The sequence below is a fragment of the Coraliomargarita sinensis genome (assembly GCF_003185655.1).
GTDB lineage: Bacteria > Verrucomicrobiota > Verrucomicrobiia > Opitutales > Coraliomargaritaceae > Coraliomargarita_B > Coraliomargarita_B sinensis.
Genome location: NZ_QHJQ01000001.1, coordinates 1 through 57,671, shown reverse-complemented (window position 1 = coordinate 57,671; position 57,671 = coordinate 1). Strand labels below are relative to the sequence as shown.

General features: G+C 54.9%; 47 protein-coding genes (1 of these 47 running past the window's edge). 29 read left to right on the top strand and 18 right to left on the bottom strand.

From position 1 onward, the window contains the following. On the bottom strand, nucleotides 1-300 hold the 5' portion of the coding sequence (locus DDZ13_RS00235; RefSeq protein WP_110129409.1) for an SOS response-associated peptidase. 360 nt of this gene lie to the left of the window's left edge; 300 of the gene's 660 nt are visible here — the first part of the coding sequence; its start codon is at nucleotides 298-300; its stop codon lies beyond the left edge, outside the window. Nucleotides 301-474: 174 nt separating this feature from the next. Between DDZ13_RS00235 and DDZ13_RS00230 the strand changes: the two genes are divergently transcribed. From DDZ13_RS00230 to DDZ13_RS00185, 10 genes are all read left to right on the top strand, one after another. Next, a complete protein-coding gene (locus DDZ13_RS00230) occupies nucleotides 475-1,143 on the top strand; it encodes a hypothetical protein (protein WP_110129408.1) in 669 nt (222 codons plus the stop codon). A 74-nt stretch (nucleotides 1,144-1,217) separates the two neighbouring features. Beyond that, the gene (locus tag DDZ13_RS00225; protein ID WP_146209178.1) at nucleotides 1,218-8,453 is read left to right on the top strand and encodes a PA14 domain-containing protein; all 7,236 of its coding nucleotides are present in this window, start codon (nucleotides 1,218-1,220) and stop codon (nucleotides 8,451-8,453) included. Next, the gene (locus DDZ13_RS00220; RefSeq protein WP_110129406.1) at nucleotides 8,454-9,440 is read left to right on the top strand and encodes a hypothetical protein; all 987 of its coding nucleotides are present in this window, start codon (nucleotides 8,454-8,456) and stop codon (nucleotides 9,438-9,440) included. An 11-nt stretch (nucleotides 9,441-9,451) separates the two neighbouring features. After that, nucleotides 9,452-10,672: a hypothetical protein gene (locus tag DDZ13_RS00215; RefSeq protein WP_146209177.1), complete on the top strand. Its 1,221-nt coding sequence runs from the start codon at nucleotides 9,452-9,454 to the stop codon at nucleotides 10,670-10,672. A gap of 29 nt (nucleotides 10,673-10,701) precedes the next feature. Beyond that, on the top strand, nucleotides 10,702-11,478 hold the full coding sequence (locus DDZ13_RS00210; RefSeq protein ID WP_110129404.1) for a hypothetical protein: 777 nt from the start codon (nucleotides 10,702-10,704) through the stop codon (nucleotides 11,476-11,478). A 198-nt stretch (nucleotides 11,479-11,676) separates the two neighbouring features. After that, nucleotides 11,677-12,648, top strand: coding sequence for a transposase (locus DDZ13_RS00205; protein WP_110129403.1), 972 nt, complete (start codon nucleotides 11,677-11,679; stop codon nucleotides 12,646-12,648). Nucleotides 12,649-12,699: 51 nt separating this feature from the next. Then, nucleotides 12,700-13,755 (top strand): RHS repeat-associated core domain-containing protein, encoded by a 1,056-nt coding sequence (locus DDZ13_RS00200; protein WP_110129402.1) that lies wholly within the window; start codon nucleotides 12,700-12,702, stop codon nucleotides 13,753-13,755. A gap of 203 nt (nucleotides 13,756-13,958) precedes the next feature. Continuing rightward, nucleotides 13,959-14,600: a leucine-rich repeat domain-containing protein gene (locus tag DDZ13_RS00195; RefSeq protein ID WP_158279704.1), complete on the top strand. Its 642-nt coding sequence runs from the start codon at nucleotides 13,959-13,961 to the stop codon at nucleotides 14,598-14,600. 171 nt (nucleotides 14,601-14,771) lie between these two features. Beyond that, nucleotides 14,772-14,951, top strand: coding sequence for a hypothetical protein (locus DDZ13_RS00190; protein WP_110129400.1), 180 nt, complete (start codon nucleotides 14,772-14,774; stop codon nucleotides 14,949-14,951). 82 nt (nucleotides 14,952-15,033) lie between these two features. Further along, a complete protein-coding gene (locus DDZ13_RS00185) occupies nucleotides 15,034-16,023 on the top strand; it encodes a transposase (protein ID WP_233246041.1) in 990 nt (329 codons plus the stop codon). 42 nt (nucleotides 16,024-16,065) lie between these two features. Here the strand turns inward: DDZ13_RS00185 and DDZ13_RS00180 are convergent, their stop codons facing one another. The 4 genes from DDZ13_RS00180 to DDZ13_RS00165 are packed head-to-tail and all read right to left on the bottom strand — an operon-like array spanning nucleotide 16,066 to nucleotide 19,488. Next, nucleotides 16,066-17,028 carry a DNA polymerase III subunit gamma/tau gene (locus DDZ13_RS00180; protein WP_110129398.1) on the bottom strand — a complete coding sequence of 321 codons (963 nt, stop codon included), beginning with the start codon at nucleotides 17,026-17,028 and terminating at the stop codon, nucleotides 16,066-16,068. After that, nucleotides 17,015-17,674 (bottom strand): hypothetical protein, encoded by a 660-nt coding sequence (locus DDZ13_RS00175; RefSeq protein WP_110129397.1) that lies wholly within the window; start codon nucleotides 17,672-17,674, stop codon nucleotides 17,015-17,017. The genes DDZ13_RS00180 and DDZ13_RS00175 overlap by 14 nt, the downstream gene beginning before the upstream one ends. Before the next feature lie 12 nt (nucleotides 17,675-17,686). After that, nucleotides 17,687-18,316, bottom strand: a complete 630-nt coding sequence (gene tmk, locus DDZ13_RS00170) for a dTMP kinase (protein ID WP_110129396.1) — start codon at nucleotides 18,314-18,316, stop codon at nucleotides 17,687-17,689. Nucleotides 18,317-18,375: 59 nt separating this feature from the next. Further along, complete coding sequence (locus tag DDZ13_RS00165; protein ID WP_110129395.1) at nucleotides 18,376-19,488, bottom strand: PfkB family carbohydrate kinase; 1,113 nt, start codon at nucleotides 19,486-19,488, stop codon at nucleotides 18,376-18,378. A 130-nt stretch (nucleotides 19,489-19,618) separates the two neighbouring features. On the opposite strand from DDZ13_RS00165, the gene DDZ13_RS00160 reads away from it, so the two are divergent. Further along, a complete protein-coding gene (locus DDZ13_RS00160) occupies nucleotides 19,619-21,232 on the top strand; it encodes a carbon starvation CstA family protein (protein WP_110129394.1) in 1,614 nt (537 codons plus the stop codon). Between the two features lie 10 nt (nucleotides 21,233-21,242). Here the strand turns inward: DDZ13_RS00160 and DDZ13_RS00155 are convergent, their stop codons facing one another. Together DDZ13_RS00155 and dgt are read right to left on the bottom strand one after the other, a co-directional pair. Continuing rightward, the gene (locus DDZ13_RS00155) at nucleotides 21,243-22,223 is read right to left on the bottom strand and encodes a metallophosphoesterase (protein WP_110129393.1); all 981 of its coding nucleotides are present in this window, start codon (nucleotides 22,221-22,223) and stop codon (nucleotides 21,243-21,245) included. A 5-nt stretch (nucleotides 22,224-22,228) separates the two neighbouring features. Further along, nucleotides 22,229-23,518 carry a dGTP triphosphohydrolase gene (gene dgt, locus DDZ13_RS00150; RefSeq protein WP_110129392.1) on the bottom strand — a complete coding sequence of 430 codons (1,290 nt, stop codon included), beginning with the start codon at nucleotides 23,516-23,518 and terminating at the stop codon, nucleotides 22,229-22,231. Nucleotides 23,519-23,575: 57 nt separating this feature from the next. Here dgt and DDZ13_RS00145 point away from each other — a divergent pair, with 57 nt between their 5' ends. Both DDZ13_RS00145 and DDZ13_RS00140 read left to right on the top strand, forming a co-directional pair. Further along, nucleotides 23,576-24,205 carry a hypothetical protein gene (locus DDZ13_RS00145; protein ID WP_110129391.1) on the top strand — a complete coding sequence of 210 codons (630 nt, stop codon included), beginning with the start codon at nucleotides 23,576-23,578 and terminating at the stop codon, nucleotides 24,203-24,205. A 68-nt stretch (nucleotides 24,206-24,273) separates the two neighbouring features. Then, the gene (locus tag DDZ13_RS00140) at nucleotides 24,274-25,734 is read left to right on the top strand and encodes a phytoene desaturase family protein (RefSeq protein WP_110129390.1); all 1,461 of its coding nucleotides are present in this window, start codon (nucleotides 24,274-24,276) and stop codon (nucleotides 25,732-25,734) included. 303 nt (nucleotides 25,735-26,037) lie between these two features. Here the strand turns inward: DDZ13_RS00140 and DDZ13_RS00135 are convergent, their stop codons facing one another. From DDZ13_RS00135 to DDZ13_RS00125, 3 genes are all read right to left on the bottom strand, one after another. Beyond that, on the bottom strand, nucleotides 26,038-26,388 hold the full coding sequence (locus DDZ13_RS00135) for an arsenate reductase family protein (RefSeq protein WP_110129389.1): 351 nt from the start codon (nucleotides 26,386-26,388) through the stop codon (nucleotides 26,038-26,040). Between the two features lie 77 nt (nucleotides 26,389-26,465). After that, nucleotides 26,466-28,232, bottom strand: coding sequence for a sensor histidine kinase (locus DDZ13_RS00130; protein WP_110129388.1), 1,767 nt, complete (start codon nucleotides 28,230-28,232; stop codon nucleotides 26,466-26,468). 147 nt (nucleotides 28,233-28,379) lie between these two features. Next, nucleotides 28,380-30,209 (bottom strand): alpha-1,3-galactosidase-related protein, encoded by a 1,830-nt coding sequence (locus DDZ13_RS00125; protein WP_110129387.1) that lies wholly within the window; start codon nucleotides 30,207-30,209, stop codon nucleotides 28,380-28,382. 230 nt (nucleotides 30,210-30,439) lie between these two features. Here DDZ13_RS00125 and DDZ13_RS00120 point away from each other — a divergent pair, with 230 nt between their 5' ends. From DDZ13_RS00120 to tdh, 3 genes are all read left to right on the top strand, one after another. Beyond that, complete coding sequence (locus DDZ13_RS00120) at nucleotides 30,440-31,081, top strand: 3-keto-disaccharide hydrolase (protein WP_110129386.1); 642 nt, start codon at nucleotides 30,440-30,442, stop codon at nucleotides 31,079-31,081. A 254-nt stretch (nucleotides 31,082-31,335) separates the two neighbouring features. After that, nucleotides 31,336-32,511: an aminotransferase class I/II-fold pyridoxal phosphate-dependent enzyme gene (locus tag DDZ13_RS00115; protein ID WP_110129385.1), complete on the top strand. Its 1,176-nt coding sequence runs from the start codon at nucleotides 31,336-31,338 to the stop codon at nucleotides 32,509-32,511. A 99-nt stretch (nucleotides 32,512-32,610) separates the two neighbouring features. After that, nucleotides 32,611-33,639: an L-threonine 3-dehydrogenase gene (gene tdh, locus DDZ13_RS00110; protein ID WP_110129384.1), complete on the top strand. Its 1,029-nt coding sequence runs from the start codon at nucleotides 32,611-32,613 to the stop codon at nucleotides 33,637-33,639. Nucleotides 33,640-33,950: 311 nt separating this feature from the next. On the opposite strand, the gene DDZ13_RS00105 is transcribed toward tdh, so the two are convergent. Then, nucleotides 33,951-34,319: a putative signal transducing protein gene (locus tag DDZ13_RS00105; protein ID WP_158279703.1), complete on the bottom strand. Its 369-nt coding sequence runs from the start codon at nucleotides 34,317-34,319 to the stop codon at nucleotides 33,951-33,953. A gap of 1 nt (nucleotide 34,320) precedes the next feature. Beyond that, nucleotides 34,321-34,926 carry a hypothetical protein gene (locus DDZ13_RS15385; RefSeq protein ID WP_158279702.1) on the bottom strand — a complete coding sequence of 202 codons (606 nt, stop codon included), beginning with the start codon at nucleotides 34,924-34,926 and terminating at the stop codon, nucleotides 34,321-34,323. Between the two features lie 178 nt (nucleotides 34,927-35,104). On the opposite strand from DDZ13_RS15385, the gene DDZ13_RS00095 reads away from it, so the two are divergent. The 6 genes from DDZ13_RS00095 (at nucleotide 35,105) to DDZ13_RS00070 (ending at nucleotide 43,214) form a co-directional block, all read left to right on the top strand. Further along, complete coding sequence (locus DDZ13_RS00095; protein WP_110129381.1) at nucleotides 35,105-35,623, top strand: peptidoglycan-binding domain-containing protein; 519 nt, start codon at nucleotides 35,105-35,107, stop codon at nucleotides 35,621-35,623. Nucleotides 35,624-35,703: 80 nt separating this feature from the next. Then, nucleotides 35,704-39,234 (top strand): hypothetical protein, encoded by a 3,531-nt coding sequence (locus DDZ13_RS00090; protein WP_146209175.1) that lies wholly within the window; start codon nucleotides 35,704-35,706, stop codon nucleotides 39,232-39,234. 278 nt (nucleotides 39,235-39,512) lie between these two features. Continuing rightward, complete coding sequence (locus DDZ13_RS00085) at nucleotides 39,513-40,481, top strand: zinc-binding metallopeptidase family protein (protein ID WP_110129379.1); 969 nt, start codon at nucleotides 39,513-39,515, stop codon at nucleotides 40,479-40,481. Between the two features lie 99 nt (nucleotides 40,482-40,580). Beyond that, nucleotides 40,581-41,879: a carboxylate--amine ligase gene (locus DDZ13_RS00080; protein WP_110129840.1), complete on the top strand. Its 1,299-nt coding sequence runs from the start codon at nucleotides 40,581-40,583 to the stop codon at nucleotides 41,877-41,879. 48 nt (nucleotides 41,880-41,927) lie between these two features. Then, entirely contained in the window at nucleotides 41,928-42,359 is a 432-nt protein-coding gene (locus DDZ13_RS00075; RefSeq protein ID WP_110129378.1) for a 3-hydroxyacyl-ACP dehydratase FabZ family protein, read from the top strand. A 51-nt stretch (nucleotides 42,360-42,410) separates the two neighbouring features. Further along, on the top strand, nucleotides 42,411-43,214 hold the full coding sequence (locus DDZ13_RS00070; protein WP_110129377.1) for an enoyl-ACP reductase FabI: 804 nt from the start codon (nucleotides 42,411-42,413) through the stop codon (nucleotides 43,212-43,214). A gap of 154 nt (nucleotides 43,215-43,368) precedes the next feature. On the opposite strand, the gene DDZ13_RS00065 is transcribed toward DDZ13_RS00070, so the two are convergent. Next, the gene (locus DDZ13_RS00065) at nucleotides 43,369-45,204 is read right to left on the bottom strand and encodes a right-handed parallel beta-helix repeat-containing protein (RefSeq protein WP_146209174.1); all 1,836 of its coding nucleotides are present in this window, start codon (nucleotides 45,202-45,204) and stop codon (nucleotides 43,369-43,371) included. 188 nt (nucleotides 45,205-45,392) lie between these two features. Here DDZ13_RS00065 and DDZ13_RS00060 point away from each other — a divergent pair, with 188 nt between their 5' ends. The 6 genes from DDZ13_RS00060 to der all read left to right on the top strand — a co-directional run bounded on the left by DDZ13_RS00060 (nucleotide 45,393) and on the right by der (nucleotide 53,463). Then, on the top strand, nucleotides 45,393-46,433 hold the full coding sequence (locus tag DDZ13_RS00060; RefSeq protein ID WP_110129375.1) for a 3-oxoacyl-ACP synthase III: 1,041 nt from the start codon (nucleotides 45,393-45,395) through the stop codon (nucleotides 46,431-46,433). Further along, the gene (locus DDZ13_RS00055) at nucleotides 46,430-47,320 is read left to right on the top strand and encodes an alpha/beta fold hydrolase (RefSeq protein ID WP_110129374.1); all 891 of its coding nucleotides are present in this window, start codon (nucleotides 46,430-46,432) and stop codon (nucleotides 47,318-47,320) included. The genes DDZ13_RS00060 and DDZ13_RS00055 overlap by 4 nt, the downstream gene beginning before the upstream one ends. Nucleotides 47,321-47,492: 172 nt before the next feature. Further along, entirely contained in the window at nucleotides 47,493-50,096 is a 2,604-nt protein-coding gene (locus DDZ13_RS00050; protein WP_110129373.1) for a response regulator, read from the top strand. A 69-nt stretch (nucleotides 50,097-50,165) separates the two neighbouring features. After that, nucleotides 50,166-50,648, top strand: a complete 483-nt coding sequence (locus DDZ13_RS00045; RefSeq protein WP_110129372.1) for an Lrp/AsnC family transcriptional regulator — start codon at nucleotides 50,166-50,168, stop codon at nucleotides 50,646-50,648. Beyond that, complete coding sequence (locus tag DDZ13_RS00040; RefSeq protein WP_110129371.1) at nucleotides 50,648-51,820, top strand: aminotransferase class I/II-fold pyridoxal phosphate-dependent enzyme; 1,173 nt, start codon at nucleotides 50,648-50,650, stop codon at nucleotides 51,818-51,820. Before DDZ13_RS00045 ends, DDZ13_RS00040 begins: the two co-directional genes overlap by 1 nt. Before the next feature lie 89 nt (nucleotides 51,821-51,909). Beyond that, the gene (gene der, locus DDZ13_RS00035) at nucleotides 51,910-53,463 is read left to right on the top strand and encodes a ribosome biogenesis GTPase Der (RefSeq protein WP_110129839.1); all 1,554 of its coding nucleotides are present in this window, start codon (nucleotides 51,910-51,912) and stop codon (nucleotides 53,461-53,463) included. 96 nt (nucleotides 53,464-53,559) lie between these two features. Here the strand turns inward: der and DDZ13_RS00030 are convergent, their stop codons facing one another. From DDZ13_RS00030 to DDZ13_RS00010, 5 genes are all read right to left on the bottom strand, one after another. Further along, on the bottom strand, nucleotides 53,560-54,984 hold the full coding sequence (locus tag DDZ13_RS00030; RefSeq protein WP_110129370.1) for a phytoene desaturase family protein: 1,425 nt from the start codon (nucleotides 54,982-54,984) through the stop codon (nucleotides 53,560-53,562). Between the two features lie 5 nt (nucleotides 54,985-54,989). Then, nucleotides 54,990-55,436 carry a type II toxin-antitoxin system VapC family toxin gene (locus tag DDZ13_RS00025; protein ID WP_110129369.1) on the bottom strand — a complete coding sequence of 149 codons (447 nt, stop codon included), beginning with the start codon at nucleotides 55,434-55,436 and terminating at the stop codon, nucleotides 54,990-54,992. Next, nucleotides 55,417-55,659, bottom strand: coding sequence for a FitA-like ribbon-helix-helix domain-containing protein (locus DDZ13_RS00020; RefSeq protein WP_110129368.1), 243 nt, complete (start codon nucleotides 55,657-55,659; stop codon nucleotides 55,417-55,419). Before DDZ13_RS00020 ends, DDZ13_RS00025 begins: the two co-directional genes overlap by 20 nt. Nucleotides 55,660-55,765: 106 nt before the next feature. Beyond that, complete coding sequence (locus DDZ13_RS00015) at nucleotides 55,766-56,017, bottom strand: acyl carrier protein (protein ID WP_110129367.1); 252 nt, start codon at nucleotides 56,015-56,017, stop codon at nucleotides 55,766-55,768. A 39-nt stretch (nucleotides 56,018-56,056) separates the two neighbouring features. After that, nucleotides 56,057-57,292, bottom strand: coding sequence for a beta-ketoacyl-[acyl-carrier-protein] synthase family protein (locus tag DDZ13_RS00010; RefSeq protein ID WP_110129838.1), 1,236 nt, complete (start codon nucleotides 57,290-57,292; stop codon nucleotides 56,057-56,059). Nucleotides 57,293-57,484: 192 nt separating this feature from the next. Between DDZ13_RS00010 and DDZ13_RS00005 the strand changes: the two genes are divergently transcribed. Then, a partial coding sequence (locus DDZ13_RS00005) for a transposase (RefSeq protein ID WP_199221015.1) occupies nucleotides 57,485-57,671 on the top strand: 187 nt, incomplete at its 3' end.

The following is a 57,671-nucleotide window of genomic DNA, read 5'->3' as shown; positions in this document are numbered from 1 at the left end:
GGCATACCATTCGTAGAATCCGTTGGCCGGCACCAGGCAGCGGTGGCACTCCCAGTTCTCGCGGAAGCGCGGCGCTGTATCCGCCGTTTCAATACGAGCGTTGACGTGAAAGTTTTGCGGCGTCTTCAGCCCCCAGTGCATCAAAGTGGCACGCGGGCCGGTTTCCTTTAGCTGGGAGATGCTCAGCACCTCGCGGCCGGGACCGATGTTATAGTCCGGCTCAATGCTTTCCGGCAATGCCAGGGCGATGGCCTCGGCCAGTTTATTCTTGTTGGAATGGAGTGTGAATCGGCCGCACATGATTGCTAAAATCAAAGACTCAATAGAGGCGCAGCGGGAAATCAAACCAGAATAAATCGAACTTAACGATCTTTTGACAAAGTTAACGTTGACAGGTGGGGGGGGTGTAAAAGTTAGGCGTGGAAGAACCGTTATCCATAACCATGTATCCAATAGCCACTAACTAACTCACATATGAAAAATAGAACCCTTGCCCTTTTTCTCGCCGCCAGTTCGATCTCTCTTGCCTCCGAATCGGTTGTTATTTTTCAAGACGACTTTTCCACCGACACCTTAGCGACGGGTTACGCGCACCAGGGGGCCACCTATAACGCAACGCCTGAGACGGTGACGCTTCAAAGAGGTTATTCGACCGGCAATTACCTCCAAGTCGCCGAAAATTTCAATTTGGATACCGGCGGCACCACCGAGCTGACCATCGCCTTCGACTATGCGTTTAGCGATCCCATGTATGGGGCCACCTTCGCTGTCGAATACAACGATAATAGCGGAACAGGTTGGCAAACGATCGACACGATCGACCGGACTTCCTCCAATACGAGTCAAACGAATGACCCTGACAATCCCTATTCCATCACGATTGAGGAAGGGCAGACCTACAATTTCGCGGACGGCGCGTCGATCCGGATTCGGAGCATCGACACCGGGGGCGGGGGCTACCACTTCGACAATCTGACCGTTTCGGCGGACAATGTCGCCGAGCCGACGAAAGGCACCGTCATCATGATTTCTTCGCTCGGCGGATGGTTCGTTTTGATGTTCGGTTTTATCTTTTGGCGGGAAATCGGGCAGCCGGGCCAAAGCCGTAGCACTTCGCTGACAAAATTCGAGACACAGAAATAATCACCCCGACGAAAGGATTTCCCATGACTTCGTCGAGCCCCGGCCCATCCCCGCGAGCCGCTCGCGGGAATCACGTGTCCATCCGTAGCAACGCTGCGAGAGCAGCGTCCCTTGTCGAAAAACGACGTAGCGATGCCGCGACAACGGCGCCCCCCGTAACCTCTCGCGTCCCCCGAACGCTCGCCGCCGCCTGCATCGCCGCCGCATCTTTTGGACCCTGCCTCACCGCGTCGGCCCAGACCCCGGTTGCCTTGCCTTTCGAGACGGATTTCGAATCCGACGAAGGCTACAGTCTGGGACCCTTGACCGCCGACAGTTGGTGGGACATCGGTGCCGATCTTGACGCCGAGATTCTGAGCCCGGGAGCGGGCAGTTCGCAGGCCTTCGGCTTTTTTGGCAACGATTGGCTTGTCCTGACCTCGGAACCGCAAACCGCGCAGGTCTTCTGGGTGGATTTTTTCCTCAAGCCGGTTTTCGCCGACCAAAGCAATTTGCCGACATCCATCCCTTCGCTCCAGTCGGCCGTCACCGGCTTCGTCAAAGAAGGCGGCGCGGGTGAAATCTATGCAGTGGATGGCGACGGCCTCGGTTCGGGCCAGTGGTCGTCCACGGGCTTCACGAGCCCGCTTGCTGCCGACGGCGAATCGGCCCTCGACTGGATTCGCCTCAGCTATCGTCTCGATTACGCGGCCAACAACTGGGATCTGTTTGTCGATGGCGAACTGCAGCGCTACGACTTGGGCTTCCTCGATGATAGTCTGACTGCGTTCGCGGATTTCGGCCTGTTCGGGGATGCGGAAACGCAGAGCCTGCTCGACTATTATTACGTCGGCACCGGAAATCCGCTTTTCAACGACGCTTCCAACGATGGTCTGCCCGACGCATGGCTCACCGGCTACGGGCTCGACCCGAATCTATACCAGCGTAACGCGGATTCCGACTTCGATGGCCTTTCCAATATCACCGAGTTTGCCCTGGGCACGAGTCCGGCCCTGGCCGACACCTCGGGCGACGGTCTGGACGACGGTCTCAAAGTCCTGCTAGGTGAGGATCCGCTCGGCACCACCGCCGATCCGTTCGGCACGGTTCCGTTTGCCGATAGTTTTGAGAGCGATGCGGTCGGCCCGTTCCTGGACGGTACCCGCCTTTGGGAATTCACGGGCGTCGATGCTGAAATCCTCATGTGGTCGGGCGCGCCGGAAGGGACCCAATACTTGCGGGTCACCGAAGAAGCGCCCGTGTCGCTCAGCCGGATTTTTGGAGACACCCAAAGTCATGATTCGGTCTGGATCGACTTTCACCTCGCGGTTGGCTATTACGACGGGGCCACGCCGCCAGAGATCACGGCACCGCGCGCCGCTTCGGCCTTCTATTTCGGTACTGACGGTCTGCTCCGGGTCTTCGACGGCAATCAGCAGGGGGGCGGCCAATGGCTCGCCCTCGACCATCCGCCGGTCGAGCTGGGCGCCTGGGCGCGGCTGACCGTGCATCACGACTACGCGGCCCAGACCTGGTCGGTATGGATCGACGATGTCAATTACGGGCAGAATCTCGGCTTCCGCGATACCGTTCCCGCTTTCAGCTACCTGCAATTCGATCAACTCAACGCCCTCGACGGTGTCAGCGTGGATGCCATTGAGCCCGCCGCGCTCGACAACGACGGCGACGGTCTCATGAACTCCGGGGAAACCACCGCCGGCACCGATCCCGACAACCCCGACAGCTCGGGGGATGGCATGAACGATGGCAATAAAGTCGCGCACGGGCTGGACCCGTTGGTAAGCGATTCCTTTATCGATGTCCTCCAATCGGACGGGCAGGGCGGCTACTTCTGGGAGACGGAATTCGCGGTCGCCGAAGGCTATGCCGCCGGTGCGCTCGACGGTCAGAACGGCTGGACGGCCGCCGCCGCCACGGTCACCTCGGGCGAGACGGTCGAGTTCGCCGATCCGCTGGCCCCGGCTTCCATGCAGCACTATTTCGGGGCAGGCACGCAGGTTCCTGTCTGGCTGAGCTTCCGCGCCCGGCTGACGCCCGGCGAATTGCCTGAAACCGTCGGCGACGAAGGTCACCCACTATCGCTTGTTTTCGGTGCCGCATTCCCCAACAGCCTGTCCGTTTACGACGCCGGTGCCGCCGAATGGACCGAGTTTGTCGTCACGCCCGACCTCGAGGCATGGAACGACTACGATATCTATCTCGATTATGCCGCCGGGCGCGCCACCCTTTTGCTGAACGGCTCGCTCATCGCCGCCGACCTGCCATTTTATAATCGGGACGGCAATGCCCTGACTCGTCTGCGCCTGCTGCGCGAGGCCTTGGCGGAAGCGCCGAGTGAGCCGGGTAGCGCCACGGAGATCGACTCGATCACGCTCGCCACCGCCGAGCCCGCCGGCCTCGACTTTTCGGGCGACGGCATGACCAACGATGAAAAGCGCGCCCTCGGTCTCGACCCCTGGCTCAACGATAATTCCGGCGACGGCTTTTCCGATGTCTGGATTCTCCAATACGGGCTGGACCCGCTCGTCGCTTACGATCCCGACAGTGATCTGGACGGCGACGGCCTCGCCATGATCGGGGAATACGACCTCGGCACCGACCCAACCGATCCGGATTCGGACGGCGATGGATTGAGCGATGGGGCGGGTGTCGATCTGCGGCTCCGTCTCGCTTCGGACACCGGCGTCGAACTCGATGCCTCCGGTAATGTTTCCATTTGGCAGGATCAGTCGCTCTACGGCAACGATGCTTCCCAGTCCGATGCGGCCATGCGTCCCGGTCTGGTCGCGAACGCCTATAACGGTCAGCCCGCTCTTGTTTTCGACGGACAGGACGACTATCTCGCAGGCCTGTCCGATTTCGATGCCTCTGCCGGTGACTTCACCCTCATCGTGGTGCACCGGCAGACGGGTGGGCAGTCCGAAAGCGCACCGTTCAGCTACAGCGCGACCGGCACCGCTACCGGAGCCCCGCTGCTGGCCTACGGGCCGCAGGCAGGTCACTTCGGCATCCATGCCGTCGGCCTCGGAACGGACGGCGTGTATCTCGACCTCGGCCCCAACCACGAGCAACGACTTTCCATCGCCTCGGTCCGCCGTAGCGGCGGCGCGGACGGCCTGGACGGCGAACTCGCCCTCCGCGCCCTGACCGACCATGTGGCAACCGAAGCGAGTGGCATCCAGTCGTGGACGAGCGGCGAGACCACCGGCTACTACGTGGGCCAAAAGCAACCCGTCGGCACCGACCTCTTCGGCGGTGAAATTTTGGAAATTCTCGTTTACGATGCCTCCTTGAGCGAGGCGCAGCTCAAGCAAGTCGAGCAGCACCTCGCCGGCCGCTATGCCATCGACTTGGATCAGGATCCGGATGGCGACGGTCTGCTCTACATCGAAGAAGATCCCAATCAAAACGGCATCGTCGATCCGGGCGAGACCGACCCCTTCAACGCCGACACCGACGGCGACGGAATTTACGATCCCCTGAGTGTCGCTTGGACGGCCGATCCGGTCGCCGACGCCACCGCCCTCCAACTTCAAGGCGACGGCTCGAAAGGCCTGCACATCGGCTTCGAATCCGCCGAAGGTTTTCAGCCGGGGCAGCTGGGTGGCCAGCAACAATGGGAAGCCTCCCGGATCTTCAGAGTGGACGGCGAGTCCGGCGCGGACACCTCGGCGCAGTCGCTCCGCTCCAAGGCCCATCCCTACGTCGATACCTTTGCCCATGCCAAGCGCTATCTCAGCGCCGCAGGCGAGCCGGTCGTCTGGGTTTCCTTCCAGGCGAAGTTGCACCCCATCGATCTGATCCGGCCCGAAGATATCGATCCGGACGCCGGGGCCGTCTTCGGCATCACCAATAACGGAACCATTTCCGTCTTCGATGTGGATCAGTCCGAGTGGCTGAGCGCTCCGTTTACCGGAGAACCTGAGGCCTGGGTGCGCTACGATGTGCGGCTCGATTACGCGGCCAAAACCTGGAAGCTTTGCGTCGATGGCGTCACCGTCTTCGAAGCCGTCCCCTTCGTCGATCCCAACCGCGATACCCTCTCGAACTTCACCGTCCTCCAGGAAGGCGGCGCAGCCTCCTTCAATTGGATCGACGAAATCACCATCCAGAACGTCGAGCCCGAGGGCCTCGACTTCGACGGCGACGGTCTGGACAACGATACGGAACGCAGTATGGGCACCGACCCGAATTCAGCCGACACCGACGGCGACACGCTGCCGGACGGCTGGGAGGTGCAGCATGGCTTCGATCCATTGGATACTGAAGACGCACTGACAAATACCGACGGGGATATCCTGACAGCCGCGGAAGAGTTCCGTTTCGGCACGGATCATACGCTAAGCGACAGCGATGGCGACGGAATCGACGACGGTTACGGCATGCCCGGACTGGTCCGCCGTCAAATCTGGAAGGATGTTAAAGGCAAACGTTTGAACGTTCTCATCCATCACACCGATTTCCCTGAAGGTGAAAACAGGACGGAGTGGCTCGACAAGCTCGAGATCGATGGCAACCAGGGCGATACTTATGCAGATCGAACCCGCGGATTCATCGTTCCCGAGGAAAGCGGCGATTATGTCTTCCACCTGGTGGGTGACGACCATACGGAATTCTGGCTGAGCAGCGATTCGCACGCCTACAACAAAGAGCGTATCGCTTACGTCGCGACTTTCACGAACCCGATTCAGTGGGACCTGTATCCCGAGCAAACATCGGAGGTCGTGACGCTTGAAGCAGGCGTTCGCTACTATTTCGAAGTGTTACATGCCGAAATGTGGGCGGGAGACTATTTCAAAGTGGCATGGAGCCGCCCGGATGTGGGCTCACCGCGCGAGGTTATTTCAGCTCCATATTTGCTCTCCTGGCTGCCGGACCCGGACGATCAGGACGACGATGGTTTGCCGGATGCCTGGGAGATGCAGTATGGCCTCGATCCTTCAGATGCAAGCGCCCCGCTCGAAGGTGCGTATCGCGACTTCGATGCCGACGGCCTGAGCAATTTTCAGGAAATGAATCTCCAAAGCGATCCGTCCGCCAGGGACACCGACGGCGATGGCTATTGGGACGGTATCGAGCATCTGGAGGAAACTTCCATTCTGGAGGCGACGGATGCGCCGACCCATTTACTCCCGAATGACGTGCCGACCACCTTAATCGGGCAGGCCACGGTTGCCAAACCTTACCTGGCGGCCGACGGCACGGAAATCCTCTTCGCCAACGGCGACGGCCTTCTGAACGGCAAGGGCGCACACGGAGTCATGCGGGAGATCGGCGTGACCGAGAACTTCGACCTGATCGTTCGTGTCGATTCGTTTCAAGGCAGTTTCCCGGGCGATTCGGGCCTCTTCGGACTGTTCATGCGCTCGTCGAGCAACGCGGACGCCGACTCCATCGGGATCTACCGGGATGCCAACTCCTTTCATGGGATCAGAACTGTCGGCGACAGCCCCGGCACGAACGAGAGCCTGAAAAATACGGTGGATACAGGCGACGCGCCCGTGTGGCTGCGTATGCGGAAAATCTCGGGTTCCATTGTGGAAATCTCCTATTCCGTGAACGGTTCGCTCTGGACGAAGTTGGGAAGCCATCTCTGGACGTCTCCAGAGATTCCGATCGTCGGCCTGTTTGTAGCGAGTGGTGACGGCGTCGAACTGGCCAAGGCGACTTACGAAATAGAACAACTCGATTTGGACAGCGATTCGGACGGTCTCTTGGACTCTGAGGAGGCCGTTGCCGGTACCGACGCCCAACTGGTCGATTCGGACGGAGATGGGATCAGCGATTACGATGAAGCCCGTCTCTATCTAAGCGACCCCAATTCTAACGACATGGGGGCCAGCGAGTTGGTCCAGGTCTTGGATTTGACCACGGGAACGGGCCTGACCGGAGAATGGCTTTCAGATGCAAACGGCATCCATTCAAACGCAGCCGGAGGCATCCTCCGCCAGCCGGTTACGCTTTCCGCAGACGGACTCTACGAACTCGATCTCACCGCCACGCCGTTCGAATACACCGGCAATCTCTCCGAATACGAGATTGCCGTCACGGTGGATGGCCAGTTCGTGCAGCGGATTTCGTTCTACATGTTTGACGGCGAAACCGACACGAAGAAGATCGTCTTACCCTGGCTGCAAGCGGGCACGCACCAGATCGAACTGCAGTTTGTCAACTTCAAGCAAAACCGGAATATTAGATTCACTTCCATGGCACTCAGCCGTCATGGCGGGGTGGATGCCGACACCAACGGAAAAGCCGATTGGATCGACCATCGCCTCAACTTGATCAACGGCATCGAAGCGACCTCGCTCAGCAGCATCACCTCGCCGTTCTGCCTCGAAGGGCGTAGCCGCTATGTGTCCATGCTATCCGGTGACGCCCTTGCCGCCCAGCCGGCACCCGCCGACCGCTGGTATACGAATATCGATTTAAATGCGTCGGCGACCACAACGGCAAACGTCGGATTTGAAAACGGCGGCTTGAGTCAAAATGTCGAACTCACGTGGGAACAAACCAACCTTATCGATGCAAATGGAGCCACGGTGAAGATTCGCAAAGGCGACTCCCTCCTGCTCAATGCCGTGCCCGCAGGTCAGGCGACAGGCTCAGTCGAAGTGACCGTAACCGGCGAACAGCCTCTGGTCTCGACTGTCGAAAGCCCAATCCCCGTGAATTTCGACACCGCAGGCACGTTTACAGTAACCGGCACTTGGTCGGATGCGGGAACCACATCGACCGGTCAAATCGCCGTTGAAGTGGTCGAAGCAGACTTCGCCAGAAGTCCCATCGCCATGGTCGCCGAGACGCGCTCATGGGTGAACCCCGATTTACCCGAAGATGTCATCGTCGAGTCGGATATGCGGACTCTGGTCACCGAAGCCGATCCGACACAAGCGGGGGATCGTGTGCTCGAAATCACGACCGATTCTTTGAATTCCCGCTATGTAGCCGCAAGGCTGAGCCCCAACGGTCCGATCCTCACGACACAAGAGATACGGGGTCAACGTGCGGCGAGCACGACCGCAACCAGCTACAAACTGGTCGAACGGTATGAGGACGGAACCGGACTTTACGAAGTTGCTGTCGTCTTGTTCGATGTCTATCCGGAAACGGAAGTGCACTTGGATATCTATGCCGCAGGTGTCATGTTTGAGGATGGGAGCCTGTATAAGGTTCTCACCCCGGACGACTTCAATGAACTTGGAGTGGCATATGTAGGTTTCATTCGCGCTGGCACCGCGAAAGGTTCGTTCTGCCATCGCACTTATATCTATGATGCCGTAATCAATCTTGGCCAACCCCGGGGATAGATGAAAAGGAAAGCTACATACGCAATACTCTTTGTTCTCGTCGGCCTTTGCTCGACTGTGTTCATCTATGTCAAGCTGTTGAACTCCGATCAATCAACTGAGATGGAGCATTTTCCAAATGAGTTGGAGTTCCCCAAAAACGCTGATGAAGGAAGGAAAGGCTCAACATCTCTAAGAGAGGAAGCCGTTCCAAATGCCTCTGTGGGCAATAGCGGGAAGCGCTCCGAAGAATCAAAAACAAGTCGGGTTGTCGCTCGGATGCCTGCTGGCTATCAACCAGACCAGTTGCATCTTCGCCGGGAGCTTGAAGTCAATAATAAGACCGTAAGGTCGCCCAAGCATGCGGTCGATGTGGTGACGGGGCTAACAGAAGCCTCAAATGCCGAACGGTTTCGTGCGGTTTCAGATCTACACGGGGCTGAATTGCCTGAAGCTGAAGCGACTCGCCTGCTGGATTACCTGGCAGATGAGCATCGTTACAAGGGTATGTCGAATGCGGCAATGTATGTCTTGATTAATGAAATTGTCGCCGTTTTTCATGACCAGCCGGTTCTTTCGGACGACTATTTAGAAGTATCTGCACAGGTCATTAACGACAAGACACAGCAAGAGAACGTTCGTGATTACACCCTTCAGGGGCTTTCTCGGGGGATGGTAAATGCCTCCGAGACGCAGGCAAAAATGATCAAAAATGTATTTTGGGATTCGCTGGACGAAACGGATACGAGTTTGCCCGGCACTGCATTATTGGCCCTGAATCGTGAACGTAGAGCTGGAAAGCTATCTGCCGAGGATGTGGCTAAGTTGGAAAAAACTGTAGCGGAGTTCATCGAAAATCCGAACTTAGGGGAACGCACCAGAATTCCTGCGATACAAGTAGCGGACGACATGGAAATAACTGGATTAAGCGATTCTCTGGCAAGGATTGCAGAAAGCAAAAATACGTTTTCCGAAAGAATCGTTATCGAATCTATTAGAAGTAAATAATATATTTAAAAATGAAAAACCGGTTACAGTCATATTTTTGTGTCAGGTATAATTGGATACTTGCTGCTTTGTTAGTGTTAAGTTCCACCTGTCAATTGGTCGCCGAAGAAGCTGACGGAGGTAAGGATAATCCTTGCCTCGAGCCGGACATTAACGATCCAGATGACCCTAGGCCAACACCGGATCATGTTTGGGCTGATTGGGACCAATGTGAATGGGTTATCCCGGTTGAATTGTCTCCAGCCGCTAGTCAAGGCTATCCCAATGGCGCTGCCGATATCCATCCCGATATTTGTTTAAACGCACAGTCGGAATACACGACCACCAAGTATGATGTTTCGATTGGTCTTGACCCCGAAAATTCTACTGCGAGCGTTAGCGTCGAGAGTGGAGATGTGAGTGTGAGTCCCAATTCGGTTAGTGATGGTGACACTATTACTGTTACCGGTAATTCGACCGACCCTTATGAAATTAAGGTTTCTCTTACTCATGATGGTACAACATACGAAGAGACATACAGCGGGACGGTTTTTGAGTTTAAATTTGATGATTCTGTATCGTCCACCGATAGTGGTCCTAAAGATAATACCTCAAATGGCTCATATGATGTGTCAGACTTCAAAGCCAGTAGTGTATCCGGGGCTGAGGATGTTAAAGAAGGTGCATTTATGAGCCAAAACTATTTGCTTACGGTTATTACAGAGCCATCAAATTCTTTTGATGGCTCTGTAGAAGCATCAGCTAAATTAGAGCATAATTGGGATGCAATAGGAAGTTTAGTGAAAAGTTATGTCGACGGTTCGGGTGGTGCATCTCTGAGTGTAGGATATGGACCTGTTAGCGCTAGTTTGAGTGCGGCTAGTAGTGAAGATTTAATTGCCGGATTGGCAGTAGGGGTAAAGATTTATGTTGAAGATGAGCAGCTTGTTTGGACTAAAGACGTATGGAGCTATGATACTAAAGATAAAATAGTATCTTTTCCAGATCCGTTCGACACCTTTGCAAATAGCGAGACTGGTTCGAATAGCCCTTCTGATATCAAAAGGGATTATGATGTTGGGTCTGGTAATGGCTATAACCTTCGAGTGCAGGTGGGAATTTCGGCCTCGACTAATGATGAAAAAAAATCAGGGGAACTTAAGGGCGCAGGAGTTATAGAAAATTCGTATATAACTGGTGAAGACCCAACTAGTTCTTTTGAGGAAGACGACGGGGTTTTTGATATCCAATAAGAAATACAAAGTAAACCACGAAATTGCAAATGAACTTTAAAGCCATATTTACTACACTCTCGTGCATATTACTCCTTGGGCTATACTTGGAGGCTGATGCTAAATATGAATTTATTATAGCTAATGTAGGAAAATACATAACAGTCGATGAAAACTCAAGAGCTGTTATATATCAAAAAAGACTTTCGGGTGTTTGCAATAAGAGTGAGCAACCAAACGGGAAAGAAAAAATTTGTTTTTACCCAGAAAAAGAGAGTAGTAAATATGTAGAAGGTTCTGGAGATGTATTACTACAATATGTTAAAGAAGATGTCTGTTTCATTGAGATAAACCCCGGATCAGGGTACAAATATTCTGGAGGTGTAGACGATTTGTCATCGCAAATAGTTCCAGGGATGTACGATTTGATGTTTACTTTATTGAAAGAAAAACATGAGAAGAGTCTATCCTTTTCAAACTCTTTCGTTCGAATTGATGATGGTGTAAGGCTTCGGGAAGCATCATCTTTGAAATTCTCGTTTACAGAAGGTGGGTATGATGCAGTGACCATGCGGCTTCCGAATATTGGAGACTATACTGTCATAATCAGATTTAGTAATAAATTCAGTTTTGCATTTTGCCAAAAGCTTTACCAAATCTTAAATTCGAAGCAAATCGGCAGTAAGGATGCTGAAATTGACCGGTTTTTGTCCGATGTAAGGCATGCAATGAGTTTCGAGGATGTTTGGAAAGATCGCCGGGTATCATGTAGTATTGCGATGTTGCGACCAGTTTTTTCAGGCTCTGGCCTTGGCCCTAGCCGATAGTTTTTCAAGGCTGAAAAAGATGACATGGGAGGAGTTGCCAGGCGCGAGTGATCGCTAAACTGAGACTCCTTACTATGAAAAATCAGAACCAACAACCCACTCCCACATCGTAAGCGTCCACGGGGAACCAGATAGGGTCAGTCCAATTTTCCATGTTATTTTGTTGTTTTATTTATCTGATTTCGAAAGAGTGGCGTCGTGTCACGTAAAAGTCGGATCGAATATGCAGGTGCGCGCTATCACTTGATAAACCGTGGTAATTACTGGTCCTGGATATTTGAAACGGAAGGGGCGCGTAAAAGTTTCTTAAAGTGCCTGGAGGAGGCTTGCACGTCAATGGAGTGGCGTTTGTATGCGTGGTGCTTGATGGGCAACCACTACCACTTGTGCATCGAGACACCTAGCCCTAACCTTGTCGAGGGCATGCGCTGGCTGCAGTCGACTTTTGCGAATCGTTTCAATCGCTTCCGTAAGAGCAACGGGCATGTCTTCCAGGGGCGCTACAAAGCCATCCTGCTGGATGGCGATGCGCTCGGTGCGGTTTGTCACTATATCCATCTGAATCCGGTTCGGGCCGGTCTAGTGGAGGATTCGGCTTTGCAGACTTATGCGGACAGCAGTTTCGCCCGGTTTTGGTATCCGAGCCGTCGCTGGTCGTTTGAGTCTCCAGAGGTGGGTGCGGAGTTCGCGGGAGGGTTGACTGATACGCCCGCTGGGCGTCGCAAATACCGGGATTATCTGGAGTGGTTATCCGCATCCGGCGAGGCGGCGAAGCGATTGGGCTTCGATAAGATGTCACGGGGCTTGATGAAGGGAACGAAAGATGCGAAGAAAGCCGTTTTGGAAGACCTGAAGGATGAACAGTCCCAGCGTGTCGTCGAAGCGGAGGCTTCGGAAATGCGGGAGCCTCGCTGGGAGCGAGGATTGCAGGAAGCGCTCCGCACCTTGGGCCGTGACCGGGAGATGTTGGGAGCTTGCCGCAAGGGTGAAGCCTGGAAAGTGGACTTGGCCCGCTACCTCAGAGAGGCTTATTTGACCCCATATCGCTGGATAGCAGAGCAGTTGCGTATGGGTGCGCCATCCTATGTGCAGAGTTTGGTCAGTCGCCAGAAGAGAGAGAAAGAGTCAAAAGAGTGGAGAGAGTCAAATGGGGTCAAACGCAAAATATAAAGATTTTATCATCCCCCTCACCCGACGCCCACGCTTGCGACACTCCACTCCATGCCATCCAAACAACGCATCGATCCGATGCGTTTTGCCCGGCGTAATTGCGAGAAGACAAAAGGGACAACGCCAAGAAACCCAAAGTGCCCGAAAAATAAGGACAGTGAAGCGACGCCGAAAGGAGAGCACCGCAAAGAACCCATGGATCTCGAAAGGGTGAGATTTAAAAGGGACAGGCTAAATAGATTTGACATCATCTCCGGAACACTGGTCGGTGAATATGGCTTCAGCACCAAGCCATTCGTGGACGGACTCGATTGGTATTACTACGGCTTTAGGTATTATGATCCCGTGACGGGGAGGTGGCCATCAAGGGATCCGATTGAGGAACGTGGTTTTAATGTCCTTTTGAATGCTAATGGCACTGGTGATTTTCGAATTCTTATGTCTAATGCATCTCAAGGTAATTCCTATCTCATGATTTGGAACGCCTTGATTGGGAAGATTGATTATCTCGGCCTTTCAGATGCTGATAAATTATCCGTAATGTCGACTCTTTCTTCAGCGATCGGAGCTGGGTGCTGTTGTTACTGGACGGAGGCATTCAAAGCTGTAGCCGATAATTTCTTAGAAAGTAGAAAAAGGCGCGAAAAGATTCGGAAGGGGGTCAGTTCAGCGAAAACCCTTGGAGAGAAGCTCAAGGAGAAATTAGATGATAATGAGGATTTGAAAGATATCCGTGCAATTGAAAAGTTAGATAAGGCGTTGGGTAAGATTCTTGACAACCTGCCTATTGCCGAAGCTGCATTGGAAACCGATTACAATGCCATAAATGCGATGCTTGCCGCTCTCACAGTAGCAGAGAAGGTTCCGGCAGCTGGTAAGGTTGCAAATTATTATAAAGAAGCAATTAAGGGAATTACAAACGGCATAGGAAACGTTAGATCGGGCCCGTTTGATCGATTAGTCACAACAATAATATTAGATTGTGAGGATCCTCCAGGATCGGCTGATGCTAAAGATCTGTCTTCAATGCAGACTATGTTATTGATTTCAGGTAAACGAAAGGTGAGCTTCTCAGACTTCGACAAAACTTGTGGTGGAGGTAATTGATGCAAGTTGCATACATACGGATATTGCTAGTTGGGATTACACTTCTTCACTCCGTGGTAGAGGGAAAGGAAGTAATAGACCTGTCCGAATCGAACCTAAACTCTGTTCCTGATTATTTAGAAGGTAACCTTGACGTGAGAACTCTTAATCTGAATGAGAACAAGATAAAATTGACCCGTTCAGACGCAGAGATATTACTGTCGATGAAAAATCTTAAAGTTCTCTCTTTGTCCGAAAATCTCATAGAGAGCAAGAATCCCAACCTAATCTATTACCTAAAGAAGTCTAAGGTTGAACTAATTTCTATTTCAAAAAATAGATTAGTCAGTTGCTCTTTTTTGTCTAAAGTATCAGATATTAAAGCTATAGATTTATCTGAAAATTTAATAAGTAGATTAGGTGATGGGGAAGATATGTCGAATTCAATCGAATATTTAGACCTAAAGCACAACAAGATAAGCGCTATTGCACAAAAATATAAGTTCTCAAATAAGCTTGAATACCTGAATTTATCGAACAATCAACTAAAGGAATTTAATTCGCCCGCCGAATGCGTTGATTTGACTGATTTGGATATCTCCGATAATCGCCTGAAACACTTCCCGGGTCAAATTCTAGAATTAGACAAACTGGCTACTTTGAACTTATCCGGCAACGCAATATCTCAGGTAGACTCGGAGCTGATACGTCAATTAGTCACCATAAAAGGGTTTTCTGTTTTAGATATATCTAACAACTCGATATCAACAATTGAGCTAATCCTTGTAAAAGAAAACGATAGATATGACTTTCACCTAGACATATCCGGCAACCCCTTGGGCCATATTTATGTTAATTCTCAGTAACAAAAAAGGGTCAAAACGAGGGTCAAAACGGGTCATGTCGTTATGTTTGCAATTTACCCAACGTCGCAATGGGCAACAAACTGAAAAGGGGTCGTTCCGTAGTAAGCGTCACGCCAAGCACCGTGATTAAATCCTCTGCAGCTGAGTCGTAAGTGTCGTAGGGTTCCACCTATGACATCTACGACAGATAGTGATGAACCGGAGCTCTTACTGAAGACTGATCGTCTGGGTCGTGTCCGTATGCCCCGCGAGAGGCGCGAACAGATACTGGACCGCTTCGAGTCGAGCGGGATGAGCGGGCAGGCCTTCGCCAAACAGATTGGCGTCAGGGATTTAAAAGGGACAGGCTAAATATATTTGACATCGCGATGTTGGGAGCACAAGACTCTGTCAGTCTAATTCAACGATCATAATCACTATGAGAACCCGCCGAATGAAAGTTTCCGGAGCTGACGCCTGCTACCACGTGATGACGCGTACGGTAAACGGGGAGCGCTTGTTTGGGGACCGGGAGAAGGAGATTTTACGGAAGATGCTCTGGCAGGTGGCTGATTTCTGCGGGGTGGAGGTGCTGACTTACTGCATTATGTCGAACCACTTTCATGTTTTGCTCCGGGTGCCGGTTGTTTCCGAAATTCCTGATAAAGAACTGTTGAGGCGCTACAATGTGTTGTATCCGAAGCCGACCAAATACCAGACGGCTTCGATTGCGGTGATGGAAAAGGAGCTGCGTGATGATGGTGAGGAAGCGGAAGGGATCCGCCGGAAGCTTTCGGCGCGTATGGGGGATGTGTCGGAATATATGAAGGCGGTGAAGCAGCGATTCTCAGTGTGGTATAATCGATCTCACCAGCGCTACGGCACGCTTTGGGCGGAGCGGTTCAAGAGCGTGCTGGTGGAAGGGAAAGGGAACCCGCTCCAAACCATGGCCGCTTACATCGACCTGAATCCGGTGCGGGCGGGAATTGTTGATGATCCGAAGGATTATCGTTTTTGCGGCTATGCCGAAGCGGTGGCAGGGAATAAATTGGCGAAGGAAGGATTGGCCGGGATTTGGGCCTCGCATGCGGATGGCTCGGCGCGGTCACGAAGCTCGCTAGCCGAGGCGTTGCAGTCGCACCGGGAGTTGATCTTCGGGAAGCGGGCCGCCGAGGCGGGGCTGGCGGAGGTGACTCGGGAGAAGGCGCTGAAAGTTCTGGAGAAAGATGATGCCGTCTTGCCGAAGGCGACGGTGCTGCGCTGCCGGGTGCGCTATTTTACGGACGGGGCGATTCTAGGCAGCCGGGAGTTCGTGCGGGGCTTTGCGGGGGTCTGGCAGATGGAGAAGGGGCGAAAACATCCGCCCAAGCCGAACTTGCTGCGCGGGGCCGACTGGCAGGATCTGGCAACTATTCAGGGGCTGAGGAAGCAGGTTTTCGGATAGGGTATGAGAGGGGCATCCGCGAGCGGATACCCTACGGGCAAGTTATCGCGCCGCCGTCCAAATTCGGAGTGAGGTCAGGAAGAAGCGCTCGAGAGCCGCCGCCTGGTTGAAGTTCAGTTCAAGCAGCCCGGCGGATTTTTCCAGGCTGTCGGTTGCCCGGTCCAGTGCGATCGCGGGCAGCCGTCCCGGGTTGGTCTTTTCCAAGTCGCGCGCGTAGGTCGCGGTCATCTTTTCGATCTCGCTCAGGAGTTGTTTGCGGAAGCCTTTGCTTAGCCCTGCTTCCATTGCATCTTTTTCCTCCGACGTCACATTTTCCGGGAGCGCCGTCTTCTGTTCTTTCCATGCCTCCGCCGTGATTTCAGAAAGAATGCTTTGAAAGCGGGCGTTCAGGCCGTAGGCGCCCAGTATGATGTGGGGGACGGTCTTTTTATTCGGCCCGGCGATGAGCCGGTTCAACCATTCACGGTAGTCACGGGCCCAATTTTGCCAATCAGGATGGTCCACAACATCCAGGGCTGCCGGTACGCGAAAGTTCAGGCAGCGGCTGCGGATGGTATCAAGTAGATCATAGGGGCGGGTTGTGAGAAGAAACAACGTGGTGCCTGCCGGCGGTTCTTCCAGGGTCTTGAGGAAGGCATTGGCGGAGGCCGGGTTCATCCGGTCCGCGTCAAAGACGATGCCGACTTTCCGGCCGCCCTGATTGGAGGATTTTTGGATATTGATGACGAGCTGCCGCATGGTGTTGGTCTCGTCGGACTTACCCACACGGATCATCCGGGCCTTGCCGCTGGGACGGAGCGTGAAGCAGTCCGGATGCTCATAGGGGGCGCGCTCGGTCTCCAGTAGCTGGGAGGCGATCGCCTTGACGATCTGCTCCAGCCCGAGGAGGCTTTCCCCGTGTAGAAGGATGCCGTGTCCCAGCCGGTTGTTGGCCAGGGAACGTTCGAGTACTTCGACAGCCCGGGTCTTGCGCAGGGCTTCAGGTAAGGCTTCAGATAAATTCATGCGATCGTTCTGTCGTCAATTTTTCGAAACATACGGACAGGATGGCAACGCCAATGACCATCGCAATGGTGGATAAAATGCTGATGCAGGCAAAGGCGGCCAGCGATGTCGCCGGGATGTAGTACGGCAGGTTCAGAACAAATGGAATAATTCCCAGAAGGACAAACAATTGCAGATGGTGCCTTCGGGTCGCCTGCCAGGAATCCTTGAATGTCCAGTCTACATCCACGGCAATTGCCGGGAATATGAAAGACAGGCGGCACACGATATATGTGATGGCAATATAGCTTAGAAGGAATCCGACCACAGGGATGTGGATGAGTAATATGGCCGGGATTAAGATGAGGCCGAGTGCGATCGAATAGATGAGAAACTTGAATACCCGGCCCTTCGGAATGAAGGGCGATGGGTTTTCGGCGTCGGTTCCCAGGATGATCAGGCGATGCAGAAAAATGGCGACGCTGCAGTACAGAAAATAGCTCACCAACTGTGCCGCGTAGACGGCGCTGCCGGGCGTGCCGTAGTAGGCGGCCGCTACTTCCGAAGCGGTGATGATGAGCAGTGGTAAGGCGAGCACCGAAAGGATCGCGACCTTGTTCGCGGCGAGGGCGTTCCTGGCCTCCAGTAATGTTTGAATCACACTCATCCCCGGCCCGGTTTAGCTCAGCTTCGGCTCAACCGCGTTCCAAATCTCCTTTTCCAGGGCCTCGATTTCCTTTGTCCCGTCCAGAATGGTGAAGCGTTCATTGTCGACCTGAGCGAGTTCCAGATAGCCGCGCCGGACCTGTTGGTGAAAGGCGAGGGCTTCCTGCTCCATCCGGTCGAGGGGGGCACCGCGGTTATCGCGGGCGCGTTGGAGCCCGATTTCGGGGTCAAGGTCGATCAAAACGGTGAGGTCGGGCATCAGTGCACCGCAGGCAAACTGGTTGACTGCGGCCACTTCGATCGGGTCGATGGAACGGGCGACGCCTTGATACACGGTGGTGGAATCCGCAAAGCGGTCGCAGAGCACAATCTCGCCGCGTTCTAGTGCAGGCGTGATGAGCTCCCGTACGATCTGGGCACGGGCGGCGGTGAAGAGGAGAAGCTCCGTCTCCGGGCACATGCCGTGGCCGGCTTCGTCGTGCTGAAGGAGGTTGCGAATCGCCTCGCCCAGCCGGGTGCCACCGGGTTCGCGGGTTTGATGAACTGTGTGCCCCTCGGCCCGCAGCCGATTGGCCAGTCGTTCAATCTGGGTGGATTTGCCGCAACCTTCGCCGCCTTCAAATGTGATAAATCGTCCGGGCATTTTTTCAGAAGACAGAGGTCATGCGCCAGAGGACAAGATAAAATCGTTCCACCATCTGCTTACTTCCAGGAACCGATGAACTTCGCGAGATCGTCGAGTGTCGGGCTCACCGCTGTGCGGACGTAATGGCCGGAAGTGGCGACGGCGAGGGTAAGAGCGGCTTCGGGGGAAAGTCCGATCAAGCGGCCGGTGACAAAGCCCGAGTTGAAGTGATCGCCCGCCCCGGTGGTGATCTTCGGGTCATCACAGAGCGGGCCCTCGGCAAAGGCAGTGCCTTCCGGTGTGGCACAGGCGGCACATTCCACCGGATGAACCACGACCGTATCCACCTTGAGTGCTTCCCGAATGCGCGCGGCCAGAGATTGCAGGTTTTCGGGAGTCTTCTCCATGGGTTCGTGCCCCAGCAGGCCATCGACTTGTTCTGCTTCGCGATAGTTCAGCCCGAGGATGACTTTGCCGAAAGCTTCGAATTCCTTGAAGAGGTGGAGAACTTCTTTCAAATCTTCGGAGGAACGTTTTTCCGGGTCCGCCAAGTCGAAGAAAAAGAGTCTTTCCGGATCTTCCGGTAGCTTGGGTAGCAGATCGCTGAGCATCTTTTTAAAGACCTCGGTGAGGAAGGGAATCATCGTCCAGTTGACCATGGCGATGAGATTGGCTCCGGAGAAGAGGGACTCCAACGCTTCTTCTCCCACCAGTTCCAGAATATGGTCGTAGTGGATCGCTTCCAAGCTGGCCATTGAGCCGAAGATGATTTTGCCATCTTTAAACTCGGCCGCGTGGCTGATGCCGGGATCGGCGATCGATACGGCGCCGGTTTTAACCGCGAACTCACTGAAAACCGGGTGGATGGCATTCTCGCCCAAGGCGCCGATGTAGCGGACCTGTAGTCCGTGGGCGGCTTGTGCGTTGGCCATGATCGGGCCATTCCCGCCCAGCTTTTCCACGACCGGGGCCAGTTCGATGTTGGCGCTCTTGCCCGCAGCCGAGCTGATGCGCGAGCCGAACTCCGAAATGGTGGGGATGCGGTCAAAGTCATCACCCGGGCCGTTGCGTTTGTCGACCGGATGGACAATTTTATCGACAAAGCCGTCGATGCCGACAACCGCCTTGATTGAGGCGGCTTTACCCGCGCATTTTTCGAGTTCGGAAAGGGTTTTGGTCTGATGTTCCATGTGCTGAGAGAGTTACAGTGTGGGTAGGTGCTAAGTGCTGGATGGGGCTGCGGCAAACTATTTTCGGAGCTGCCCCTCGGCTGCTTACCGGAGTTGACAGGAAATTGTTCGGGCAAGTATTTATTTGTCGATGCTGATTACCCTGCTTGCCCTTTCCGCAATTTTGCTGGCGCTGGCTTATCGTTTTTACGGAGTCTTTCTGGAGAAACGCTGTGGCATTGATCCGGACCGGGAGACTCCGGCCTGTGAAATCAATGACGGCGTCGACTACGTGCCGACGCGGGCTTCCGTCTTATTCGGGCACCATTTCTCCTCGATTGCCGGGGCCGGGCCGATTGTGGGGCCGGTCATTGCCGCGGCCGCCTTCGGCTGGTTGCCGACCTGGGTGTGGATTATTCTCGGCTCGGCCTTTGTCGGCGGAGTGCACGACTTCGGCAGCACTTTGATGTCCCTGCGATATCGCGGACGATCGATCACGACGACTTGCCGCAACTTGGTCGGCGAAACCACAGGGAAGCTCTTTCTCATCTTCGTCGTGCTCGCGCTGGTTTATGTCATCGTCGTTTTCCTGGATCTGACGGTGACCGGTTTTGTCGATCAACCCGCGGTGGCCACGGCTTCGGGTTGGTTTATTGTGGTGGCCCTGCTCTTTGGCTTGGTCGCCCGTCGCGCGGGGATTTCCTACAAGATTGTGGTCCCGCTTTTCGTAGTGCTCACCTACCTAGGGCTCTGGGTCGGCGTGCAGTTTCCCGCCGCCGACATGGGCAAGGGCTTCTGGACCGGGGCGGTGCTGCTCTACTGTTATTGCGCCGCGATTTTGCCAGTCGGGGTGCTCATGCAGCCGCGTGATTTTCTCAGCGCGACTTTTCTGTATGCTATCATGTTATTGGGGGTGCTTGGCCTTATCTTGCACGGCGGAGGGTTCGATCTTCCGGCTTACACCAGTTTCGAGCCGAGCGATCTGAATTATCTCGTACCCTTTCTTTTTATCACCGTCGCCTGCGGGGCTTGTAGCGGCTTTCACAGCGTCGTCAGCAGCGGGACGACCTCGAAACAGATTCGCACGGAACGGGATGTGAAAAAGGTCTCCTATGGGGCCATGCTGGTCGAAGGCCTACTGGCGGTTTTTGCCTTGGCCTGCATCGGGGTGGTAGGTGGCATTGGCGAGGGCGGACCGGTCGGGACCTTTGCCGGAGGGTCGGCGATCTTTTTCGAGTCGCTCGGCATCCCGCATTCGGTCGGGCTGACTTTTGCCACGCTGGCCGTCAGCACCTTTCTCTTGACGACACTCGACACCTGCACACGGCTGACCCGTTTCCTTCTGGAAGAGTTTTTTGAATGGCGTAGCCAGTCCAGTCGTTATGTGGGCACGGCTCTAGTACTGGTGCTGCCGGGGTTTGCCGCCTTCGGCACCTTTACGGCACCCGATGGTTCCGTGCTTCCGGTCTGGAAGGCCATCTGGCCCCTTTTCGGTTCGACCAACCAGTTGCTGGCGGCGCTCGCACTCATCACCTTTGTCGTTTTTCTCAAGCACCGGCGCATCGCTTTCGGCTTCGCCCTGATTCCCGCCGCGCTGATGGTCGTTATGCCCATGACGGCTCTGGTCTTTATGGTCTTCCAGCACGGGCCGTTCAGCCTGCTCGGAGGCATCGCCCTCGGCATGGTCCTGCTCGGGCTTTATGTTACAGTGATGTCGATGAAGTTCGTCCTGGTGGGACCTGTGGTGGCTGCCAGTGAGACTTAGCAGGGGGCCGCTACCGCTGGCAGGCTAAAGTGTGCACGGTAATCTCCGGCGGGCAGTTCAGCCGGGCGGCAACGCCGGAGCTGCCGGTCCCGGGAGAGGTGTAGCCGAGCATGCTGCCGCTCTGCCAGCGACCACGGACGAACCGCCTTGGCAGACCTTTGCTTGAGTTGACGAGGTGCCGGCCGCCGGGCAGGCAGATTTGTCCGCCGTGTGTGTGGCCGGAGAGCATGAGATCGAAGCCGTATTCGGCTGCTTCACTATAAGGCTCGGGCGAGTGGCAGAGCAGCACCGAACAGGCATCTTCCGGCATCCCACTGCGGGCCGCAGCAAAGTCGTGGGTCCGGTAAAAATGCGGATCATCGACCCCGGCGATCCAGAGCTTTTCCCCATCACGTTTCAAAGGCGTCGACTCGTTCAAAAGAATTCTCATGCCGTAGCTCTCGAGTCGTTCCACCTTTTGAATAAAATCGTGGTTCCCCAGTACCCCGTAGCAGGGGGCTTTGGTTGCTTCCAGAATTTGTGGCATCAGCGCCATAGAGGGCTCCAGATCATCGCTCGTGGTTTTTCGGAAGTCGCCCGTGACGACCATGGCATCGTGTGGGCATTTCCTCACGCTTCGCGCAATTACCGAGGCCAGGTTTGGGTCGATGTCGAGATGGAGGTCGCTTAATTGCAGTAGACGGAAGCCATCAAATGCCGGCGGTAAGTTCGGCAACTGCCACGCCTGCTCGACGGTGCGGATCTTGAAAATATTCTGATGCGCACGTCTCCAAAGCAGGGAGAGCCTCAGGGCCTTTTCGGCCAAGCGATCGATTGAGATATGGCGGGAGCGTTCCAGCTTGAAAATGCCTTCGCCCTGGTGCGTGAGTCGCGCTTCGTGTTTGGCTTGTTTGGCCAAGCGGCTGTTTAGGAGCGCTTCGCCCATCCTTGCTTTCAAGTCATTGGCGTTCCGAAGCTGTGGGATCGAAATGGATGGGGTTTCCTGCTTCATGCCCACTAGACCAACTCGGCGATCGAGCCGAAATCGGCATCGTAGAGCCGCTTGTAAGTACGCACGGCGAGGCCATCGGTCAGGCCGGCCACATAGTCGCAGAGTCGGCGATACCGGCCGGTGGTGGTGCTTTCCTGGTCCATCAGTTCCAGCACCTGCGGTGAGAGGATTCGCAGGCCCTCGCCTTTGCCTTCGGCGCAGTGTTCGCTGAGCCCCTGAAAGAGGCGTTCGAGGATGTGACCGCCCTTAAACTCGATCTGCTGGAGTTGGGTGGACTTAAAGATGAGGTGCAGGGCAATTTGCTTGTAGAGTTGACTCTCTGCTTTGACCGAGGGATCGATTTTGAGATCGAAGGCGTGGCGATGGGTTCGGTCGCTGAGAAAGCCCTCCCGGCGGACCAGGGAGCAGCCATGCACAAAGCGTCCGATCCGACTGCCGAAGTAAGGTTCATAGCGGTTCTCGCGGATGACCTGGCAAAGTTTATCGATGTGTTGTCGTTGCTCTTCATTGAGATCGCGACCTTCGGCCCAATCGTTCAGGCTCCCGACGGTAATGTAGCGGGCGTGAATGCCGTCCACGATGTCGTGGAGCGAATAGGCGGTGTCATCCGCCCAGTCCATAATCTGGCACTCAATACTTTTGAAAGCATTGAGGCTTGCGGGGCTTTGCATCTCTGCCGGCGGTTGGTCCCCACCGAAGATGGTTTGTCGCCATTCGGATTGATTATCGTAGATGAAATGATTCTCCGGGGGCACGCCGCTGGTTTGCAGGTGTTCAGAGTGCAGCGCTTTGTATTTCATCACCCCGTCGAGAAAGGCGCGGGTCGGGGCGATGCCTTTGGTCCTGCCCGGACGCTCGTATATTAACTCTGTCAGGATGCGCAGGGTTTGCCCATTGCCTTCAAATCCCCCGTGGGCTGCCATCAGTTCGTTGAGTTTGCGTTCGCCAATATGTCCGAAAGGCGGGTGCCCCAGGTCATGGGCCAGGCATACTGCCTCGGTTAGATCAGCATCGATATAAAAGTCTTCACTGAGCAGGTCGGAGCTGGCCCGAAGATATTTACAGATCGAACGCCCGATCTTGGCCACCTCAATAGAGTGGGTCAGACGGGTTCGGTAGAAGTCATATTCGCCGGACTGGAAGACCTGTGTCTTCGACTGCAGCCGCCGGAAAGGGTAGGAGAAGACGATGCGGTCACGTTCGATTTCGAACGCACTACGGTATTCCCCGTCGTCGATTTTTTGGTTTTCGGGAAAGCGTTCGAGGTCAAAAATTTGATAGAACCGGTTTTGCATACGCTTAGAACTTGTCTCAGGCTATCAGTGAGGGTAGAAAAAAACTTTATCTCAATCATGAAATATTCCCTGTTTTTCACCATGGCCGTCGTGGCCAGCCTATTGCTTCCCCGATCCGTGGACGCCCGGATCGGTGAGCGCCGTGAGTCTTTTGAGCGCCGTTTGTTCAGCAACGGTGGCATTATCTACCGGGATAAGGAGGAGCGGAAAACCCGTCGCAGCAGCGGACCCTACACGCAATACCTGCAGTATCTGGGGAATTCGGCCGAGGTGCGCGTTTATTTTAAATCCGACGATGGTCGGCAGCCCACACAATCCGATCTCGATAAAGGAACGCTCGGTTCCGGTTGGGAGGTACACGTTCTCTTTGTGGGTGGAAAGTCTGTTTTGGAAACCTACAAGCGCGTGGGAAGTATGAGTGAATATGAAATGAATGCGCTGCTTGCAGTGCTGGGGGGGGGCGCCTACTGGGAAGAAGCGGAACCGCCGGTTGAGGACGAGCTTGAAAAGGACGAGCCGCCGCCTTCTGCCTTTGGCTTCGACTATGTGCGCAGCGATGGTGAGGTCCGTGCCAAAAAAAGTGGGGGTGGGCTGATGGTCTTTCAAAAACAGCTGGACGAGTTCCTGGCGAAGCAGCACGAGGGGAATCTCATTCAGAGTGCCCCGCAAAGTGTTCAGGGTTTTTGAGTCTCGTGCTTGAGCCGGATGTTTTTTGCTTCTCTCTTGGCGGGAGAAGTTTCTAACTCCTGCGACTTATGGCGAAAGATTGGCTAGAAGGCATTGAAGATGAATACGACGTTGTCGTCGTCGGCTCCGGATTGGGCGGGCTGACCGGCGCGAACTATTTGGCTAAGAACGGGCACAAGGTGCTGCTGCTCGAGCATCATTACCAGTTCGGCGGATTGGCCACCTGGTTTAAGCGCCCGGGAGGGCATATCTTCGATATCTCCCTACACGGGTTTCCCTACGGTATGGTCAAGAGCTGCCGTAAATACTGGACCAAGGAGATCGCCGATTCCATCCATCAGCTCAAGGACGTCCGTTTCATCAACCCCCAGATGAATGTCTGGACGACTTTTGACCGCGAGGACTTCACCCGTATCCTGGTCGAGGATTTCAAAGTCGACCGCGACAAGGTGGAGGCCTTCTACACCCATCTCCGACAGATGAACTTCTACGACGACAACACCCAGACCACGGGTGAAATGTTCGAGGAGTTTTTCCCGGGGCGCAGCGATGTACACCGACTCCTGATGGAGCCGATCTCTTACGCCAACGGCTCGCATGTCGACGACCCGGCGATTACCTACGGGATCGTCTTTTCGAATTTCATGAGCAAGGGTGTCTTCACCTTTCAGGGCGGGACCGACACACTGATCAAAAAAATGGTGGCGGAACTGAAAAAGAACGGCTGCGAAGTCCGCAAGTGTGCCCTTGTCGACGGGATCGACGTGGAGGACGGAAAAGTGGTTGGTGTCCGGGCGCGTAGTCAGAATACCGGCGAAGAGGAATTCCCCGTCCGGCATATCAAATGCAAGGCGGTGCTCTCCAACGCCAATGTGCGCAACACGATCGAATACTTGGTGGGCGAGGATAAATTCAGCGAGGATTTCATCAAGGAAGTTAAAGCCGTGCGCAATAATACCAGCTCCTGCCAGGTCTATATGGGGATCAAAAAGGGCGAGACTATCCCGAATATCGGCGACCTCGTCTTCACCTCCAAGGCACCCGAGTATTCCATCGACGAACTCACCTCCATCAAGACCAGTAGCCACACCTTCTCGGTCTATTACCCGGAAACGAGACCGCACCTTTCACAGGACCGGTATACTGTCGTGGCGTCGCTGAATGCCCGCTGGGACGAGTGGAATGATTTGACCGAGGAAGAGTACCAGCAGGAAAAGCAGCGTCTTTGCGACGAGTGTGTGGCCAGTCTGGAAACCTTCATCCCCGGGGTGCGGGACAAGATCGATCACATCGAAGCGGCGACCCCGCGTACCGTGAACCATTACACCAAATCCATGCAAGGCACGTCATTCGGCACCAAGTTTGAGGGCCTTAAAGTCTCCATGGGATTGTCCGGGCAAATCGAAGGCCTATATCACGCGGGCTCGGTCGGTATTATTATGTCCGGCTGGCTCGGGACCATGAACTACGGGGTGATCACGGCCAACAAACTGGACAAATGGCTCTATGAACAAGAGAAGGCCGTGTGAACGTCGAACGTTCGGCGTTGAATGCCAAGCTGAGGAGAAATCAAGTTAAGGCCACTCGATGTCGAACAGGTAAAACGGTATTATACCAATTTAAAAAAGAATTGATACTTAATGGTTGTAGCGATGGTACGCCAGTGCCGTCGATTAGCACTCAGATACCACCCTCGACCTAGCTGCGCAAGTTCGCTACGAACAATCTGTTTCCAAAAAGATCAAAACTTTTGCAAAGTGGTATTAGACCTTCGATAAAGGCAACAGGTGGCTCATTCACCTTCTATGTGCAGGGGCGAGTGTACCGAGAGACTACAAGCGCCCAGCCCATTCGTCTTCCTTGAAGCCGACGAGTGCGACGCCATCGCCGACAAGAAAGGGGCGTTTGACCAGGTTGCCGTTTTCCTGAAGACGGGTGTAAGCTTCCTCCTGGCTCAAATCAGGAAGCAAGTCCTTCAGCCCGGCTTCGCGGTAATCCTTACTGGACGTGTTATAGAGGCGGGTCATCTTTCCGCTGTAGGCTTCCAGCATCTGGCTGAGTTCGGCACGCGAGGGCGGAGTCTCACGAATAGGGCGTTCATCGTATTCAATACCTCGGGCGTCGAGGAACTTCCTGGCTTTGCGACAGGTGCTGCAGTTTTTGTAAGTATAGAGCTTTAGCATGGGTGGATATTTTTCGTCTGGGCGCTTAATTCAAGCCTCAGCTGACAAATTAGACTACTGTGGCGGTTTCTGTTCGTCTATGAATGCAGCTCCTGCTCGAGGATGAAGATCGCACCACGGCCGAGCCCGCTTTCCACGCGAATGTTGATTCCGAGCCGGTCGCACATTTGTTTGACCACGTAAAGTCCCAGGCCGGTGGAATGTTCGTTCCCAGTTGGTTTTGCGGAAAGACGGACGAATTTTTGGAAGAGCTTGCTTTGTTCATCCGGGCTGATGCCCGGGCCGCTATCCTGGATCCGGGTGATCACGGTATGTTCGGTGCGCTCGGTGCGAAGGGTAACCTTGCTGTATTCCGGACTATATTTCAGTGCGTTGCTCAGTAGATTGTTCACGATAACAGACATCCATTCTTCAACACCTTTGAGCTCTGTTTCTCCGGTAGCGTCGATCTCCAGCTTGAGCTGGATGTGCTTACGGCTGGCATCCTCCGCAAACCGCTGAGCCGTTCGTTCCAGAAGCGGGTTCCATTCGATCAGCTGCGTTTCAAAGGACTCGTGATAGGCCTCGATACGGGCAACATTCAATAGCTCGTCAATCAACTCGAGCATCTCTTCACCGCTGCGATGAATATGGCTCAATGATTCCTTGAATTCCTTGGTCGAGTCATCGTCCGGTAATTCGGAGAGCGTCAGTTCACTCAATCCGATGATAGAGTTGAGCGGATTGCGCAGATCGTGAGCGACGATGCCGAGGAAATCGTCCTTCTCACTGTTGAGTGTCTGCAGTTTTAGGTTCAGTGCTCCCAGTTCCGAGGTTTCCTTTTCGATGGCGGCACGCTGTTCCTGGATGAGTCGGGTGCTCTCCTTCAGTTCCTGATTCTGGCACTCTGCTTTGGCTTTTTGGGAACGCACCACAAAGATGCAAATTCCGGCAACGAGTGCGGTCGTAAGGAGTGCGGTTGCGATGCTGAGATAGAGCTCCTGCCGTAAAGGAGCCATCATGGTTGCCTCGCTCTGCTCGACGATCAGATACCAGTCGAGTTCAGGGACGTAGCGGCAATTCATGATTCGCCGGTCGCCGAGGCGCTTGTAGGTGAGGGAATCCGTTTTGCCCGCCAGCAAGTCGGCTACCCGTTCGCCCAAACCTTCGATTTCCTGCAGACTATCATAGCCACGCATAGTGCTGTTCGAAGGGCGAAGCACGACGTTCCCACTGGCGTCGACAAAGTAGATTTGCCGATCGTATTTGGCCTCATAACGACTGATTAAACGATTTACTTTCGTCACCGTCAGCCCCACTCCGGTGGCCCCGATGAAGTTGCCGGCATAATCTCTCACCCGGTAGTTGATGAAAATCGTCAACGCGTCCTGATTGGCCATGTCGGGGTCGACATTGATCTCGTAGGGTTCGTCCATCTCGCGAACGCGGAAGTACCACTCGTCGCGCGGTTCGTCCTCACTCACTGTTTTCAATAGCCCGTGAGCGTAATAATATTTCAGGGTTTTATCGGAAACGAAGAAGCTGCTGACCGTGCCGTATTTGATTTTGATCTCATGCAGATAACGGACGATGGCATCTCGATCCTTCTCGCCCGCGATGGCCCAATCGCGCAGGAAGGTGTCGTTCGCCATCAGTGATGCGATGAAAACCGGGCGCAGGAGGTCGCGCTGAATTTCGGAGTAAACATTGTCCGAAGTGAGTGGCAGCGTGCTTTCGGCCAGGGTCTTGCGCACGTTGTTGCGCGAGACCAGATAATTACTCAAACTGTTGGTCAGGAATCCGGCGAGCAGAAGCGCGCAAATGCACCAAGCCCAGGACGATTTTTTGTTAAAAATAAGGGACACGTTGATTTGTAGTAATCAGCTCAGCTTGGATCGGTGGGATCACGGATAGGATTGTTTCAATCGAGTGAAGCGGAAGAAATATCCTTAAGCATTGTTAGTCAGATGACCTCTAAGAAATACAATTTCTAATCAAAGTCTTCAGTGATTTCAATCCTGGATGAGTCCCTTGTTCCCTTCGATTCGCACGCTTGTTGTTTCAGGGGTTACCTTAATTTCTGTGGCTTCTGCAAAGCGGTTGCCTATGAAGCTGGCGTCCTCGCAAGCGGTTAGATGGATGGTGGGTTCGCCCTTAAGATCTTCGTTGTAGCTTACGGTGTTACCCGAAAATTCGAGCCCTTCGATACGCCGTGCTTCGATCAGCTTGTTGCTGGCTGCTTCGATCCGGTTATTCAGTATTCGAATGTTTTGGTGATAGGGTGGTTGGATGGCCGGGGCGCCTCTTTGCATGGGGGCGAGCTTCAGAAGGGGCGCATAAGGTGAGTGGCCGATGAAGACATTATCCCGAATCGTGACATCGGTGACAGCTCCGGATTCATACCAGAAATGGTTATCCCCCTCAATGAGTATGGACATCATGGAAGGGCGCTCGAAACGGTTGCCTTCGATGGCTACCTTGTCCCCGGCTGTAACGAGTATGCTGCGGGCACGGTTGTTGCGGCTCACGTTGTTCCGGAATATCAGGCTCGGGCGTGTGGCGATGTTTTCCACGCTGCTGTTCGCCTGATAAAACGAGTCGACGGGTTCGTCCAGAGTGAGGATGTAGTAATCTTCATTCACACGCTCGATGTCTGTGATCCGGCGCTCATCGCCATAGGGTAGAAGCGTGTCGCGGTGGATCAGGCGCACCCTGTCGCCCGGCCGGGCGAAGGCGGTACCCAGCTGTTGAAAGTGGGAGAAACTCACCGCGAGCCGGTTCGGTGCGATCAGGCCTTCGGCGGGCGCGTAGATCCCGTGCACGTTACAGGCATCATCCAACATGTTTTCGAACAGGCAGTCTTCAATCGTCACTGTTCCCCGGCAGCCTACGAAGTGCGTGGCATCGGCGGTGGTCGTGACCAGGCTGCGCGGGTTGTCGTGCAACCGGACATGGAAATTTCTTAAAGTTGGATTGGCGCAATCTTCGGCGATCAAGCCCATGCCGCCAGCGTGGTGTATGGTGATATTTTCCAGAAGCACGTCATCGCTTGAGCTGAGGTGGATCGCGGGTGAGAGACGGTTCATGCGGCGCTTACCCTTGGCGACCATGACGGTGCCCAGTTCAGGTAGTGAGCCCCTGTGTGCGTTTCTGATGCGATAGTGCAAGGGGCCGATCCCGGTGACCTCAGCAAAGGTTTCTTTTTCCGCATTCCACAGTCGGAGCTGCAGCTGTGTCGAAGCAGCGGCCCGGGTTTGCGGGTCGATCCAGTAGTTCCAAACATAATCCTGCCGCACTTCCTTCGGGTCCCGGTCATTGCCCCAGGTCCCGTCAGCAATGCCGCCCAAAAGGACCCCGTCTTTAATGACCGGACGGCAACCGGGAAGCACTTTGAGGTCGAAATAATCCTTACCCAGTGCCGTGACCGTACCTTCAAGATGAAAGGGTTTATCCCAGTCGATGGTCAGATTGCGGATGGTAATCTGTTTCGAGTGGTCCACGGCAAAGGGGATCATGGCACCGTGGCAGATCAGGGAGGCACCTTGCCCGTCGATTTCGAAGTTATCTAAATGATCGAGGTGTAGCGCAACGCGTTTGTACCCCGGGTCATGATTGGAAATATGCCGGAACATCCCAGCGGCCTTGTCCGGGTGGAGTTCCCATCGCCCGGGGCTTAGGACCAGGCGGGAGATGTCTTCCCGCTCGCATTTGGCAAGTGCCGCCCGCAGGATCGGAGTCGCATCGACTCCTGCGGGTGGGGGAGACAGTGTCAGTGCCTCATCGGCGATGGCTGTCATCCATGTCCCGGTCAAAGCAGACAAAATCAGGATGAATTCTTTCATATTATTTGGAAGCATGACGTATCGCCCTTCATTGGATGCACCTAGCCGAAGCAAAGGAGGGGCTGTTCCCAGTGTAAATAAATTTACTTCATCAAATAAGTTGGTTTTTGGGAACACGCCTCGAAAAAGACGCTCCATAGAGACGCTATGGAGCTGCATAAGTTTCATAAAACCAGTGACAGCAAGCATATGGCTGCGTTACTTTGCGATCTCCAATTATTTTATATTCTATGAAGTATATCTTGTTTTCCCTTTTTGCCGTCACTTCTTGCTTCGCAGGGGAGTTCACCTCGCTTTTCAACGACAACCTGTCGAACGCCACCTATCCTGAGGGAGTCTGGACGCGTGATGCCGACGGCGTGATGACCGCTTCGGAAGATCAGATCATCTGGACGAAAAAAGACTATGGGAGCTTTGTGCTGCGACTCGAGTTCAAGAATGGGGAAGCCACCAATAGCGGGGTCTTTTTTTACGCCAGCGATATCGAAAACTGGGTGACCGATTCCGTTGAGGTGCAGATCGCCGATGACTACTCGGAGCGGTGGTTAAAGCGCCCACGTAGTTGGCAGTGCGGCGCATTCTTCGGTCGCCAGGGGGCTTACAAACGTGCCGTCAAGCAGCCGGGCGAATGGAATGAGATGGTGATCGTCGCCTCCGGCCCGATGGTCACCGTGCACCTGAATGGCGTCCGCGTGAATACCTTCGATTTAAGCGACTTTACCAGTGCCAAGACCAATCCCGACGGGAGTGCTACGCCGCCCTGGTTGAGCAAGGCGCCGGCAGGGCTCCCGCAATACGGGAAAATCGGCTTTCAGGGTAAGCATGGCGGCGCGCCGATCTATTTTCGAAATATTGAGATAATGGAACTCTAGCAGTTCCTTCTCCGCGAGGGGAGATTTCGTTGTCGTCGTTCCAGTAGTATGATTCGACTGATGTATGAAATGTCGAAAATTCTTTAAAGCCGCTACGGCAGCTGGGCAAGGCCTCTGAACTTAGCAGCTGGCTTAGCCATCGGGTCGCTGGCATCCCCCACAGTTTATCGCACAGTTATTTGCCCCCGGCGATGCTTGCCGATTGACCCGCTCCGCTGAAGTTCGTTCTATGGCGTCCTATTTATCGCCATAAGATGAGTTCTGAGCTTTTTGAAACCCGCACCCGTCAGGATATCGATGCCATGCGATCGGCGGGCACCTTGAAACGCCTTCGCCATGTGGCCGGGCCGATGGATGCCACCGTCCAGCTGGAGGGCGAGGGCGAATGCGTGGTGCTCTGCTCCAACAACTACCTCGGCCTGGCGAATCATCCCGAGGTGGTTGAAGCCACCCGGCGGGGTCTCGATCACTACGGTGCGGGCACTGCCTCGGTGCGTTTTATCTGCGGTACCTTCGATGCCCATCGTGAACTGGAGGCAAAGCTGGCCAAATTTTCGGGCACGCCGGCTGCGCTAAGCTATGTCAGTTGCTGGAATGCCAATGAAGCCGCGATTGCGACAGCGGCCGGACCGAAAGATGTGATCCTTTCCGATGAGTTGAATCATGCCAGCATCATTGACGCCTGCCGCCTGGCCCGACCGCTCAAGCGCACGGTCTACAAGCACCGCGATCTCGACGACCTGCGCGCCAAGATGGAGGAATGGTCGAAAGAAGCGGAAGTAATCTGGGTCGTGACCGACGGAGTCTTCAGCATGGAAGGCTCGGTGGCGGACATGCAGGCGCTGGTGGCCCTCTGCCGTGAGTTCAATGCCATGTTGGTAATGGACGACTCGCACGGCGTCGGTCCGATGGGGGTGACCGGCAAGGGCACGGCCGAGCACTGCGGGGTATGGGGCGAGATCGACGTGGTCACCGGGACGCTGGGCAAGACCCTGGGCGGCGCCGCGGGCGGCTACGTGGCCGCGAGTCAGGCGTTTATCGACCTTCTGGTGCAACGCAGCCGCACGAGTCTCTTTTCCAACGCGCTACCGGTTCCGGTCGCTTGCGGTGCTGCCGCGGCTGTCGATATCATGGAGCGTGACACGACACTGGTCGATCGGTTGCATGCTAACACCCGGCGTCTGCGTCAGGGCCTCAAGGAACTCGGCTACGAACTCCAGGACTCCCCGAGCGCGATCATCCCGATCATGATCGGGGACGAGGCCGAGGCCATCCGCAAGAGCGAGCGCTTGCTGGAGTTGGGGGTCTGGGTGGTGGCTTTCGGCTTCCCGGTGGTGCCTCGTGGCGAGGCGCGCTTACGGGTACAGGTCTCGGCTGCCTTGCAGGATTGTCATCTCGAGAAGGTGCTGGATGCCTTTACCAAACTTTAGCCTCTTTATGAAAAACAAACTGGTAAATCGATCTTCCCAAAACAGAGTTTTGAGACGACGCGGCCTCGCTTGTGAAAGCGGGGGACGGAGTATAACTTTATGAAAGCACTGGTCAAAACACACGCCGAAAAGGGTCTGACGCTACAGGATGTGCCTGAGCCGAAAGCGGGCTCGCGTGAAGTCGTCATTAAAGTCGAAAAGACCGGCGTTTGCGGTACGGACCTGCATATTTATAACTGGGATGAATGGGCGCAGAAGGCGGTCAAGGTGCCGAATATTATCGGCCATGAATTTGTGGGACGCATTGTCGAGATTGGTAATGATGTCGTGGACTTTAGCTTGGGGGATCTGGTTAGTGGTGAGGGCCACCTCGTCTGTGGTCATTGCCGGAATTGCATGGCGGGACGGCGTCACCTCTGTCGCGAGACCCGTGGGGTGGGGGTAAACCACCCCGGTTGTTTCGCCGAATACATTACGTTACCCGTGACCAACCTTTGGGAGCATCATGGAGATGTCGACTTGGAGGTGGCTTCGATCTTCGACCCGTTCGGCAATGCCGTGCACACGGCCTTCCAGTTTCCCTGTGTTTGCGAGGATGTGCTCGTTACCGGAGCGGGCCCGATCGGTATCATGGGGGCGGCCGTGGTCAAGCACGCGGGCGCCCGGCACGTGGTCATTACGGATGTGAATCCGAAACGCCTGGAACTCGCCCGCCGTTTGGGCATCGAGCACGCTTTCGATGTTCGCGAGACCTCCCTAGCCGATGTGCAGAAGGAGCTGGGCATGGAAGAAGGCTTCGATGTCGGCCTCGAAATGTCGGGTAACCCGCAGGCCTTTCAGGACATGATCGCCAACATGAGCCACGGCGGAAAAATTTCCATGCTCGGCATCCCCAGCGGGCCGATGAACATCGACTGGAACCAGGTCATCTTCAGCATGCTTACCATTAAGGGGGTCTATGGTCGTGAGATGTATGAATCCTGGTACCAAATGTCCTCACTCCTCCGCGCGGGGCTTGATATCAAGCCAGTCATCACGCACCGGATGGACTATAAGGATTTCGAGAAAGCCTTCGAGGTGATGAACGCCGGTGACTGCGGCAAGGTCGTGCTCGACTGGAATACGTAATACGAAATCGAACTAAAATTGCTATAATCTAACAGTTTATTTTGTAGCTATGGCAGCATGCCTCGGCGTAATCCGATGAAGACGGGTCCTCTGGCATCGTCATGCATACATATCGGGATAGAGCCAGAGACTGGCTCTGCTACATCAATTCGATTGAACCATAATTAAATCGAAGCGGTATAAGGGCCTGGCCCGGTGAAGACCGTGAGACTTCGTACTGACTTTCAGTCCTTCGAAAGGTCTCGCAAGATCCGCGGGTGCCGCCACGCAGCGGCCCTACAAATCATCCCCATGTCAAAGCTGGGGTGCGACTAGAAATCAAAGCTCTTGCCGCAGTCCAGACAGTCCGCTTTGTGCTTCCGCTCAGGGAGAATTAAGCTCAGGAAGATTAAGGCCAGCGCGGAAATCAGATTCATCTGCCGAACACTGGTATTTTGCGAGCCGCAGTGCGGGCACTGAAGCAGTCCGCTTTCTTCCTTGGGTAATTCCAGAACCTCCCGTGCCCGTTCGATATCTTCCTCCGCAACCTCGACTTTCACTCCACCGATCGCGTTGGAGTAGAGCCAGTAGAGGTTGGCCGTGGCTTCATCGCGCAGCCACGCCTCGACGCCGCTGCCCTGAAGTTGGGAAACCGCCAAATGGGCGTCTTCCATTTTTGTGTAGGTGGCGATAACCGGCATGTTAATCGAGGAGTACTTTAAGAATGTCTTGTGGTGACTTGACCAGGGGAACTTTGGCTTGTTCCGCATGCGCGATTTCCTGCAAATCCTCCTCGATCCATTCAGCGAAGCCGGCTTCGGACCAGAGGTAAGCCTTTTGCCGCAGATTACTCCAATCAGCCTCGAAAAGTTTCATGATGAAAAGATCCGCGTACAGTCGGCCGAGTTCGGCGGCCTCGCGCTTGTTGGATGTTTCAATAAAGATCCACTCGCTGCATTCGGCATCATCGTTAAACACGGCATTAAGACGGAGTTGTTCCTTATTGTGATAGCCGAAGCGGAAGAGATAGCGCTGTTGTGAATCCTCTTGAATGTCAGGTCCACCAAATCGGTCAGCCTTGTGGTAACATTGTCCAATCCAATGGGCTTTACCACTGTCATTCGAATCGAGCACCGCACGGTCCCACATTGAGCCGCAAGTTCCGGAGCAGTCAGGGCAGGGGACTTGCAACGCGCCGCCTCCGCATTCCGGGCACTCATTTTTGTATTTCAAGTCCGACCAGTTGCTGCCGCAGCTCTGGCAAATCGCTTCAGGCTTTGTCTGGCCTATTTCACAAAAATCGCTCATATAAATAAAACTTATTATTATGATTAGGGTATTTTTTCAGGCTAATCACGTCCAAATAATTCTGTTTTCACTGCTATGTTTGGCAGTTGCCGGTTGTTCTTCGCGGGATGCCCTGGCAGGTAAGTCCACATCCCGGCAATACGATGTGGTTGCTGTAAGAGCATTGAACACGGTGTCGATGCCGGCATTGAATTTGCGGGAAAAGGGGGCGCAAAACGCCCGTTTCATACGGATTGGGGAACAATTACACTGGCTGGATGATGCCCGCTATGAAGAATGGGATTCGGTGGTTCTACGCACGCGGCCTTTGGGAATGGATGATCCTATATTGGCTGATGTTTATTACGGGATAAGTAGCGCCGATGAGCTGAAAGGAGCAAAACGCTACACGGCGGGCGATCAAACCATCGGGTTGATTTATTGGGTGGATGGGCGTATCGGACTCATTTCTGCAGCTGCGGGCAATCCGGTTTACGTGATTGAACGGAAGTTGCATCGTTCAGAGGCCTTGCAGTTGGAACAATCATTGGTGACCCGGGGCTTTGATCCGGGCAAAGTTGATGGCGTCATCGATGCCGCAACCCGTGCTGCCATCAATAGCTACCTGGAATCAACCGGACTGCCGTATCGTTACGAGACCCCGGTCATCACCGAGCAAATTTATAAATCAATCACGCAAAATCCGCCGCATGGCTGAATGAACGACCACAAAATGCCTTTATGATGCTGCTATCGAGAAAATGCCTGAGCCTCTTATTCATTCTTAATCTAGGGCATATGTCATGCCTTTTAGCGGAGGACGATCCGGTCTTTGCCACGGCAAAGGTAGAAGCATCTGACCAGACAGGCATTGTCGGCAACTGGGAAGGAGAACTGATGGGTGCTCCAAAGCACGATAGGGTCAGGCTCACTATTTGGCGGGAGCGAAGGTCGCCCGAGGGGCCTTTGCAATGGTCGGTTGAGGGAAAGTTTTATCCGGATGGCGGTCCTCGCTCGGATGAGCTTCGGGGTTCGAGGATGAATCTTGATGCCTCGCAACTGGACAAGCTCGTGCTACGTGTACAATACGCGTACAAAGACGACGTCGACTTGTTAAAAATGACTCCATCGGCGCTGGGAATGGAAATGGCGGGGACGTGGAAAACCCGCGGTGGCGATACGGGCAAAGCGGTATTACGACGTGTTCTTCCGAAGATTGAACGCATTCAGATCGGAAAGGAGGAGCGCAAGGCATTGAGTCAATCGGTTACGATTACAAAGGCCAGGTTTGGGACGTTTGAGTTTTGGAAAGAGATTCCGAAAGCCGAGTTCGACTACGACGAGCATTGGTGGGAAGAGGAGACAAACGCTCAACGGGGCAACCGGCCAAGCATTGAGTTGGCAGTATATGGGGAGAACTTCTGGGGAGGTATTCGAACCCGTGTACTGGGTGAACCGGATTTTGAAACTATCGTAGAACCAGACTTTTGGGATACGTATGCAAGTGCCATCAGGCAGCAGCCCGGGGGTGCCGTTATCGGATATCGCACCCGAATTACCCTGTGGGACAATGTGAAGCCGGGCACCTATCAAGTGGATGTGAATGGGGCCCGCTTCCCGCTTGAACTGGTCATCAATGGCTTCCCGGAGCCGAAGTTGCACAGCCTCGAAGTTCTGACCGATCAAACGAATCCATACTTCATGATCGGGGGAAATACCCCCGATTACGTGGCGGGCGCTCAGGCAAACCTCTACGGGAATGCCCTAAACAGAACACTGCTTGTGCGATTGAAGGACTATAAATACTCGAGGGATAAGTTTCCTGTTTTCAAAGATCCCGAAGGGGCAATTGTTTACTATCCAGTATCGGTCAAACGTGGCGACAAGGCTGACATGGAGCGTCGTTCGGCCTTTGAGCAATACGACCTATCGATCGCGCAGGCTGAGGATAAAGAATTGATTCTGGTCGAGGCCCGGGTTCCGCCGAATACCGAATCCAGTTTCAAAAGAATTATTTTCAGGGACCAAATGCTGCCTTGGGCCATGCTCTATTCGGACCTGGGGGGGCAACTCCAGCTGGCGCGGCAAATTCCGAACAGTAATCCGCGGATCGCGGATAAATGGATTCCCGCGAGTTTCGCGATGGTGGGTGATCGTGTCCGACTGGAGATGATTTTTACCAAGGCGCCCGGCTTCGATTCGGTTCCCGTCCGCTATTCAGCGGTTTCGACAGGAATGGATTCACCCGATTTGCCTATCGTCTCGCCCGAGCACTTGTTTCTCAAGCCGACCGAAGATCCTACGATTTATGCCTCCGCTCCGTTTCATGTCCGGTCCCCCTTGCGGCCGATGCATCAATCGCATCAGGGTGACCCGAATGAACGCGCGATAACGCTTCCGCTTCCAACTGCCGCGAACGATGAAAAGGAGCCAGCCAGTCCGGGTCGCTTGGTTTTTTCCGTGGATACGGATTGGCGAAGAGAGCACTTTCTGGGGCCGGTGTCTCCTTTGCCCCGGGAAGCATCAGCGATCTTTGGGGTCCATGATGTCCCGCCGGAGAAGACCCTCTGGCTTGAGGCGCTCGAGCAAGCGGTGGCATGTGTTCCGGATTTCGAGTTTGATCCGCGCATGGAGGATAGCCTGCCTGCAGTACCTTTCGCCAAAATAGGCCGATATTCTCTCAACTCTGCGGTGTTCTCGGATGTGTTTACCGGTGAACCACCAAGCCCGTTGAGAGGGCTGAACCCAATCTTATATCTCTGGGATCCCCTGAAGGGTGAGGCGCGGAACCAGCCGAGAGCCTACGTCAGCGTGGGACACGTCGCCGCCCTTCTTCTGATGAAGGGCGAATTACATCGATTGTTGGAGGAAAAGGCTGGCTGGTTGAACTCACTTCTAAACAGGCCGGACCGCCTGCTTCGTATGCTTGAGCAAATGCCTCCTGATCAGGAGAGCCCGTATCGGTTTGTTGAGTACGCATCACCGAAGGGGAAAGCCATGTACTTCTGGGAGCTGAAAAACTCAGACGAATACCTGATGAAGAAAACAGGTTACTCGAATGTGAAAGAGCTGAATGATTGGAAAGCCAAGCAGTTGAATGATGCGACGCATCGCTTGCTCGGTATGATCGAGGATGCGCAGGAGGAAATTAAGGGCGTCAAGAATTGTAATGCCCGCGCGCTTTTGGAGCTGGTAAGCGATACGCATCGACCGATTCTCAACAGTCTCCGGCCAAAGCTGGTTAAAAAGGTCAACAATAAGAACTTTCAGTCATGGGTCGCTGATGAGTCTGCATTAAACTGGATCAAAATGGTTTCCGATCTGGCAGCTGAATTGGAGGAACGGGATCATGAAGCTGACATTGACGACCTCGCACTGACATTTGAAACACTACCTCTAGGATTTCTTATCGGTAATCCTTATGCCTCTTTAATATATGATGCGGTATTCGCGGTGTCCGACATAGGTCGGGCCTCCTACAGTTACGTTAAGAGTGGCCATGCCCTGACCGTTGCCCGCGGCAAGGCCTTTATTTTGGGGCAGGCTTATTATGAGCGTGCGGATGTGATCGCCAAGCAAGCTTGCCGGGATTTTGCAAAACAGTTGGCAATGACGGGGTTGTCGTTTGCTGCTTCTCAGGGGAATAACCTGATCAATGGAGCTTGGCGAAAAGCGGCCGGCGTGGATCCGGATGCACCGGTAAGGGATATCCCGGGCAGTAGAGCAGCGGGAGACGAGGGTTTGACCGTGGATCTTAGTCCCGAGCCTGCAGGTCCCTCTGGACGCCTTGGTGATACGGAACTCGTGCCTCCGCCAAGCGGGCGTCTCGGCGACACGGAAGCCCTGCCAACCCCTGTTTTTGAGAATGCTTCCGGTGCAAGAAGCGCCGAAGTCGGCGGAGGCACCTCGATTGACATGGAGGCCTCAAAGTTGAAAGAGCGTTATGCTGATTTGGAGGCTGATTGGAAGGATGGTTTGCCCGAAGGGGCCACGCGCGATCTGGCGGATGAGGCAGAAGACTTGTTTCGGCAGCCTGCCGGCTCACGGCTTCGTGACATAAGCGATATCGATGCATATCTTCGTCGACTGGAGGCAAAGAGTGCGGCTGGAGAGACACTCACGCCCGACGAGATGCTGGATAAGCTTGAGATCATGCGTCTGCGCGAGGTGGAAGCCGGGCGAATGTCACCCGAGGACACCGGAGCGCGGGCAGCGCCAGGTGCGGGGAAGGTGCCGGAAGAACCTGCTTCACCTCGAAATTGGGAGAAGACAGTGGAAATCAATCCGAATGGACGGCCTGACGAAGCCGATACTTTGGTGGGGCCTTAACTCTGATACATTTTGAGGTTTATGCAAAGTCGGTAACTGTCTTATTATGAATGAGTTAGAGAAAGTTTAAACGCGTACTAACCACGTATAACCGGATTTTTAGTCAGAAAATAAACGTAGCCTCACCAGAGGCCCGTCTGACCTCAAGATCGTGTTCCGGACGACTCATCAAAGCTCTGAAGGTGGCGCGTGCTTCAGTTGTCGAAATGGTTGGCACGGGCTACAGATTCAAGATACGGTTTGCATCGTGCTCGGGTTCGGGCAGGATGTGTCGGTTCATGCATGTATTTTCCAATCCGATTGGTGCGGGTACTTTATGGTTCAACGACCTGACGACGCCTGAGGGCGCACCGGTGGCTTATGATCCGCAGGCTCGTGCGTTTTTGCCGGTGCCGCCTTTCTGTATTAACCGCGAGCGCATTGGATGTAATTGGATTGCTCCGGAGAAGGGAGCCTTCTGTAAGGCTTGCGCGATGACCGAACTGGCACCGGATCCGGAGATTCCCAACTCAATCGAAAATTGGGCGGAAACGGAAGCGGCGAAACGCTGGGTGTTGGACAACCTTGGTCGATGGCATTGGTTTCGGCCGGAGGATCCCGGGGCAAGACCGCGATTTCACATGCTGGTTGACGGCCACACGCCGGCCGCCATGGGCCACAGTGATGGCGTTGTGACAATCAGTGTGTCCGAGGCAGATCCCGTTGTGCGTGTGACCCGCAGGGAAGCTTTGGATGAACCCTACCGGACGATGATCGGGCACATGCGCCACGAGATTGCGCACATGCTTTGGTGGCGGCTCAGCCTGCGCGAAGATTTTCTCGACGCTTTCAGGGAAATGTTCGGTGACGAGCGGGTTGATTACGCTGCGGCGCTCCAAAAACATTACGAATCAGGACCCCTTGAAGGATGGGAAACACACTACCTGACTTCATATGCCTCATCTCATCCGCACGAAGACTGGGCGGAAACTGTAGCACATTTGATTCACCTGACGGATATTACTGATAGTTTCGTGGCCACCGGCCTCACTTCCCCGGAGATGCCGGTCGGGTACAGTTGGGACCCATATGCTGAGCCGGATACCGGTAAGCTTGTGCACGTTGCCGCCTCGCTCGCGACGCGGATGAATCACGTCAATCGCTCCATGGGACTGGCCGAACTGTATCCCTTTGTTCTGTCGAAGACGGCCCACCGGAAACTGGCTTTTGTCCACGATTGGCTGCGCCGTGGTGCTCACGGTCGCTGACGCGGCTCACTAGTGAGAACGCTGGATAGCCGCGCGAACCAAGAACTAACGCTCTAAAAACAAGATAGGTTAATTATGAAAATGAAATCCAAATCCGAAATGCCCAAGCCCGAACTCACTGAAGATGTGCTTTCCTGGCGCGATTCTGAGTTGGACTCGGTGAAAGGAACCGAAACGCCGAAAGATCCGAACAAAGGTTATATTGCTCTTCTGGGCTGGAGCTTGAATGCCATTAAGGCGGCTCAGAAATTTAATCGGCGATACATCGTCGTAGCTCCTGAATGGGCGGCGGATTACTGCGCCGCCAACAATATCCCCTTTATTCCGTGGGATTTTGTCCGGTTAAACGATCGTTCCTTAGAAATTGCCGAGCGACTTAAAGCGGAGGGCGTCGATGTCGCCATCCCACTCTTCGAGGAAACCGTGGAGTGGTCGGGCGCGATTAATTCGGTTCTGCTCAATAGCCCTCGCATGTACGGGCAGTCGATTCTCTTCCGCGACAAGGCACTGATGAAGCGCCGTGCGCAGTTGGGCGGTATTCGGGTCGGCATCTTCGAAGAAGCCCACGAGAAAGATGATGTCGTCCGCTTTATGAGGCGGGTGAATCAAACCTTGCTCAAGCTCGACGGCGACCCGGACGACCCGATCCACGTCAAGGCCTTCGATAAAGCCGGTTGCTTGGGGCATCGGATGATCCGGACCATGGAGGAAATCGATTATATCCCCGCCGAGGAGTATCCGCTCCTGATGGAGAGCCATCTGGATGGCTGGGAGTTTGCTGTCGAGGCCTGGGTGCATGACGGAGAAATCAAATTTCTCAACATCTCCGAATATGTTACCCTCGGTTATTCAGTCTTCGTTCCCGCTACAGAGGAGCTCGAAAGCTGGCGGAATGCCATCACGAAGCAGATCGAATTGCTGATCAAAACATTTGATATCAAGTTCGGACTTATCCACCCCGAGTACTTTGTGACTGCCGACGGTGAAATGTACTTTGGTGAGGTGGCCTACCGCCCGCCCGGGTTCAAGGCCTTCGAGCTGATCGAGCGGGCCTATGGCTTCAACGCCTATCAGGCCTCTATGTTGGTCTTCGACCCGAAAAGCAGTAAAGAGGAGGTGGAAGAATTCTTCCCGCAGGAGGTCGTTGATGCCAAGGGCTATGCCGGTTGCTTCGGGGTTTATCCAAGACGCCGCGTCATCAGCAAACTGGAGATGCCGAAAGAATGCGTCGAGCACCCGTACTACGAATCAAACGAGTTGCCCACTCCGGCCGAAGACACTGTTCCTGATCGATCCGCATTCGGCACTCACTGGGGCTTGGTTTTCTTTTTCGGCGACGACCCGATTAAAATGCGCGATCTGTTGAAGTCCCAGGAGGATCTGGACTTTTACGTCTAGCGAATATTCGGGCGTGCATTTCGCGGCATCTGCGTTTCACTGCTCCGTATGGACGAAATTCTCAAGACCATCCCCCACCGGCCGCCGTTTCTCTTCCTCGACGAGATTGTCGAAGTCCGCGAGGACGGTGCCACCTGCAAGCGCACCATCCGCTCGGATGAACCGCAGTTTGAAGGGCACTATCCGGGCAATCCCATCATGCCCGGCGTGCTCCTCTGCGAGGCGTGCTTCCAGGCCGGCGCGATCTATCTGGCCAAGCAGATCGAGAAGGAGGGGCGCTCCCTGAATGATGTCACCCCGGTTCTTTCCCGGATCGGTGAAGCCAAGTTCAAGCAGATGGTGAAGCCCGGGGACGAGATTACCATCGAAGTGACAATGAAGGAGACCGTCAGCAAGTTCCACTTCATGAAGGGCAAGGTTCTCAAGGAAGGGAAGCCCGCCCTTGTCATCGAGTTCGCCCTGGCCATGCTGGAGGAGTAGGTTTTGGACCGTGAATTTACGTTTATGAACGTCCAATAGTGGTTTCTTAAAATGAGTTTCCTGAACTTAGAAAACAAACGCATCCTCGTGATGGGGGTGGCCAACCGCAAGAGTGTGGCTTGGGCCACCACCAAAGCCCTGGAGGAAGCGGGCGCTGAGGTTATTCACAGTGTGCGCTCCGAGGCTCGGCTGGAAAGTCTGCAAAAGCTTCTGGGTGATCGGAAGGCCTACATTTGCGATGTCGAGCTCCCCGAGCAGATCACTGCGCTGGCCGAACAGGTGAAGGCGGACTACGGCGCGCTCGACGGCATTGTCCACTCCATCGCCTTCGCCAACTACTCGGAGGGCTTCAAGCCCTTTCACGAGACCGTGAGGAAGGACTTTCTGCAGGCGACGTCGATCTCGGCATTTTCGCTCGTCGAAGTGGCCAACGCCTTCAAGCCGATTCTGAACGAAGAGGCTTCGGTCGTTTCCATCGGGATCTCCTCGACGGATGTAACAGCGGAAAATTACGGCTATATGGCTCCAATCAAAGCCGCGCTGGAGACCTGTTCCTACAATTTGGCCAAATCCTTCGGTGCTGACACCCGGGTCCGCTTCAACACTGTGAACGCCGGTCCTCTCAAGACCAGCGCGTCCGCCGGTATTCCCGGTTACCTGGAAAGCTATCTTTACGCGGAAAAGCTGACCTTCCGGAAGCAGAACTTGACCACCCAGGAGGTCGCTAACACGGCCGTCTTTCTTCTCAGTTCCGCATCCAGTGGGATCAATGGGCAAGGCATCGTGGTCAACGCCGGGATGGACCGGAACTATTTCGACAAGGAAGTGGTCCGGCTGGCCATGCGGCCGGAGTAGGCCGGGGACTTTGCGGATACCCAATCGTAGGGGTGTTGCTTGTGACACCCGCGTGCGTGGTAGCGGTTTCGAAACTGCGGCGCGGTCCTGAACGTTCTCGGGCTTCCCGAGGGAAGCCCCTACGTAGGGATGCGGCTATGCCGTGCGATGATATTCAATCCTCGATAGGGAAACTCTCGTTCCTTCGAATCGTCACGTCGGCACAGTCTTCGATTCGGATCGCTTCCTTTGGATCGAGAGTTTGATCTGCGTAAAAACGATTTCCTGCGATCGTCAGCCCCTTGGTGCTGCGTGCTTCGATGGCCACCTTATCGCTGAGCCAAAACCGGTTCCCCTCGATGCGAATATTTCGATGCACCGAATCGTTCTCTATGCTGTTGCGCGGGTTGATGTGGATGACCGGCTCGCGGCAGTAAAAGAACTCATTGCCACGGATCGTGAGGTCCCGGATGGCGCCTGATTCATACCAGCCACTGGCATCGTTCTCCAGAAGGATGGCGCTCATCCAGGTGCGGTAAAATTTGTTATTTTCAATCACAGCCTTTCGGCGTGTGGTCAGCAGGAATCCGCGGGTCGGGGTCCGCCTGACCTCACAACCCGTAATCAGGACCTCTGGTGTCCACGTGACGTTCTCAACCACATCCTTTTCCCGGAGGCTCTCCGGAACGGGTTGCGCGAGCGTGAGACGCATCTCTTTGGGATTGAGCAATTCTGCCTCTTCAACCGTGTTCGGCGCATAGGTCTCCAGTGAATCCCAGCGGACGAAGGTAATGTCATCGCCCGGGTTGAAGGCCATGAAGCCGAAGGTCTGCTTGTGCATAAACCGCACCCGGATCTGATTGTCCGAAATCCGCTCGACGACCCGCAGGTGGGTGCCATGGATATTGATCGGATCATCGTGCATGCCCGAGAAGCTGCAGTCTTTGATTTGTACTTTGCCCCGGCAGCCGGAGACGTGGATGCCGTCGGCCCAGGCGGCCGTTGTCCGCCCGCTCTTTGGATCCGGCGCGATCACAACGTTGTCGAAGGTCAGGTTCTCGCTGAACTGGCTGACCAGCCCCATGCCGTGAAGAAAGTGGAAGTGAATGTCTTTCCAGACAATATCCTTACTGCGACGGGTGAAGACCGCCGCGTAATCGCGAAAGGTGTCCCGGACCTGGTAGATGTGGCCGGCTTTCAGGTCGCTTTTGCCCCGAGCGCGGAGATGAAAGGGCTCGATTTCCTCGATCTGGAGATTCTGGAGCGATTTTCGGGTGCGGCGCACGACATCTGTTTCCGGGTCGAGTTCCTGGGTCAGGTTCCCCGTTTTTTCCCAGCCCTCGCCAATCCAGACGAGTCGACCGTCCCGGATTTCGTATTGGGAGTCGCGGTGTACTTTGATTTCCAGGTGGTCGCCATCATTTTCGGTCACCCGATATTCCGAGACGGTCGGCCGGTGGTAATCAAATTTCAGATCGCTGATGGTGATGTCCTCACTCCGGTCGATGCAGACCTCGATCATTTTGCCGCGAAAAACGATGCGGGCCCCGTGCCCGTGGATCCGCACATGCCTGGCTTGCTCCAGGAAGATGCCGATCGCTTTTTCACCCTCCGGGTCTGCATTTGTGTTGGAGATGTTGAATGTCCTGCGGAGGGCATTTTCGGGGAAGAAGTCGTATCGCCCCGGGGCGAAATGTACCTCGATGGGCGCGGCCCGGCTCCCGCTTCCTGAGATGCGAAGGCTTTGGTCGAAGTGGCCCGGCGCCAGAATGTGGACGCGGTCGCCCGGTTTTAGTTCTTGCCGGTTGAGGGGGGCGAAGCTCCGCCAGGCTTCCTCGGTCGCCAGTCCGGAGCGTGCGTCGCTGCCGTCGTTCGGATGGATATAGTAATCGGTCCGGTCCGACGATTCGGCGATCTCGGACGAACGCTCTCCGCTCGTCAAGATGCTGCAACCGGCGCCTGTGCAAATTATCGTGGCGAGGAGTAGGGGGGTGGTGAAAAGGTGGCGCATCGTATGTATTCTTTTGGTTTCGGCTCGGGCGTCGCATCGATCGGCAAAAACGTTCTCGAAAATGGTTGATCCTCGCAGATCAGGAGATCTGCGTTCCCGGGAACGCAAAACTCCCGTTTTGCGAGGTTTGGTTACAGGTTTAAAATTAAACTCGCATCCCGCAACCCCTATCCCATATCCCCTGAACCGTGAAATTCAACCAAGTCGCCATCGAATCAATCGCGTATGCCCTGCCGGAAGAGGTATGGACTTCCGCGGACGTGGAGGCCAAACTAGCCGACGTCTACAAGCGACTGAAGTTGCCGGAGGGCCGGCTCGAACTCATGACAGGGATCCGGGAGCGGCGTTTTTGGCCGAAGGGGACGTTTCCCTCCCAGGCCTCGGCTCAGGCGGGCGAGGCCGTGCTGGCCCAATCCTCCTTCGACCGGAGTGAGATCGACTTGTTGATTCACTCCGCGGTATGCCGCGACCGGCTCGAGCCGGCGACGGCCGCCTACGTGCACGGCTTGCTCGGCCTGCCCGGCAAAACCCAGATTTTCGACGTCTCGAACGCCTGCCTCGGCTTTCTGAACGCCATGGTCGTGGCGGGGAGTATGATCGAGAGCGGACAGATTGAACGCGCCCTCATTTGCTCCGGCGAGAACGGCCGGCCTCTTGTCGAGAATACCATTCAGCAGCTGCACGATCCCGGGCTCACCCGGAAAACGATTAAGCCTTACTTTGCCAATCTGACGATCGGCGCCGGCGCGGTGGCGGCGGTTCTTTGCCGCAAGGACCTCGCGCCTGCATCCAGCATGCAACTACGCGCCGCAGCAGTGGAAACGGATACGGCGGCGAACGAGCTCTGTCAGGGAGACAGCTCGGGCGATGCGCTGGAGATGCTGACGGACTCGGAAGAGCTTTTGGTTGCCGGGATCAACGTGGCAAAGCGGAATTGGGCGCGCTTCACCGAAGTGACCGGATGGACCCCGGGGTCCCCGGACCGGGTGATCACCCACCAGGTGGGCAAGGCGCATACCCGCGAACTATTCGGTGCGCTCGGGCTCGATCTGGCAAAAGACTTTACCACCTTCGAGACCCTGGGGAATGTCGGATCGGTCTCCTGTCCGATCACCCTGGCCTATGCCATTGAGGCCGGTGCCTACAAGGCAGGTGAGCGGGCCGCCCTCCTCGGGATCGGAAGCGGGTTAAGCAGTATTATGATGGCCCTGGAGTGGCCGGATTTATGAGTCATTTACGAGCCAGCGATCTACCGCCTGACGTGCGGCTGGAATATCCCTATGCGGGAAATCTTTTCGAGCAGCCCGACGGGACGGTGATGCACTATCTTGATGAGGGGAATGGTCCGGTCGTGCTGATGCTCCACGGGAATCCGACCTGGTCGTTTTACTACCGGAATTTGGTCAACGAGCTGGTCCGTTCGGGCTTTCGTTGCATCGTGCCGGATCATATCGGCTGTGGACTTTCCGACCAGCCGCAGGAATACGACTACACGTTCAAGCGCCGGATTGACGATGTGGAGCGTCTGGTCGATCACCTGGGGATTTCCAGCTTCAATTTGGTTGTGCACGACTGGGGTGGAGCGATCGGTTGTGGCTTGGCCGGGCGGCGCGCGGAAGCACTCGATAAACTGGTTCTGCTCAACACTGCGGCTTACCATTCGAAGCGGATACCGCTTCGCATCGCATTGGTAAAATGCCCGCTGGTTGGGCCCTTCATGATCCGGGGCCTGAACGCTTTTGCCGGCCCGGCTGCGAACATGTCGGTGGTGCAGCCGCTTTCCAAGTCGGTGCGCCGGGGCTTCCTCTGGCCATATCGAAGTTGGTCCAAGCGGGTAGCGGTCTGGAATTTTGTCAAAGACATCCCTCTGTGGGACTCGCACCCGTCTTACGCCACTTTGACCGAGGTCGAGAAGGGGCTGGAACATTTGCGTGAAAAGCCGATCCAACTGGTTTGGGGCGGCAAGGATTTTTGTTTTAATGATCACTTTTTACAGCGTTGGCAGGAAATTTTCCCCCATGCCGAAACTCGCTATCACAAGCATTGTGGGCACTATATCTTGGAGGACGGCGGTCTCAAAGTCTGGCAGGAGATCCGCGGGTTCCTGCAAATCTGAGCGGGTCCCCGCTCAAGTGATTCCGCTTGCCGTGGAGTCTGGAGGTATTAATTAGCTAACATTGCTTGAAGCACCGACAGACTCCGCCCTTATCAATCTTCCTGATGCATTCCCATGGGGTATTGCCGTCATAGGGAGCGCGGATGGCACTGTGCTTACGGCAAATGCACACATGCAGCAACTTTATGGCTGCAAAGTGGGTGGCGCGGTGGACCGGCTCTTCCATATCCACGGGGAACAGCTTTTCAGCGGTATCGTTAAAGACTTGAAGCCGGGGCAGACTTGGACGGGGCGAATCTCCCCCCAGGAGAACCGCTACGGGATCGCATCCGTTGATGTGATGCTGCAACGGGAGGCCGAAAGCGAATCGCAGGTATGGCTCTACACCCTGGAGCACCCGAAAGTGAATAACGACGTCCGTTACAGTAGTCGGAGCGAGTTGAAGATGCTTCGGGTGATTCTCGATAATACTTTAGAGTACATCTATTTCCGCGATGTGGCAGGCCACTTTATCTTAAGCAATAAAGCTTTCAGCAGAGCGGTTGCGGACGGGAGCAAGGTTCCTAATGTGGATAACACGATAAGGGACTTTGTTTCTGAAGAAAGTGCGCAATGGCTTGCTAAAGTTGATCGTGAGCTGGCGGATTCCGGACGTGCCGTCGTGAATGAAGTCTCCAGTGTGACTTTGAAGAACGGGTTGCAACAATGGCTTCAGTTGTCGGTGGTTCCGGTGCGTAACAATGAAGGCGAGATGATTGGCACTCTGAGCGTGGCACGGGATATCAGCGATTTGAAGCGGACGGAAGATGACCTGCGATTGGCGATCGATCAGGCCCGCGCCGCCAGTCGGGCAAAAGGTGAATTCCTCGCGGCCATGAGCCATGAAATACGCACACCGATCAACGGGATTATCGGTGCCTCCGAACTGTGCGAAGAAACTGACCTCGACCGCGAGCAGCGGAGCTACATTGATACGGTCCTGCAGTGTGGAAATACTCTCCTGACACTGGTCAATGATGTGCTCGATTTCTCGAAAATCGAAGCCGGACAGCTCAATCTTGAAAAACTGAATTTCGTGCCGCGAACCCTTATGGAGAATGTGGCGGAGAGCTTTGTACAGGAGACCCGTAAAAAGGGGATCGAATTGATCACAGCCTACGATGAAAAGCTCCCCACGTATCTGATGGGCGATCCGACGCGCCTGAAGCAGGTGCTGAATAATCTGGTCAGTAATGCCGTGAAATTCACCGACAAGGGCGAGATTGTGATTCGGGCTGAAACACGGCATGTTGCTGAGGATTCGGCAAGGATTCGCTTCTCGGTGACTGATACAGGAATCGGTATTTCCGAGGGGCGTAGAGACGCCATCTTCGAAAGTTTCACTCAGGCGGATATGTCCACCACCCGTAAATATGGTGGCACCGGGCTGGGGCTATCGATCAGCCGTCAACTGGTCGAAATGATGGAGGGGCAGATCAGCGTGGCGAGCGAGGTCGGCCAGGGCTCGGCTTTTACATTTGAGGTGCCCTTTGCGCTTTCTGCTTATCACGGGGCGGAGGCGGTCCCCTACAACCCTGAGCTTGCCGGGATGCGAGTCCTGATTGTGGATGATAACGAGACGAACCGTGAAATTTACAGCCAGATGTGCGCCGGTTGGGGCTATCGAAGCACGATGGTGGAAGATGGTTCCGGTGCGATCGCCGAAATGGAAAAAGCCGGTCAGGAAAATGATCCCTATGAGCTGGTGATCCTTGACCAGCAAATGCCGGCGCTGACCGGACTGGATGTGGCCAGCTTGATTAAATCACGTTCCGAGTTGAGGGCGGCCCGGCTAATTCTTCTCTCTTCCTCTCTGGACCGAAGAGAGGCGGAGCGTGCTGCCGAGATCGGAGTTGCCCGGGCCCTCTCCAAGCCGGTGAAACGTCACACGCTGTTGGAGGTGATTCTTGAAACCTTTGAACTGGGCGGGAAAAAAGAGACACGCAAGGATAAGCCCGAAGAGGTTAATGGGACAGCTTCAAGTCTCGATATTCTGGTGGTCGAAGACAACTTGGTGAACCAGATCGTCGCCAAGCAGCGGCTCAAGAAGTTAGGCCATGTTGTGACGATTGCCGGTGATAGCCTGGATGCCCTCGAGGCCCTTAAAAAGAAGCGCTACGATTGCATCCTGATGGATATTCAAATGCCGGGAATGGATGGCTACGAGACAACGGCCGCGATCCGGAAATATGAAAAAGAGAACAGACAGGCCGCGCATTACATTGTGGCGATGACGGCGCACGCCATGAAGGGCGATGAAGAGCGTTGCCTTGCGGCGGGCATGGATAACTACATTGCCAAGCCTTTCCGAGTGGAACGTCTTAAAGAAGTGCTCCTGCAGGCTGAATCGCACGAGCAAAAGACCGGAGGAGAGGCACTTTCCCGAAAGGGAGGATTTGCCGAATACCTGACGACATTGAGTAACGAAGACCGGGAGGATCTGCTGGTGGCTGCGAAGATTTACATAGAGACGCTTCCGGGGGATATCGCCAAACTTCAACGTGCGCTTGAGGACAAGGATTTCGAACAATCTTATTTCATGGCGCACAACCTGAAGAGCGTGGTCGGCCACTTTGGGCAGGAAGATTCGGTCTCTCTTGCGGTCGCTTTGGAACAAGCCAGCAAAAAGAAACTCGAGCGTGAGGTCCGTGCACGCGGGCGTGAGTTTATTGAGTCGCTGCAAATTCTTGCTCGAGATGTTGCAGCCGAGTTGAAAAAAGCCGAAACCCGCGTCTGAAACAGCCCTGAAAAATGCTGTTTTTGCTTTTTGCATTTTCGGCACTTTGCTCCTTAACTCCTCCGACTTATGAGTTCCGTTCTGCAATTACTCCTCGAAGGTGAACGTCTTGATACTGCGCAAATGGCGCAGGTGCTTGGCATGTCTGAGTCCGAGATCGAGGCGGAGATCGCGCGACTGGAGTCCGAAGGGATTCTTCTTGGCTGGCGCCCCGTGCTTAATCCCGAGCGGGCCCAGGAGAACATCGTTCGCGCGGTAATCGAGGTAAAAATCAGTCCGGAGCGCGACGGCGGCTTCGATCGGCTGGCCACACGTATCGCACGTTTCGATGCGGTGGAGTCCTGCTACCTGATGTCCGGCAGCTACGACCTTTTGGTCTTCGCGGTGGGAGATGATTTGCGTGAAGTGGCGACCTTTGTTTCCGAGCGCCTCGCAAGCGTCGAGGGTGTGCTTTCCACGGCGACGCATTTTATGCTCCGTGCCTATAAAGAACAGGGCCACCTCTTGTTGGCGCCGAGTGAAGGCAACGATAAACCTGCAGTTAGTCCGTGATGAAAGAAGCAGGTCAACAGTTTGTGGCAGACCATGTATCCGGTTTGCCCCGTTCCGGTATTCGCGATTTTTTTGCGATTGTTCAGGCCATGCCGGAGGCGATTTCCCTAGGCATCGGCGAGCCGGATTTTGTCACGCCCTGGCATATCCGCGAGGCGGCGATCTTTGCTTTGGAAAAAGGCAAGACGAGCTACACCGATAACCTCGGCCTGATTCGGCTGCGCCGGGAGATCAGCACCTATGTGGAAAACAATTTCGGTATCGGTTATCATCCGGAAAAGGAGGTGCTTGTCGCGGTCGGTGTTTCGGAGGCTCTGGATATTGCCCTGCGGGCAGTGCTCAACCCCGGGGACAAAGTCATTTATCACGAGCCCTGTTATGTTTCTTACAGCCCGAGTATCAAATTGGCGCATGCCGAGCCGATTGCTGTGGCGACAAGCGCGGAGGACGAATTTGGGATCAACCCGGAGCGGGTGATCGAGGCCTGGGAGCCGGGCGTGAAAGTGCTCCTGCTCAATTTCCCCACCAACCCCACCGGCGGGGTGACGGAAAAAGCCAAGCTCGAGAAGCTGGCCAAGTTTGCGGTGGAGAAGGATCTTCTGGTCATCAGCGACGAGATTTACTCCGAGCTCACTTTTGAGGGAGAGCACACCAGTATCGCTTCACTGCCCGGGATGAAGGAACGTACAATTTTCCTTCACGGCTTTTCCAAGGCATTTGCCATGACCGGTTTTCGTATCGGTTACGCCTGTGGGCCGCAGGTTCTGATCGAGGCCATGATGAAGGTGCACCAGTACAGTATGCTCTGCGCGCCGATTCTCTCGCAGGAGGCCGCTATCGAGGCATTAAAGAATGGTGCGCCGGCTGTCAGTAAGATGAAGGATGCTTACCAGCGCCGCCGCGACCTCATTGTTCGCCGTTTCAACGAGATCGGCCTCAAATGTCATTTGCCGAAAGGTTCCTTCTATGCCTTCCCGTCCATCCAAGGGTTCGGCATGAGTTCGATCGATTTCTGCAAGGGACTGCTCGAGAAGGAGGAAGTCGCGATTGTTCCGGGGACCGCCTTCGGTGAATCCGGAGCGGGGTTTGCCCGGGCCAGTTTTTCGACCAGTTACGAGCGCATCCTCGAAGCGACCGACCGTATCGAAAGGTACGTTGGCTCATTAGGCTGAGCCAAGGAACATCGAATCAGTTCCCGAGAGAGCCGTTTTTCATTTTATTCGACGTTGGACGCTCAATGTTCAATGTTCGAAGTTCATCCATGATCGATCCATCCAGAACAGTTGCCCTTGTGGGCCGTCCAAACGTCGGGAAAAGCCGTCTCTTCAACCGGCTTTGCGGGCGTCGCTTGTCCATCGTCCACGACATGCCGGGGGTGACGCGCGATCTCATTTCCGCCGAAGTTCGCGACGACTATGTTTTGCTGGACACCGGCGGGATCGGGATGGAGTTGGAGATGACACCAAAAAAGATCGCCACTGCGGCCGAAGACCAGGTCGACTTCGCGATCCGGGCAGCTTCTGTGATTCTGTTTGTCGTCGACGTACGCAGCGGGATCACGGCACTCGATGAAATGGTGGCGGAAAAGCTCCGTCGCTATGGGAAACAGGTGTTGCTCGTGGCCAATAAAGTCGACAACCAGGAAGAGGAAGCGGATGCCGATGAGTTCAGCCGGCTCGGGCTGGGCGATGCCTACACGGTCTCGGCGGAGCACGGGCGGGGGATCACTGTTCTGAACGAAGCCATTGACGAAATGCTCGGGCCCAAGCCGGAAGGTTCTTCGGGCGACAAGGACAAGCGTATCCGGATCTCTTTGCTCGGTCGGCCCAACGTGGGCAAGTCGTCGATTGGGAACCGTCTGCTCGACTCCAACCGTCTCATCGTCAGCGATGTACCCGGCACCACTCGTGATTCCATCGAACTGGACCTCGACTACAAACATCCGGATGGCGAGACATTGAAGTTCCGCCTGGCGGACACTGCGGGCCTGCGTATGAAGCGAAAGGTCGACAGCCCGGTGGAATACTTTTCCGGGGTCCGTACCCAGCACGCGTTGGAGCGCTCGGACGTGGTCTTTTTGGTGATCGATGCGGTCGAAGGGGTGACCAAACAGGATCAAGCACTTGCCGGCGAGGTGCTCGATACCGGTCGCGCGCTCGTGATCGTAGTCAATAAGTGGGATCTTATTATTCAGCGCTGGGAAGAGGAGCCGATCGAGGGCTATAAAAACCTCAAGCACTTCCTCAAGTCCTACGAGGATTCGTTGCGTAAGGAGATGTTTTTTTTGCCCGATCCACCGGTACTCTTTGTCTCGGCGATGACGGGCTTCAAAATCGAATCACTTTTGGAGACCGCAGCGTCGGTTCAGGCCACTCTCGACCTCAAGCTGCCGACCGGGCGCCTGAATAATCTCATTCAAAGTCTTTTTGAGGCGCGCTCACCCAAGCTCGTGGGCACCAAACGCTTTAAAGTCTTTTACGCCGTGCAAGTGGGATCGCGTCCCTTGAAAATTCGGTTTTATTGCAACCGAGTGGAACGCCTCGACCCCGGTTATCGCCGCTATCTGGAGAAAGCCATTATCCATGAGTTCCGCCTCAGCGGTTGCCCGGTACGTTTCGACCTTGTGGGTAAAGACAAGCGCTACGAAGGAGGCGAGGGCGAGTTCGCCCCGCGCCAGAGTGACAAGATCCAAAAGAAAAACCGCGTCCGCAAGATGGGCGAAGACGCCGCCAAACAGGACCGCAAGCATCCCGAACGCCGGAAGAAGATTGCCCAGTCAAAAGCGGCGCACAATCGCCCCGGGAAGAAGCGTTAAAACTCTACCTGGTTGGATTTTTAATCCGCCTTTTCAGAGGCGGCCTCTAGCCAGGCAGCTTAAAAGGCCTGCCACTTGGCTTCGGCTTCCTCCGGCTCAGTTGCCCTGCAAGACGTGCAGGTTGGCCATGGAGATGCCGCTCAGCATGGCGCCGACGATGCCGAGAAAGCCCTGGTCCGTGCCCGCGAGGTAAAGATTCTCCAAGTGGGTCCGGCCGTCCTTGATCTTGTTGGGCGCGCCGTAGATGGCACCGTTGAGATGACCGGTGTATTTGCGCACGGTGCGCGGAGTGAACATATCCTTGGCGATGCGGTGTTCGTCGAGGTCGAGCTTGGGCTCGGGCAGAATGCCGAGCGCGACCTTCTGCAGCTCGCCATACCAGTGTGCCTTCTGCGCAAGGTACTCTTCCTCATCGAGCGCACACCACTTGTCGTGGTTGGCCGTGGCAGTGATGCGAAGAAAGCCCTCGTCCAGTTGGCGGTCGCCGTAATCGTAGTTGTTGGGGAAGCAGATCACCCCGCTGGTCGGGTCGACCAGATCGTTTTCGCAGCGGCCGTAGTAAAAGCGGTCGCGGGTGTTGAAGAAAATAATGGTATCGTCCCACCCGAAGTCCACTGGCTGGCGGTCGAGCACGGTGATGGTTTCGGTGAAGCTGAGCTGGCCAATGTTGTCGGCTTCGGCCTCTTCGGCCTGATCCGCGCAGAGCCGCGCAGTTTCGACCGCTCCGGCGCTGGAAATGATTTTGTCCGCCGTGATGGTTTCGCCGTTGTCCAGAGTGATGGCGCTGGCTCGGTTGCCCTCGGTATGGATTTTCTGAATGCCGCACTTCATCTTCCGCACCCCGCCGAGCTCGCGGTATTTGTTTTGGAGGAGGCGGATGATGACGCGCACGCCGTCAAAGGGGCGGGCAAAGCCCTCGAAGAAGAGCGAGCGGAACATGATGGCGAACTGCCCGTAGTCCATGTCGTGCTCTTCGGCGCTGCCGTAGTACATGACCGGGCAGAAGAGCATGTCTTCGAGCAGCGGGTCGCTGATGTGTCGCTGCACCGCCTCGCGGGCCGAGGTGGGAATGGCTCCCAGATTGAAAGCGTCGAGCGTGCGAACCTCGTCGGCGAGGGCGCGGAAGCCGTCGATCTGCTTGGGGAAGGCGCGGGCCACTTCCGATTCCAGAAGCGCGAAGTCGTTATTGAACTTCAACTCACAGCCGGGAAAGGCGACCTTGGAGCCGTACTGCGGACAGAGATCGAGTGCGTCGTAGGGGATGCGGAGCTGGCGCAGCAGCTTGGCCAGTGGGGTACCCTTGGTCCCCTTGGGCACGTAGTTGGTCATGGCATGCAGCCCGACATCGAACTTGCGGCCATCCTGGCTATAGAAAGAGTTCAGCCCGCCGGAGGCATTGTGGCGCTCCAAGATAATGACATTCTTGCCCGCCAGCGCCAGGCGGATGCCGGCAGCCATGCCCGCCATGCCGGCGCCGATGATGACGGTTTCAAAGTGCTGGCCGTTTAAGGAAGTGGGCATGATCTCTAAGGCTGTTTCGTTTGCATTCCTGCAAAAATTTTAAAGTCAGTTGGGTTCAAGGTATAGATTATGCGCAAACCATTCTCAATCATGATACTGATAATATTGGCATCATGAATGCGCTTACCTTTGAGTCTTTGTTTGGTGGTCAGCCATTCCAAGCGGCGAGCGGTCGCATCTGTTTCATCGAGAAGTTGTAGACATTTCCGGAAGGATCGGATGTTCTCGGTCGCCTTTTTCGGGGTGAGGCCTAAGCCGTTGTTCTCAAGCGGGCGCGTGGCAACGACCAAATATTCACGAAATATTTGCCCGCATACAAAAAGCCGTAGTTCTCCTGTCAGGCCCATTCCGAGCAGTTGATGCGAACGTGAATGCTCGGGCCGACCGATTAGAGTCGCGGAGAGTAAAATATTTGTATCTACGAAGCAGGGTTCAGCGTCCGTCGTCACCATAGATCATGTCCCGGTTCCAAGTTATGTCGGCACGACCGTCCGCAACCGTATTGAGCTTTAGTTCTGCTATCTCTGCTGGATCTTCTTCTGGGGGAGACATTCGAGCCGCATCTTTGAGCAGGACTTCAATCTCTTTCTGGAGTGAACGACGATGTCTGGAGGCTCTTCTTTTCAGTCCACTAAGCACCTCGTCATCCAGATTCCGGATATGTAGCGATTTCATACTGGTATTAAAATGCTACTATTTTTTCCTGTCAAGCGGTCGCGTACAAAGAAAAACGCGCAGGCCAATGCTCTGCGCGTCTCCTGAAAAAGTTGTTTCTGCAGGACTACTTCTCGTTGAACTTCGGCGTCAAATAGTTGGCGCAGCTGTCGAGCGATGCAAGTTCCGGGTAATCCGCCTCCGGGACTTCAATCCCGTGCTGCTTGCGAAGCTCCATCACGATGTCGAGGAAGTCCATGGAATCGAGGTCCATTTGTTCGCGCAGGGCGACGTCGCTTTTCAAACCGGTGGTGTCTTCGTCCGGAGCGATCTCGTTGATAATGTCGATAACGATTTGTTTTACCTGATCTTCTGTCATTTTAAATTTTGAATGTCTAATGAGTGGTGAGTAATTGAACTATTTTTCGAACTTGCGCACGATGAGTGCGGAGTTGATTCCGAGCATGCCGAAGGAGTTGTTGAGGATAACTTTGACCGCGTCAACCTTGCGGGGCTCGTTTATGATCAGGTTGGGGAGGGCACATTCCGGGTCCAGGTCGTCGATATTGATGGTTGGGTGGACGATATTGTCCTGAAAAGAGGGGAGATTGCCGGCCAACTCGAGGGCTCCGGCTGCGCCCATGGCGTGTCCGATGAAGCTTTTGGTGTTATTGACGTAGGTATTCGGGCATTCCCCGAAGACTTCCTTTATCGCTTTGCACTCCTGAATATCGCCCTGCGGGGTCGAAGTGGCGTGGGTGTTCACGATGTCCACGTCCTCCGGCTCGATTCCCGCGTTGGCGAGGGCAGCCCGCATACACTCGGACTGGCGCTCCGGGTTGGGTAGCACATAGTCGGAGGCATCTGAATTGATCCGGTAGCCGATAATTTCGGCCAGAATATTGGCGCCTCGAGCTTGAGCATCTTCCAAGCGTTCCAGCGTGTAGATGGCGCCGCCTTCGGAGACGACGATGCCGTTGCGGCTCTTGTCGAAGGGGCGGCTGGCCTTGCTCACATCCTCGTGCGAGCCGAGGGCGCCCTGGCTCTTGAAGCCGGCGAAGATGCCGAAAGTCTGGATACTTTCCGAGACACCGCCCGCCAGGGCGACGTCCACCTCGCCGAGGCGGAGCATCTGCACGGCTTGGATGAGGCCGGCATTGCCGGCGGCACAGGCGGCCCCGATGGTGTAGTGCGGGCCGGTGATCCCCATGTTGATGGTGATTTCGCCAGCCGGGTTGTTCGCCACCGTCCGGGGGTTGTGGTGGTGCGTCCAGTAGCGGGTATCGTAGTCGAACTTGGAAATGTTGTAGACTTCGTTTTCCGTCTCCACGTTGCCGTGCTCGGTCGTGCCGACGTACACCCCGATCCGGCTCTTGTCCATCCCCTCAAAGTCGATGCCCGAGCTGTTCATGGCCTCGTGGGCACTGTAGATAGCGATGCTGCCCGCCCGGGTGCCGACCCTCAATTCCTTGCGGTTCTGGTATTTCTTGGTGTCGAAGTCGCAGACCCCGGCCGGTTGCTGGCCCATGTAGCGCACATCCATCAGTTGCACACCGGCGACACCGTCGAGCAGGTTCTTGCGATACTCCTCAATAGTGTTGCCGTTGGGCGATGTCAGGCCGATGCCTGTGATGACGATACGGGATTGCTCCATGGGTAAAAGGTCCTTCATAGCATTTTCGCTGGCTCAAGTGTCAACAAAGTAAACTGCGAGCCTGACCTATTTTAATGGGAGTGGTGGGCTTCTGCTTCCATGTTAACGCCCACATTCTCTCATTCTAAAATATAAGGGACAGGCTAATATTATTTGACGTCAGATTGTCTGTATTCTATTGATATTTTTAATATGCGAACCCGGCGTCTAAAAGTAAGTGGTAGCGATGCGACCTATCACTGTATGACCAGAACGGTGAATGGAGAGCGTTTGTTTGGTGATCGGGAGAGGGAGATCCTGCGGAAGATGATCTGGCAGGTGGCGGATTTCTGCGGGGTCGAGGTGTTGACCTACTGCGTGATGGCGAATCACTTTCATG

Excerpts from the sequence above, each read along its gene's own strand:
- DDZ13_RS00015 (WP_110129367.1), bottom strand. The coding sequence starts at position 56,017 with ATGACAGAAGATCAGGTAAAACAAATCGTTATCGACATTATCAACGAG.
- DDZ13_RS00075 (WP_110129378.1), top strand. The coding sequence starts at position 41,928 with ATGGACGAAATTCTCAAGACCATCCCCCACCGGCCGCCGTTTCTCTTC.
- DDZ13_RS00185 (WP_233246041.1), top strand. The coding sequence starts at position 15,034 with ATGAAAGTTTCCGGAGCTGACGCCTGCTACCACGTGATGACGCGTACG.
- DDZ13_RS00025 (WP_110129369.1), bottom strand. The coding sequence starts at position 55,436 with ATGGTGACGACGGACGCTGAACCCTGCTTCGTAGATACAAATATTTTA.
- DDZ13_RS00030 (WP_110129370.1), bottom strand. The coding sequence starts at position 54,984 with ATGCCCACTTCCTTAAACGGCCAGCACTTTGAAACCGTCATCATCGGC.
- DDZ13_RS00230 (WP_110129408.1), top strand. The coding sequence starts at position 475 with ATGAAAAATAGAACCCTTGCCCTTTTTCTCGCCGCCAGTTCGATCTCT.
- DDZ13_RS00140 (WP_110129390.1), top strand. The coding sequence starts at position 24,274 with ATGGCGAAAGATTGGCTAGAAGGCATTGAAGATGAATACGACGTTGTC.
- tdh (WP_110129384.1), top strand. The coding sequence starts at position 32,611 with ATGAAAGCACTGGTCAAAACACACGCCGAAAAGGGTCTGACGCTACAG.
- DDZ13_RS00050 (WP_110129373.1), top strand. The coding sequence starts at position 47,493 with ATGCAGCAACTTTATGGCTGCAAAGTGGGTGGCGCGGTGGACCGGCTC.
- DDZ13_RS00040 (WP_110129371.1), top strand. The coding sequence starts at position 50,648 with ATGAAAGAAGCAGGTCAACAGTTTGTGGCAGACCATGTATCCGGTTTG.
- DDZ13_RS00145 (WP_110129391.1), top strand. The coding sequence starts at position 23,576 with ATGAAATATTCCCTGTTTTTCACCATGGCCGTCGTGGCCAGCCTATTG.
- DDZ13_RS00065 (WP_146209174.1), bottom strand. The coding sequence starts at position 45,204 with ATGCGCCACCTTTTCACCACCCCCCTACTCCTCGCCACGATAATTTGC.
- DDZ13_RS00210 (WP_110129404.1), top strand. The coding sequence starts at position 10,702 with ATGAACTTTAAAGCCATATTTACTACACTCTCGTGCATATTACTCCTT.
- DDZ13_RS15385 (WP_158279702.1), bottom strand. The coding sequence starts at position 34,926 with ATGAGCGATTTTTGTGAAATAGGCCAGACAAAGCCTGAAGCGATTTGC.
- DDZ13_RS00020 (WP_110129368.1), bottom strand. The coding sequence starts at position 55,659 with ATGAAATCGCTACATATCCGGAATCTGGATGACGAGGTGCTTAGTGGA.
- DDZ13_RS00070 (WP_110129377.1), top strand. The coding sequence starts at position 42,411 with ATGAGTTTCCTGAACTTAGAAAACAAACGCATCCTCGTGATGGGGGTG.
- DDZ13_RS00135 (WP_110129389.1), bottom strand. The coding sequence starts at position 26,388 with ATGCTAAAGCTCTATACTTACAAAAACTGCAGCACCTGTCGCAAAGCC.
- der (WP_110129839.1), top strand. The coding sequence starts at position 51,910 with ATGATCGATCCATCCAGAACAGTTGCCCTTGTGGGCCGTCCAAACGTC.
- DDZ13_RS00215 (WP_146209177.1), top strand. The coding sequence starts at position 9,452 with ATGAAAAACCGGTTACAGTCATATTTTTGTGTCAGGTATAATTGGATA.
- tmk (WP_110129396.1), bottom strand. The coding sequence starts at position 18,316 with ATGCCCGGACGATTTATCACATTTGAAGGCGGCGAAGGTTGCGGCAAA.
- DDZ13_RS00010 (WP_110129838.1), bottom strand. The coding sequence starts at position 57,292 with ATGGAGCAATCCCGTATCGTCATCACAGGCATCGGCCTGACATCGCCC.
- DDZ13_RS00085 (WP_110129379.1), top strand. The coding sequence starts at position 39,513 with ATGCATGTATTTTCCAATCCGATTGGTGCGGGTACTTTATGGTTCAAC.
- DDZ13_RS00165 (WP_110129395.1), bottom strand. The coding sequence starts at position 19,488 with ATGGAACATCAGACCAAAACCCTTTCCGAACTCGAAAAATGCGCGGGT.
- DDZ13_RS00180 (WP_110129398.1), bottom strand. The coding sequence starts at position 17,028 with ATGAATTTATCTGAAGCCTTACCTGAAGCCCTGCGCAAGACCCGGGCT.
- DDZ13_RS00095 (WP_110129381.1), top strand. The coding sequence starts at position 35,105 with ATGCCGGCATTGAATTTGCGGGAAAAGGGGGCGCAAAACGCCCGTTTC.
- DDZ13_RS00195 (WP_158279704.1), top strand. The coding sequence starts at position 13,959 with ATGAAAAATCTTAAAGTTCTCTCTTTGTCCGAAAATCTCATAGAGAGC.
- DDZ13_RS00125 (WP_110129387.1), bottom strand. The coding sequence starts at position 30,209 with ATGAAAGAATTCATCCTGATTTTGTCTGCTTTGACCGGGACATGGATG.
- DDZ13_RS00115 (WP_110129385.1), top strand. The coding sequence starts at position 31,336 with ATGAGTTCTGAGCTTTTTGAAACCCGCACCCGTCAGGATATCGATGCC.
- DDZ13_RS00090 (WP_146209175.1), top strand. The coding sequence starts at position 35,704 with ATGTCATGCCTTTTAGCGGAGGACGATCCGGTCTTTGCCACGGCAAAG.
- DDZ13_RS00120 (WP_110129386.1), top strand. The coding sequence starts at position 30,440 with ATGAAGTATATCTTGTTTTCCCTTTTTGCCGTCACTTCTTGCTTCGCA.
- DDZ13_RS00190 (WP_110129400.1), top strand. The coding sequence starts at position 14,772 with ATGACATCTACGACAGATAGTGATGAACCGGAGCTCTTACTGAAGACT.
- DDZ13_RS00105 (WP_158279703.1), bottom strand. The coding sequence starts at position 34,319 with ATGCCGGTTATCGCCACCTACACAAAAATGGAAGACGCCCATTTGGCG.
- DDZ13_RS00175 (WP_110129397.1), bottom strand. The coding sequence starts at position 17,674 with ATGAGTGTGATTCAAACATTACTGGAGGCCAGGAACGCCCTCGCCGCG.
- DDZ13_RS00200 (WP_110129402.1), top strand. The coding sequence starts at position 12,700 with ATGCCATCCAAACAACGCATCGATCCGATGCGTTTTGCCCGGCGTAAT.
- DDZ13_RS00080 (WP_110129840.1), top strand. The coding sequence starts at position 40,581 with ATGCCCAAGCCCGAACTCACTGAAGATGTGCTTTCCTGGCGCGATTCT.
- DDZ13_RS00055 (WP_110129374.1), top strand. The coding sequence starts at position 46,430 with ATGAGTCATTTACGAGCCAGCGATCTACCGCCTGACGTGCGGCTGGAA.
- DDZ13_RS00160 (WP_110129394.1), top strand. The coding sequence starts at position 19,619 with ATGCTGATTACCCTGCTTGCCCTTTCCGCAATTTTGCTGGCGCTGGCT.
- DDZ13_RS00155 (WP_110129393.1), bottom strand. The coding sequence starts at position 22,223 with ATGAAGCAGGAAACCCCATCCATTTCGATCCCACAGCTTCGGAACGCC.
- DDZ13_RS00045 (WP_110129372.1), top strand. The coding sequence starts at position 50,166 with ATGAGTTCCGTTCTGCAATTACTCCTCGAAGGTGAACGTCTTGATACT.
- dgt (WP_110129392.1), bottom strand. The coding sequence starts at position 23,518 with ATGCAAAACCGGTTCTATCAAATTTTTGACCTCGAACGCTTTCCCGAA.
- DDZ13_RS00220 (WP_110129406.1), top strand. The coding sequence starts at position 8,454 with ATGAAAAGGAAAGCTACATACGCAATACTCTTTGTTCTCGTCGGCCTT.